This window comes from Aeromonas veronii, assembly GCA_041319085.1.
Taxonomy (GTDB): Bacteria; Pseudomonadota; Gammaproteobacteria; order Enterobacterales; family Aeromonadaceae; genus Aeromonas; species Aeromonas veronii_F.
The window spans coordinates 1,755,247-1,812,917 of sequence record CP101033.1; the positions used below are offsets into that span (position 1 = coordinate 1,755,247).

Below are 57,671 nucleotides of genomic sequence, written 5' to 3' on the forward strand. Positions count from 1 at the left end.
AGCCATGGTGAAGTAAATGGAAAACCGGCAGCCAAGGCTGCCGGTTTTGTGGGTAATGATGGGTAACGACGGTAAAAGTTACTGCAATACCACGTGCTGGAATCCTTGTACCAGGCTGATGACCGGCTGGGGATAGAGCCCCAGCAACACCACCAGCGCTGCAGAGAGCAGTACCACCACACCACCGGAGGAGAGCGCCCAGTCGGCGCTGGCATCCCGCTGCTGCATACCCGGTTCGCGCAGATAGAGGGTCACCATCACCTTGAGGTAGTAGTAGAGACCCAGTGCGCTGCCGAGCACGATGGCGCCGGAGAGCCACCAGAGCTGGGCCTCGACAGTGACGCCGATGAGGTAGAACTTGCCGATAAAGCCGAGGGTCATCGGGATGCCCGCGAGAGACAACATCATCACCGTCAGTACGGCAGTCAGATAGGGGCGCTTCCAGAACAGGCCGCGATAGCTGTGCAGGGAGTCTGCATCCTTGCCGCGATAGGGGCTCGACATCATGCTCACCACCCCAAAGGCACCCAGGCTGGTGAAGAGATACATCAGCAGGTAGACCCCGGCTGCTTCCACCGGCATCTGGCCGAATCGGCTCGCCACGATCACCGCCAGCAGGTAACCGAAGTGGGAGATGGAGGAGTAACCCAGCATCCGTTTGACGTTGGTCTGCACCAGCGCCAGCAGGTTGCCGACCAGGATGGAGATGACCGCCATGGCGGCCAGCAGCCAGTGGATCATGGGATCGCTCGCCGCCGGTACCGCCAGATAGAAGCGCAGCAGCACGGCAAAGACCGCCACCTTGCTCACGGTGGCGAGGAAGGTGGCGACCGGGGCCGGGGCTCCTTCGTAGACATCCGGGGTCCAGAGGTGGAAGGGGGCGAGCGACAATTTAAAGGCAAAGCCGACCAGCATTAGTCCCAAACCGCCCATCAGCAGCGGATGGTGAGCCGGGCTCTGGGCCAGGGTCTGCCCCAGGGCGGCAAAGCTCAGGCTGCCTGCCTGCGCATAGAGCAGCGCCATGCCAAACAGCAGGAAGGCGGTGGCGGCGGCAGAGAGCACCATGTATTTCACCGCTGCTTCCAGCGAGTGGCGCTCGCGGTAGGCGTAACCCACCAGACCAAACATCGGCAGGGTCAGCATCTCGATCCCGATAAAGAGAGAGGCGAGGTGACGGGAGCAGGCCAGCACCAGACCACCGGCAGTGGCGATCAGCAGCAGCAGGAAGAACTCCTCCCGGTTATCCGGATAGGCTTTCAGCCACGACTGGCCAAAGGTGCAGGTGGCCAGCGCGCCGATCAGTACCAGTCCCATATAGAAGACGGCGTAACTGTCGACTTGCAGCAGCGGGGTGACCCCCTGATCCCCCTGCGCCATCACGATGGGCAGCGAGAACAGCGCCAGGTTGAGGCCAACAATGGTCACGGTAAAGGCGGTGGTGACACAGCGGCGCCAGGCGATGGCCAGCATCAGGGCCGCCATGGCCCCGGTGGTCAACAGCAGGGGAAGCAGTGCCAGCAGTTGGGAAGCGGAGAAAGTCATTGCAGGGCTCCAGCAGTCGGCAGCAGATACCAGTGCAGCACGTTGATGAGGCTGCTGCTGGCGGTATCAATCACGGGTTGGGGATAGAGGCCAAGCAGAACCAGCAGGCCCGCGATCACCATCATCATGGTCAGCTCGCGGCGATCCAGCCCCTTGAGCACGCTCTCATCCTTGGCGGGGCCAAAGCAGGCGCGCTGCAACATGATGAGGGAGTAGACCGAGGCCAGCACCAGACCGAAGGTGGCGACTACCGTGATGACAGGGGCAACCTGGAAGCTGCCGATGAGGATCAGGAACTCGCCGACGAAGTTGCCGGTGCCCGGCATGCCGAGTGACGCCACCGAGAAGAACAGCATCACACCGGGCAGGTAGCGCAGACGACCCCACAGCCCGCCCATCAGGCGCAGGTCCCGGGTGTGCAGACGCTCGTAGAGCTGACCGCAGAGGATGAAGAGGCCGGCGGCGGAGAGGCCGTGGGCGATCATTTGCACCACGGCGCCCTGCAGCGCCAGCTCGCTGCCGGAGTAGATGGCGATCATCACAAAGCCCATGTGGGAGATGCTGGTGTAGGCCACCAGCCGCTTGATGTCGGTCTGAGCAAAGGCCACGATGGCGCCATAGACGATGCCGATGAGACCCAGCACCATGGCGTAGGGGGCAAACTCGGCGGACGCTTCGGGGAAGAGCGGCAGGGCGAAGCGCAGCAGACCGTAGGCGGCGGTTTTGAGCAAAATACCTGCCAAATCCACCGAGCCTGCGGTCGGCGCCTGACTGTGGGCATCCGGCAGCCAGCCGTGCAGCGGCACCAGCGGCATCTTGACCGCAAAGGCGATAAAGAAGCCCAGCATCAGCAGCCACTGAACGCCCTTGCTCATCGGGGTATTGAGCAGCTCCAGATAGTTGAAGGTGAAGACTCCGGTAGCATGCTGGTGGGTCAGTACCAGCCCGATGATGGCCACCAGCATGATAAGGCCACTCACCTGGGTGTAGATGAAGAACTTGGTTGCGGCGTTGATCCGTGATTTGCCGTCAGTGACCGAGTGGCCCCAGAGCGCAATCAGGAAGTACATGGGAACCAGCATCATCTCCCAGAAGAAGAAGAAGAGGAACAGGTCCAGCGCCATGAAGACACCGAGCACGCCGCCCAGGATCCAGAGCAGGTTGAGGTGGAAGAAGCCGATGCGTTGCACGATCTCTTTCCACGAACAGAGGATGGCCAGCACCCCGATAAAGCAGGTGAGGATCACCATCAAGAGCGACAGGCCATCCACCGCCAGATGCAAAGAGATGCCGAAGCGGGGGATCCACGGCAGGCGCCACTCGGCGGCCCAGGCGGAGGCAGCACCAGAGACGCCCGCGCTGTCGAGGCCCGTATTGTCGAGACCCATAGTGGCAAGCGAGAAATCACCACTTAGCCAGATGGCACAGGAGAGCAGCAGGCTGGCGCTCATGGAGAGCAGGGCAACCCAGCGGACAAACTGCCCGCCTAGACGCTCCATCTGCCAGCAGAGCAAGCCGCCGATAAAAGGAATTAGCAAGATCCAGAGTAAGGTCACGGTATCAGCTCTCGTTCAAGTTCATATGAGATTGCGCTCCCTGTTCCATCAGGGAGAACAAACAGCCTGGCTGTATGATTGTCCGGTTGTTCATCGCGTTACCCCAGCAGCAACAGCGCCAGCACCAGCACGGCGCCGATCCCCATGGAGGCGGCATACCAGCGCAACTTGCCGGTCACGGTCCAGGCCAGCAGCTGGTTGCCACGCAGGGCAAGCCAGGCGGGCAGGCCCATCATCCAGTCCAGCGGGTCGCGGGCCAGCAGCCGGGTGGCCAGCAGATAGGGTTTGACCCACAGCTGGTCATACAGCCAGTCAAAGCCCCAGGCGTTGAACCAGAGGGTGCTGAGCAGACGGCCCGGCGCGCTGTTGGCAATGGAGGTGGCCAGACGGCGCTCACCAAGGAACAGAAATGCGGCCAGCGCGATGCCAGCAATGGCGATGAGGCCGGAGGTGATTTCCAGCGCATGACGACCCTCTTCGACATGATCACCCGGGCCTGCGGGCAGTACCCCAGCCAGTGGCGGGGTGATCAGCGCGCCGATGCCGGTAGAAAGCACCAGCAGCACCAGCAGCGGCAGGTGGTGAGCCAGACCGTGGCCCGCATGGGCTTTGGTCTGCTCTTTGCCATGGAAGGCGATAAAGATCAGCCGGAAGGTATAGAGCGAGGTGAGGAATGCCCCTACCAGACCGGCCCACAGCAGGGCGCTTTGGCCCGAGGCTGCTACTTGCCACAGGATGGCGTCTTTACTGTAGAAACCGGCGGTCACCAGCGGCAGTGCGGCCAGGGCCGAGCCCCCCACCAGGAAGCAGGCATAGACCAGCGGCAGGCTCTTGCGCAGGCCCCCCATTTTGAAGATGTTCTGCTCGTGGTGGGTCGCGACGATAACGGCACCGGCGGAGAGGAACAGCAGCGCCTTGAAGAAGGCGTGGGTCATCAGGTGGAAGATGGCCCCTTCCCATGCGCCGACACCGAGAGCCAGGAACATGTAGCCAATCTGGCTCATGGTGGAGTAGGCGAGGATCCGCTTGATATCGGTCTGAACCAGCGCGGCAAAACCTGCCAGCACCAGGGTGATGGCGCCAACCAGCCCGACCAGATGGAGGATCTCTGGCGCGAGCAGGAACAGGCCGTGGGTACGGGCAATCAGGTAGACACCGGCGGTCACCATGGTGGCGGCGTGGATCAGCGCTGAGACCGGGGTCGGGCCTGCCATCGCATCCGCCAGCCAGGTTTGCAGCGGCAGCTGTGCCGATTTGCCGACCGCGCCGCCCAAGAGCATCAGGCAGGCCAGCGACAGGGCAGGGGAGCCCTCGGCAAACAGGGTCGGGGCACGCACCAGCAGCTCGTGAATATTGAGGGTGCCCAGTTCCCGATAGAGGATAAACAGGCCGATGGCGAGGAAGACATCACCCACCCGGGTCACGACAAATGCCTTGAGGGCCGCCGCTCCGTTGTTGCGATCCTTGTAGTAGAAGCCGATCAGCAGATAGCTGCACAGTCCTACCCCTTCCCAGCCGAGGTAGACAAACAGCAGGTCATCGGCCAGCACCAGAAACAGCATGCTGGCGATAAAGAGGTTGGTGTAGGTAAAGAAGCGGGAGTAGCCCTCTTCCCCACGCATATACCAGGAGGCGAACAGGTGGATAAAGAAACCCACCCCGGTCACCACCCCCAGCATGGTCAGCGACAGGCCATCCAGTGCCAGCGAGAAGCTCGGGGTAAAGTTGCCCACCGCGATCCATTGCCACAGGCGCTGGATATAGACGCCCCCCTCGGGCGGGTTGCCCAGAAAGTCGATGCCGACCCACAGGGTGGTGAGGGCCGACAGGCCAATGGAGCCTACCCCGATCAGCGCCGAGGTACGCTCGCCAAACCGGCCGAGGGAGAAGGCCAGCACCAGCCATCCCAGCAGCGGAAATAGAAAAGTCAGATATAAGAGGCTCATCCGCGCATCTCGCTCAAAGTGTCCACGTTCAGGGTGTGGTAACGACGATAGAGCAGCAGTAACAGGGCGAGGCCGATACTGGCCTCTGCTGCCGCCAGAGAAATCACCAGGATATACATGATCTGGCCATCGGCCTGGGCCCAGCGGCTACCCGCCACCACAAACGCCAATGCCGAGGCATTCATCATGATCTCGATACTCATCAGGATGTAGAGCAGGTTGCGGCGGATCAGCAGACCGCACAAGCCGATACAGAAGAGCACTGCGGCCAGCAGGAGGCCGTGCTCCATGGGGATTCCATTCATTGCTGACCTCCTTCTTGTGCAGAGTGGGATGCGGTGCGGGGTACCGAGAGCACTTCACCGCTCTTCTCTTCCCGACCCAGGTGATAGGCGGTCACCAGACCCGCCAGCAGCAGGATGGAGGCGAGCTCTACCGCCAGCACATAGGGGCCAAAGAGCTCGACACCCACCTGCTTGGCGGTCACCTCGGTCACTCCGATCAGGCCCCCGGTCACCCCGAGAATGCCGTGGGCCAAAAAGCCCAGCAGGATCAGCGAGAGCAGGGCAGGCCCCCCCCAGGTCATGGGGGTGAGCCACTTTTTCTCTTGCGCCTGGGCACTCCCCAGGTTCAGCATCATCACCACGAACACGAACAGCACCATGATGGCGCCGGCGTAGACGATCACCTGCAGGGCGCCCGCAAAGGCGGCACCCAGGCAGAAGAAGATCATGGCCACGGCGATGAGGGAGATGATGAGATTGAGCAGCGCATGCATGGGATTGCTGGTGCTGATCACCCGCAGCGTGCTGTAAATGGCCACCAGGGCCGAGGCATAAAATGCCAGTTCCATGATTGACTCCTCAGGGCAGCAGGCTCTTGACATCGATGGGTTTGGCTTCGTTTTCGGCGTCCCCTTTCGGCTTGCCGTCGATGGCCATCCCGCTCATGCGATAGAAGTTGTAGTCCGGGTATTTGCCGGGCCCGCTGATCAGCAGATCCTCCTTCTCGTACACCAGATCCTGGCGGCGATACTCACCCATCTCGAAATCCGGTGTCAGCTGGATGGCGGTAGTGGGGCAAGCCTCTTCACACAGGCCGCAGAAGATGCAGCGAGAGAAGTTGATGCGAAAGAACTCCGGATACCAGCGGCCATCTTCCCGCTCGGATTTTTGCAGCGAGATGCAGCCGACCGGGCAGGCGACCGCGCAGAGGTTGCAGGCCACGCAGCGCTCGTCCCCGTCGGGGTCGCGGGTCAGCACGATGCGACCGCGGTAGCGGGGGGCCGCGTAGACTGCCTGCTCCGGATAGTTGAGGGTTTCACGGGGCCGCCAGGCATGGGAGAAGACCATGGCCAGACTGCGTAACTGGGTGCCGACACCCTGAATGATGCTAACAATTTTCATATTGAGTGCCTCACTGCGTACTTATCAGTACAACTGCCGCGGTGACCAGCATATTGATCAGGGTCAGCGGCAAGCAGACTTTCCAGCCAAACGACATCACCTGGTCAAAGCGCGGGCGAGGCAGGGAGGCCCGCAGCAGGATGAAGAACACCATGAAACAGGCGGTCTTCAGGGCAAACCAGATGAAGGGGGGCAGCCAGGGGCCGTGCCAGCCACCGAAGAAGAGGGTCACGATGAGCGAGGAGATCAGCACGATGCCGATATATTCGCCCACGAAGAAGAGACCCCACTTCATCCCCGCATACTCGATGTGATAGCCGTCGGCGAGCTCCTGCTCGGCTTCTGGCTGATCGAACGGGTGACGGTGAGTGACGGCGACACCGGCAAACAGGAAGGTGACAAAGCCCAGGATCTGGGGCACCACGTTCCATAAATCTGCCTGTGCCTCGACGATATCCCGCAGGTTGAAGCTGCCGGTCTGGATGACGATGCCCATCAGCGACAAGCCCAGGAATACCTCGTAGGAGAGGGTCTGGGCCGAAGCGCGCAAGCTGCCGAGCAATGAGTATTTGTTGTTGCTCGACCAGCCGGCGAACAGCACCGCATAGACCGCCAGCCCCGCGATGGCCAGGATGTAGAGCAGCCCCACGTTGAGATCCGCCACGCCCCAGGTGGGGGTGATGGGCACCACCGCAAAGGCCAGAATAAAGGCGGTGAAGGCGATGATGGGGGCCAGGATAAAGATCCGGCGATCGGCGAACGGCGGGATCCAGTCCTCCTTGAAGAACATCTTGATCATGTCGGCGGCCAGCTGGAGCAGACCAAACGGCCCCACCCGGTTGGGGCCATAGCGATCCTGCCACAGGGCCAGCAGGCGGCGCTCGATGAAGCTCATGAAGGCACCAGCCCCCACGATCCCCACCAGCACGATCAGTGCCTTGCCCACCTCCAGCAACAGATCGATCAGCGACTCGCTCATGCGATCACCTCCTGCAGGTTAGTGATTGAGGCTTGTTGCAGCGCAGTCGGCAGGCCGTTCACCCCAAGGGGGAGCCCCACCAGACCGGCGCTCAGCTGTGCACTAAGACGCAGACGCAACTGCCAGTGGCTACCGCCCCAGGAGAAGGAGACCTGATTACCGGCATGCAGGGCCAGACGCTGCGCATCAAGGGGATTGAGCACCAGCTCGGGTTCGTTCATTCGGGCCTGAATGACCGGGCTACGAGCAGACAGCTCCTCGCCGCCAAACAGCTGGGCATAATTGACCACTTGCAGCGCATCCTCTGCCTTGAAGGGGGCGGGGATGGTGGCGAACCAGCCAAGGGTATCCTCTGCAACTTCCAGCAGACGGCGACCCGGCTCGCCTGCACGCAGATGACCACCGACTTCATCCTGGAACTTGTTCCAGGCGGAGGGAGAGTTCCAGCCCGGCGCCCAGGCGAACGGTACTTGCGGCATGTTCTGGCGGGCACCGGCATACCCTTCCATGGAGAAGTTGAAGGGGGAGTCGGGATCCTGCGCCACCCGTGGCTCGCTGACGTTCTGATCCGCCAGCATGGAGGTGCGGCCGCTGTAGCGGTGCGGCTCACGGGCCAGCCGCATGCCACGGATCCGCAAGCCTGCGTTGGGCGCTGCTTCCAGCATGGTGGCCAGCAGCGGCTGGCTGCTGGCGCAAGCGTGGCTGATCTGATCGAAGTTCTGCCAGCGCAGCGGCTTGCGTTCGAGCGCCCCTTGCAGCGCTGCCAGCCAGCGCCACCCTTCACGCACCTGAATATCGGCGTTGTAGAAGGCGGGCGCATAGACCTGGAAGAAGCGCTGGGCGCGCCCTTCCATGTTCACCAGCGTGCCATCGGCCTCGGCAAAACTGGCCGCTGGCAGCACCAAGTCAGCCCTGTTGGCGGTCGGGGTCGCCTGATGGTCGATGACCAGCAGGTGCTGCAGCCGTGCCAGCGCAGCATCCACCCGGTTGCGCGGCGCGCGGCGGTAGAGATCGTTCTCCAGGGTGACCAGCGCCAACCCCTCTTCGGCCTCGATACGCGCAAGGGCGGCTTCAAGCGGCTTGTCTGACAAGGTTTGAGCGCCCAGCATGGCCAGGCCGAGCGAGTTGGCCTCCTGGCCAACCAGCGCGATGCTGGCTTCCAGTCCTCGGCCTTTCAGGGCGCGGGCAATGTTGCTGGCCGCCTCAAGCAGCGCCACATCGCGGGCACTGGAGCCTGCAATGATGAGCGGCTTCTTGGCGTTGCCGAGCAGCTCGGCCCAGCGAGTCGCTTGTGCCTGCTGCTCGGGGCAGAGGTCGGTCACGGCTGGTGCACTCGGGTCGAGCAGGTTGGCGATGGCAAAGCCAATGCGCGCCTGATCGGCATAGGGGGCGTGCAGCTTGTCGGCCGCCACATCGTCCAGACGGGTGGTGTCGAGGCTGGTGATGAGCAGCGGGTAGCGCTCGTTCTGACCCAGAGTCTGAACGGCGGCGACTTGCCACAGATCCACCTTCATCTTGCGGGCCAGCTCGCGGGCCTTGCCCTTAACGGCTTGGCGCAGCGCCAACGCGATACGGGCTGCGCTCATGGTGACATCCTCGCCGAGCAGCAGAATGGCGTCGGCCTCCTCCATGTCCCGCAGGCTCGGGGTTGGCACGCCGCCCTGTTGCAGGATCTGCAGCATCTTCAGCTGACAGGCCCACTCGGCCTGCTCGACGCCTGCGTAGAAGTTGGCTTCACCCACCAGCTCGCGCAGGGCAAAGTTGCTCTCCAGCGAGGCGCGGGGCGATCCGATGCCGATGAGGTCGCTGGCGGTGCGCAGGGCATCGGCGGCTCGGTTGAGGGCGCCATCGACCGTGATGGTCAGCTGGTCGTTGCCATCTTTGAGCAGCGGTTGGCGCGGACGGTCGGCCAGATTGACGTAGCCATAGCCAAAGCGGCCACGGTCACAGAGGAAGTAGTGGTTGAGGCTGCCGTGGAAGCGGTTTTCGATGCGGCGCAGCTCGCCATAACGCTCGCCCGGACTGATGTTGCAGCCCACGGAGCATTGCTGGCAGATGCTGGGGGCAAACTGCATGTCCCACTTGCGGTTGTAACGTTCGGAGTGGGTCTTGTCGGTGAAGACGCCGGTGGGGCAGACCTCCACCAGGTTGCCGGAAAATTCACTCTCCAGGGTGCCATCCTCGACCCGCCCGAAATACACGTTGTCGTGGGCACCATAGACCCCGAGATCCTCGCCACCGGCATAATCCTTGTAGTAACGGACGCAGCGGTAGCAGGCGATGCAGCGGTTCATCTCGTGACTGATGAAGGGGCCCAGCTCCTGATTCTGGTGGGTGCGTTTGGTGAAACGGTAGCGACGGCTGTTGTGGCCGGTCATCACCGTCATGTCCTGCAGGTGGCAGGCGCCGCCCTCTTCGCACACCGGGCAGTCGTGGGGGTGGTTGGTCATCAGCCACTCCACCACGCTCTTGCGAAATTCTTTAGCCTCTTCATCCTCGATGGCGATGTAGCTGCCATCGGTGGCCGGGGTCATGCAGGACATGACCAGACGGCCGCGCTTGTCATCGGCATTCTGATACTGTTTGACCGCACACTGGCGGCAGGCGCCAACGCTACCCAGCGCCGGATGCCAGCAGAAATAGGGGACGTCCAGACCCAGCGACAGACAGGCTTGCAGCAGGTTATCTGCTCCGTCTACCTCGTACTCTTTGCCGTCTACATAAATGGTTGCCATACAACTTCCCTGAAACCTGTTTTGTGAAATCTGTGGTGTCGTTACCAGCGCTCGCCCAGCAGATTGGGCTGGATCCCTTTGACCGGCTTGCGGTTATCACCGCTGCCTTTGATCCCGGCCTCGAATTCGGAGCGGAAATATTTGATGGCGCTGGCCAGCGGCTCGACGGCGCCCGGTGCGTGGGCGCAGAAGGTCTTGCCCGGGCCAAGAAAACCGCAGAGTTGTTCCAGAGTCGCCAGATCGCCGGATTGCCCTTCGCCACGCTCCAGTGCCCGCAGCAGCTTGACGCTCCAGGGCAGGCCATCGCGACAGGGCGTGCACCAGCCACACGACTCGCGTGCGAAGAACTCCTCCATGTTGCGCAGCAGACTCACCATGCTGATGGAGTCATCCACCGCCATGGCGAGGCCGGTCCCCATCCGGGTGCCGACCTTGCCGATACCGGCGGTATACATCTGGGCATCGAGGTGCTCCGGCAGCAGGAAGCCGGTGCCTGCGCCGCCCGGTTGCCAGGCTTTCAGGCGATAGCCGCTCTTCATCCCACCAGCGTAGTTTTCAAACAGCTCGCGGGCGGTGATGCCAAACGGCAGCTCCCAGACGCCCGGGTTGTTCACCTTGCCGGAGAAGCCCATCAGCTTGGTGCCGTGATCTTCCGAGCCCGGCAGCGCCAGCCCGTGATACCAGGCGACCCCGTTGCCGATGATGGCGGGGACGTTGCAGAGGGTCTCGACGTTGTTGACGCAGGTGGGTTTGCCCCAGACGCCGGAGACGGCGGGGAAGGGGGGTTTGGCACGCGGGTTGGCGCGGCGCCCTTCCAGCGAGTTGATAAGGGCCGTCTCTTCGCCACAGATGTAGCGACCGGCGCCGGTGTGGACGAACAGCTCGAAGTCAAAGCCCGAGCCCAGAATGTTCTTGCCCAGTAGACCGGCGGCCTTGGCCTCTTCCACCGCCCGGCGCAGGTGGATGGCAGCATCCACATACTCGCCGCGCAGGAAGATGTAGCCGCGATAGGCCTTGAGCGCCCGGGCACTGATGATCATCCCCTCGATCAGCAGGTGGGGCAGTTGCTCCATCAGCAGGCGATCTTTCCAGGTGTTGGGCTCCATCTCGTCGGCGTTGCAGAGCAGGTAACGGATGTTCATGCTCTCGTCTTTGGGCATCAGCCCCCACTTCACGCCAGTGGGGAAGCCCGCGCCGCCGCGCCCCTTGAGACCGGCATCCTTGACGGTGCTGACAATCTCGTCCGGGCTCATCTGGCCGAGCGCCTTGCGGGCTGCTTCATAGCCCTGCTTGGCCTGATACTCCTCCAGCCACACCGGCTGGCCGTCATCACGCAGCCGCCAGGTGAGCGGGTGGGTCTCGGCCGTACGCGGGGTGCGATTGGCGGTGCCAAGAGAGGCGAGGATCTTGTTCTGCGGCAGGCTCATGGGTAAGCCTCCAGAGTTTTCAGCAAGGTCACCGGATCGAGGCCGCCATAGGTGTCGTCATCGATCATGATGGCAGGCCCCTTGTCGCAGTTGCCAAGGCAGCAGACCGGCAGCAGGGTGAAGCGGCCATCCGGGGTGGTTTGACCGGGGCCGAGGTTCATCACCTCCTTGAGACCGGCCATCAGATCTTCATGACCATTGATGTAGCAGACCATGCTGTCGCAGACGCGGATGATGTGGCGCCCGACCGGCTGGCGGAAGATCTGGCTATAGAAGGTGGCGACCCCCTCCACATCGCTGGCGGGAATGCCGAGCTCGGCCGCGATGGCGTGAATGGCGCCGTCGGGGACCCAGCCTCTGGCCTGCTGCACGATCTTGAGCGCTTCGATGCTGGCGGCGCGGGGATCTTCGTAGTGGTGTTTCTCGTGTTCGATGGCATCGCGTTCAGCCTGGCTCAGAGCGAAGTCGCCCTGTTTGCTGCTGCATGCCCCTTGCCCCTGTGGGGTCTGATTATTGTGACACTGACATTGCTGGCTCATGACTTGACCTTTGGTGGCTTGTCCTTTTACTGCTCGTCCGGTGATCCGAATTCCCGGCCATGGCCGGGAGGCGGGATCACTTAACGGTCCACATCCGACATAACGAAATCGATACTGCCCAGATAGACGATGAGATCCGACACCATGCTGCCCTTGATCACCGAGGGGATCTGCTGCAGGTGAGCAAAGCTCGGGGTGCGGATCCGGGTCCGGTAGCTCATGGTGGAGCCGTCACTGGTCAGGTAGTAACTGTTGATCCCCTTGGTCGCCTCAATCATCTGGAACGACTCGGCTGCGGGCATCACCGGGCCCCACGACACTTGCAGGAAGTGGTTGATCAGGGTCTCGATGTGCTGCAGGGTGCGCTCTTTGGGCGGCGGCGTGGTGAGGGGGTGATCCGCCTTGAACGGCCCCTCCGGCATGTTCTTCATGCACTGCTCGATGATCGACATGCTCTGGCGGATCTCCTCGATCCGCACGGTGGCTCTGTCGTAGGCATCGCCATTGCTGCCGACCGGCACCTCAAAGTCGAACTGGTCATAGCCGGAATAGGGGCGCCACTTGCGCACGTCGAAGTTGAGGCCGGTGGCGCGCAATCCGGCCCCCGTGGTACCCCAGGACAACGCCTGCTCGGTGGTGTAGGCAGAGACGCCTATGGTGCGACCGCGCAGTATGCTGTTGCGCATCGCCGCTTTTTCGTAATCCATCAGCCGTTTGGGCAGCCAGCTCAGCAGGTTGTCCTGCACCAGTCGTTGCCATCCCTTCGGCAAGTCGTGGGCGACACCGCCGATACGGAACCAGGCCGGGTGCATGCGGGCACCGGTGATCGCTTCGATGATGGTGTATATCTTCTGCCGGTCGGTGAAGGTGAAGAAGACCGGGGTCATGGCCCCCACGTCCTGGATATAGGTCCCGAGGAACAAGAGGTGGCTCTGGATGCGGAACAGCTCCGCCATCATCACCCGGATCATGTCGACCCGCTGCGGCACCTTGATGCCGGCCAGCTTCTCGACCGCCAGCACATAGGGGAGGTTGTTCATCACCCCGCCCAGATACTCGACCCGGTCGGTATAGGGGATGTAGCTGTGCCAGGACTGGCGCTCGCCCATCTTCTCGGCACCGCGATGGTGATAGCCGATGTCGGGCACGCAGTTGCGGATCTCCTCGCCATCGAGCTGCAACACCAAGCGGAAGGCGCCGTGGGCAGAGGGGTGGTTGGGGCCGAGGTTCAAGAACATGTAGTCCTCATTCTCGTTGCCGCGGGCCAGGCCCCACTCTTCCGGTTTGAACAGCAGGTTCTCCTGCTCCATGTCCTGTTTGGCGGCATCGAGCATGAAGGGATCGAATTCGGTGGCCCGCGCCGGGTAATCCTTGCGCAGCGGGTGACCCTGCCAACTCTTGGGCATCATGATGCGAGTCAGGTGAGGGTGGCCATCGAAGGTGATGCCCAGCAGATCCCACACTTCCCGCTCGTACCAGTTGGCATTGGGGAAGTGGTTGGTGATGGTGGGCAGATGCAGGTCACTCTCGGCCAGCGCCACTTTCAACATCACATCGGCGTTACGGTCGATGGAGATGAGGTGATAGAAGACGGTGAAATCGCTCTGGGGCAGACCGTCGCGATGGCTGCGCAGCCGCTCGTCGGTGGCGCTGAGATCAAACAGCATCACAAACGGGGAGGGCACCTTGCGCAAGAAGCCCATCACATCCTGCAGCAGTTCGCGGGGAAGCCAGACTACCGGCACGCCGGTGCGCGTGGTCTGCACGGTGAAGTGCTCGGCCCCGAAGTGAGAAAACAGTTCGCCAATGACTTTGGCATCCTTGTGGTCGCTGGGCTGCCACTGGGCCATGGCGTAATTGCTGGGAAAATCACGAGTCAGTTTCATGGTCAGATCTCATCCGGCGTGCGCAGGTTGGTCACATTGATCCGTTCGCCGCGCTTGCGCTCTTTTTCGGCCTGCATCTGGGGACGGTAGATCCCCTGATCGCCCACTACCCAGGAGAGGGGGCGGCGCTCTTTGCCGATGGAGTCCTGCAGCAGCATCAGGGCTTGCAAAAAGGCTTCGGGACGGGGCGGGCAACCCGGAATGTAGACGTCGACCGGCAGGAACTTGTCTACCCCCTGCACCACTGAATAGATGTCATACATGCCGCCGGAGTTGGCACAGGCCCCCATGGAGATCACCCACTTGGGTTCGAGCAGCTGTTCATACAGGCGCTGGATGACTGGCGCCATCTTGATGAAGGGGGTCCCTGCAATCACCATGAAGTCGGCCTGACGGGGCGAAGCGCGGATAACTTCGGCGCCGAAGCGGGCCACATCGTGGGGGGAGGTGAAGGCGGTACACATCTCCACGTAGCAGCAGGAGATGCCGAAGTTGTAAGGCCAGAGGGAGTTTTTGCGGCCCCAGTTGACTGTGTCTTGCAGCACCTCCTCGAGACGGCCCATCATGATGCCGCGCGTCGCTTCTTGCGCCAGTGGGTCATCGACGGTCTGGCGCTGCTCCTGGGGGTAGCGCTCAACGGGTGCATCCGGGTCAATCCGGGTCAGGGTGTACTTCATGGTGCAACCTCAAGGAAAGGGTCTGTGGTTCAATCACTGTTTTTGTTGTTCAGCTGCGGTTTGCGCGGTGACCAGTCCAGTGCGCCGATGCGCCAGAGGTAGATCAGGCCGATAAGCAGCAGTCCGATGAAAATGGTGGCTTCAATAAAGCCGACCCAGCCGCTCTCCCGCACGGAGACAGACCAGGCGAACAGGTAAAGGGCCTCGACGTCGAAGATGACGAAGAACATAGCGACCAGATAGAACTTGGCGGAAAAACGCAGGCGGGCACTGCCGACCGAGTCGACACCAGATTCAAATGGCTTGTTCTTGGTGCGGCCGTAGGCACGACCTCCCAACAGGGCGGCCAAACCTATCATCACCAGACAGATGGTGATGGCACCGATGACATAAATGGCAAAAGCCCAATGTTGAGCAGAAATATCAGCAAACATAGAGGTTTTTCCTAACCAAATTAATCAAGTGACTTAACAATAATGTTACGCATTATGACACTTTCGTACTGATTTACATGTCATTTTTACGGGTTAATTATTAATCGGTTAACTGGTAATTAAATTTTGTTAAGAAGCGCACTTTTTTGTTGGTTATGGCGGGCGGGAAAGAGTTGGAAAGTGCAGCAAGCTGCTTCGCGCCCTCACCTGAAAGGGGTAAATATCGCGTGTGAAGCCGGGTCTTGTCGGCATCGCGGACCGGGAGCCTGGGTGGGCGAAGAGTGTGATGGCGGGTGAGATAGGGGCTATGACAAGGGTGATAAAAAGAGAGGCTCGCAAGCCTCTCCTGTCGTGACGATCCGGTTATAGGAATGAGTGGTCAGGGTTTGAGCAGTTGCAGCGACTCTTCTGCTGCCTTGCCTTGAGAGAGGGTGATATCGACCCGGCGGTTCGCCTGGCGATGTTCAGCCGTGTCATTGGCAAAGCGGGGTTGGGTATCGGCAACCCCCTGAGCGATGACCCGTCTGGCATCCAGATGGGGGTTGGTCAGCATGGTCTGCACGATGGAAGAAGCCCGCAGTACAGAGAGCTCCCAGTTGTTGCGATAGAGCTCCACCGGCGCCTGGGAATCATCGGTATGGCCGGTGACCACCACCTGCCCCGGAATGTTGGCCAGAATGCCGGAAATCTTGTTGACCAGCGGGATGAACTGGGGTTGCAAGAATGCCGAGTCAGCGGGAAATAGCGCCTTCTCGCCGATGCGGATCACCAACTGACTGCCAAGCTGCTCGACCTCCAGATCCTTGGATTCGATCTGGGCCTTGAGCTGCTGTTCCAGTTGCTGCTTGGTCACCTGTACCCACTCCTGCTCCTTTGTCTTGTGGGGCCAGGATTCGGTGGCGCTCGGTTTTTCCGAGGCACCTATGGTCTCGTTGAAGGGGTCCGATGCCGCCAAGGGGGCATCTTTCTCCAGCACCGTCTCTTCTTTCGGGCTGCTCGGCGTAGTTTTCGATTCCGGTTCAAGAATCCCTGTGCCCCCCTGCATCAAGGGTGAGCCGGCAGGCGGGGAGATGAGGCCGATTTTACCCAGCGACTCGATAAAGCCCTGGATAAGCACCCGGGTTTCGGACTGCTTTGCCATGGCAAAGGAGTAGAGCACCACAAACAGGGCGAACAGCAGGGTCATGAAGTCGGCATAGGAGACTAGCCAGCGTTCGTGGTTCTCCGGTGCTTCAGCCTTTTTCTTTTTGGCCACCGTGACCTCCCAGATAAGGTTCGAGGGTAACTTGCAGGCGCGCCTGCGACTCACCATCCACGATGCAGAGAATGCCGGTCAGGGTCATCTCCTTGTAGTGGCGGATCTGGTGGGCAAACCCCTTGTAGCGGTTGCCGAACGGCAAGAAGATCAGGTTGGCGGCGGATACCCCGTAGATGGTGGCGATAAAGGCCACCGCGATGGCGCCACCCAGCTTGTCCGGGGCATCCAGCAGACCCATGGCGTGGATCAGGCCAAATACCGCGCCGACGATCCCCATGGTCGGGCAGTAGCCGCCCATGGCTTCATAGAATTTGACCGTCTGTTCGAGATCTTCCTGTTCAAATTCGATCTCATTCTCCAGCACCTCGTGGATTTTGGCCTTCTCGTAACCATCGACCATCATCTGCACCCCTTTCTTCAGGAAGGGATCCTTAATCTCCTCGATCATCCCTTCCAGCGCCAGCATACCGCTGCGGCGGGCGTTGCCTGCCAGGGTTTCCAGCAACTGGGCTTGTTCCAGCATGTCGAGTTTGAGGGGAGATAGCAGCCATTTGAAACGCTTCATGGTGCTGCCGACGACGGAGAAGGGGAACTGGGTCAGCGCAGCACCTATGGTGCCGCCGATCACGATGAGGAATGCGGGCAGATCGAGCAGTGCACTGGGGTGCCCCCCCTCGATCATGTTGCCGCCAAGGATGGCGATCAACGCCAGTAGCAAGCCAATTAAGCTCATTTTTTACACGTCCCTGCATGTTGTTAATGGCTAGTGTAACCATTTAAGTATCAGTTTTTCAAAATGATATCCAATCTATGAGCAATTAATGGGCGCTCTGTAACGGATGCAAGGGGAGGGGGATCCCCCTCATTGGATCACCCGGTAATCACCCTGTAGAGTGGTGGCTGGGAGGCATTTTGCAGGACTGCTCGTTCAGCGGATCAAGATATGTAGGGGGCGCGAGTGTGAGAACAGAAAGGAAAAAATCCCTGATGTTTCCAGCAGGTTTTTGCAAGGTGAGAGTGCCACAGAGGAGTGGCATCTTTTGGCTGCCATCTGGCGGATACAACGACCTGGATGAAATGAGATCTCATCCAAGTCAATCCGTGATCACACGATGGTTGCAACAGAGCGGGTTATTTCTTGCCGAAACCCGACTGCTTGAGGGTATAGCCGGCGCTGTTTTGCCAGGCATCCAGGCCGCTGCGGTTATTGCCTGCCACCAGACTGGCGGCCAGGCTCGGGCTGTTGAACAACTGATCGGCGGTAAAGACAAAGCCGCCCTGACTGCGGGCCACCAGGATCCCCTTGTTCAGTAACTCCAGACGTAATTCGATCACCGCTTCACGCAGGGAGGCGGCATCCTCACCATTGGCGGTGGAACCCGCCAGCACCATAAAGCCTGGATTTTGCCGCTTGCCCACCGGATAACCGTGAGCCTCAGCGCCCTTGCCGTTGAAGTGGTAGAGCTCGCGTTCTCCCGGCCGGTTGTCGGAAAGTGCCTTTTGCAGGGTCATCAGCTCGTTGTAGATCTCGATGGGGACAACGGCAGCCTGCTTGTTGCCCTTGTTATCGATGATAAAACTGACTTGCTTGTGTAACATCCTTGCTCATCCTGTGCCCCATAGAAGGCTCTATTCTAACCACCTCGGGCAACCATGATCCAGCAAGGATCCCCATCTCTTTTGCTGCATAGATCACTAACCGACGCAGTCGATACACGGCTGAAAGCCGCGAAGAGTGGGATGACGTGGTGGCTGCCGATATGGACAGCGGTAGCGCAGCGAGCCCTCAGTGAAATATGGGAGAGGTAGGCATGGCTGGGACCGCCATGCCTACCGCGACTTTATTATCTGCGTTGACGAGCATCGCAACAGGGTGTCAGGCGGCGCTGCGTTTGCCCGCTAGCAGCCAGTAACTCAGGGTAGAACCCACGCCGCAGCAGGCGATGGCGATGGCCATGGGCAGCGGCGATTGGGGCGGATTGAGGTTGACCAGAATGCCCACCACGGCGCCGATGCCAAAACGCAGGGTGCCCGCCAGTGCCGAGGCAGTGCCCGCAGATTGCGGGAAGTGGCCCATCAGACCGGTCATGGCGTTGGCGCCCACCAGACTGATATGGCCGATAAAGAGCACCACCGGAATGACGATGCCCCACAGGCCGCCAGTCTGGCTCCAGGCGTTGTAGATCAGCAGGGCGCCCGCACAGGGCAGCACCAGCAGGCCGTATTGCAGCATCCGCTCGGAGCCCACCCCTTTCACCAGTCGGCTATTGACGAAGGTGACCACCATCATCAGCAGGACATTGAGGCCAAACAGCCAGCCGTAGTGCTCGGTCGGTACCTTGAAGTACTCGATATAGACGTACGGGGAGCCACTTAAGAAGGCGAACATGCCAGAGCTGGAGAGGGCGCCGCACAGCACATAGCCCATGGCGCCGCGATGGGAGAGTACGCCCCAGTAGTTCTTGAGGATCTGGCCCAGATTGAGGGGTTGGCGGTGCTCGGGCTTCAGGGTCTCCTGAATTTTCCACTGCATCACCAGACAGACCAGCAAGCTGATCCCCACCAGCAGCCAGAAGATCACCCGCCAGCTGGCGTGGGCGCTGATATAGCCACCCACTACCGGCGCGACAAGAGGGGCGAGCGTCATCACCAGAATGACGAACGACATGGCGCGAGAAAACGCATCCTTTTCAAACAGGTCGCGCAGCAGCGCATTGACCACTACCGACCCCGCCGCGCCGCCTGCTGCTTGCAACATACGATAGGCCAGCAATTCGGGCAGGGAGTCTGCCATGGCGCAACCGACCGAGGCGATGGCAAACATGGTCAGCCCCGCCAGGATCACCGGCTTGCGGCCGTAGCTGTCGGCGAGCGGGCCATAGAACAGCTGGCCGATGGCAAAACCACCCAAAAAGGCGCTGATGGTGAGCTGGGCGCCGTCGATGCTGGTGGCCAGATCCCGGGCGATGGCCGGAATGGCGGGCAGATACATATCCACCGCCAGCGGGGTCAGGCCCGCCAGGGCACCGAGCAGGATAAAGAGAACACGGGGGAGAGCATGGTGGCCTGGGGGGCTGTGCTTGGGGCATAGGGTATCCGCTGGTAAACCTTGGCTGAAAAAGGGAGAAGGGCGAGTCTATCAGGTTTGCCCCCGCTCGGCATGACGTTCCTGCCCTCTCAAAAGGGGGAGGTGCCCGGCCGCTCAGGCACCTTGGGGATCACGCTTGCGCTCGTATTGGCGTACTGCACGGATCACGCCCCCCAGCCAGAGTAGCCAGGCCAGCAACGAGGCGGCATAACCGAGTCGCTCCGGCCAGCGGGCGGTGAGGGTAAAGGTGAGACTATGTTGTCCGGCGGGCACCCAGACCTGCACCAGCCCGTTGCGGGTGCTGCTGACGCTAAGGGGCAGATGCTGGTCGAGCCTTGCCTGCCAGCCCGGGTAGTCAAACTGGTGCAGGACCAGCTTGGCGGGCGCCGGGGTATCCAAGGTCAATTCGATATGGCGCGGCTGCCAGCGCAGGATCTGCCAGTCCACCCCCGGGTGGTCGCTGGTGATAGCGGGTTGAAACTCATCTTTCCAGGCCAGCAGGGTGGGGGCAAACATGCCGCGCGGCACCTGCTTTGGTCGGTATTCGCGGGCGCTGCGCTTGCTGTCAAACTCCCCATCAAGCTGACTCTTGACGGGGGCTTGGGTGAGTGGCGCCTCGCGTACATAGAGCCCCTGCGAGAGCAGGGTGACGGTAAGCAGCAGCCACCAGACCCACTGCCACGGGCGATAGGTGGGGGTACCCAGTGCCACCACGGCGACGGTAGCGATGACCAGCAGCAGATTGAGGCGCCAGGGAAATTGCACCAGTTGCAACGGGGTGAGCTGCCGCCACAGGGGCTCGCTTGGCGGCAGCATCATCAGAAAGCTCAGGGTGCCAATGGCACCCCAGATCAGCAGTTCGGGATGGTGTGGCTCGCGAGCGGCCGCCCAGCCCACCAGCAGCAGGGCCAGGGTGAGCAGAGTCAGCCAGGCGAGATGACCGCGAAAGCGCCAGTCATCCCGGCTCTGGGGCAAGCGGTCGAGAAAGTTGCGCTGAAACTCGAACATGCCGGTACGCATCTGCTCCATGGAGATCCCCCCCTGATCCAGCAGCGCGGGCAGCAGCAACAGGCTGGCCATCGCCAACCCCCAGAGCTGGCCCAGCAGGGTGCCGATGAGCGGGGAGGTGGTGACAGGGACACTGACAAGCGCTGTGCTCCCCTTGTAGCGCCAGATCAGCAGCAGGCTGCGCAGGGTGAGCAAGCCCAGAATGAGCAGGGTGCTTGGTAGATGGGAAAGCACCAGCATGGAGACGGCCAGTGCGAGCAGCAGTAGGGCAAAGGGGGCGCGGCGGCAGAGGCGATCCTGCGCCAGCAGTGCCAGCGGCGCCCAGACGAAGGCCCAGCTCTCTGCCAGGGCAAAACGGGCGTAGATATCGATAGCCAGATGATAGGGCAGCGCCATATAGAGCAGACTGGCCGCCAGCGCCCGTCCGTGGCCGGCAAAGGGGCGCAACCAGAGATAGGCAAACAGGCCGGAGAGCCAGAGTGCCACGCTGCTGCTCCATAGCAGCGGTGTCATCGCCTCGTGGGCCAGTGGGGTAGGGCCGGCGAACAGGGCGCTCACATAGTAGGGCAAGGGGGGATAGAAGAAAAAGACCGGGCTGCCGAAGGCGCCGTTCATCTCCATCAACCAGCGCGGATAGAGCTCACCTTGCCACAGTTGCACGGCAAAGAAGTGACCGGAGAGCAGGTGGTGAAACAGATCATGGCCCTGACTGCCGCCGCGCAGCCAGAATGGCAGCAACAGGAAGGCGCAGGCCCCGGTCAGCACCGACAAAACCCACAGCCACTCTCTGGTTACACGCATAAGGAGACTCATCTGTTATGGATGCGCAGTGAGTGTAATCGAGTTATTCCCTTACTTTGGCGTCCGCCGGATGAAATTTGTGCACTTTTTCTCCGGGCTGCCACGGGTGTTTTGAGCAGTCTGCCGTGAGGGGATGGCGAGCCAGAGTCCGGGCTCGGCGGCAAAGCGTGGGGCAAACCAGTGTTGGCGCACCGCAGTGGGCATTTCGTTCGCGGCGATGGGGCTGCGACTGAGACGGCAGGCTCCCTGAGAGAGCGCCAGCGCAGCATCCCCCTTGTACCAGCCATCGGTGACGGCCAAGGCCGTAGTCTCCCGCAGCAGCCGCACTCCCCACTGGGTCACCAGCGTCGGGCAAGTTTTTTCTGCCAGTTTTGCCGCCTGCACCATGGCGGGCGGACCGGGCAGGGTGAAGGTCGTGCCGAGCAGCAGCAATCCGGCCACCGCGACCGGCCACTCGCCACGGCGCGGCAGCCAGCCTGCCAGCAGCACGATACCGAGCAGGGTGACGGGGGCCAGATGGCGGGGATTGTCGGGATTCTGGCCAAACAGGGTCCAGAGCAGCAGGGCAAGCCAGTAGAGCGTCCAAAGCGGGGATAGGGCGGCAGGGTGGTCTTTTGACCGTTGCCAAAGTGGCAGCATCAGCAAGGCTCCGACAGCCAAGGGCCAAAGCGGAGTGAGCTGATCGTTGAAGGTGTTCGCCCAGCTGAGCAGTCGATCGCCGTGGGCCGCTGCGGTGTTGCCCCACAGGGTAAAGTGGCCGTCGGTAAAGCGCCGCCCCTCGCTGAAATAGGCCCAGCCATCGGCTTGCCAGACAAACAGCAGGCATGCTAGCCCCACCAGCACGATGGGGAGCACAAACCTGATGCGCGTTTCCTTCTGCGCCAGCCCGAGCCACAGGGGCAGCAGCGCCAGCACAAAATAGGAGGGGCGCAGCGCCAGCATAAGGCCCAGCAGCAGACCCGCCAGTGCAATTCTGCGCTGCTGCAAGGCCAGCAGCGTTCCGAGCCAGGCGGCGAGCGCCGGCCCATCCGAAAGGCCGGAGAGGGCGAGCGTTGGGGTGAGCGGCAGTGCCAATACCAGCAGCCAAACCGGCGCCAGCAGGCTTGGCCGTTGCCACAGTTTTACCGCCAGCAAGGCGGCGAGCGGCGCCAGCAAACTGCTGCCGAGCAGACTTGCCCACTGCACCGCGCGGGCCGGGTCGTCCACCAGCAGGTTGATCAGCCGCGCCAGCCAGATAAAGGCGGGATATCCCGGAAAGTGGGGGGAGAACTCCAGTACGCTAAAGCGCGTCACCCCGTGGGCGAAATTGAGGGCATCGTCGGAATCGAGCGCCACCGGGAAGGCCTGCAGCCAGCCAAGCCAGGCCAGTTGCAGCAGGGCAAGCAAGTAGGGTCGATTAGCGAAGCGTAATCGGCCGTGGTGAAGCCCCCCTTCTCCCCTTGCGGGAGAAGGGCCGGGGATGAGGGGGGCCATCGGCATCAATGAGAGGCCATCAAAGCGGCGCCAGTACGGCCATCAGCGTTTTTTCTGCATCGCTAAAGGCGGTGGCATCGGCGGGCTTGGCGCCCACCCCGAATACCCCCGGGTTGCCGATGGCATCCAGCACCTTGGCCAGCGCCTGTTCGGCCGCCTTGCGATCCCCTTCGCTGAGGGAGGGGAGGATCAAGTCGAGGAAGCGCTTGCTCTTGACCACCAGCACCTTGGCGGTCTGGTAGTCGCCAAGATTCTGGCTGGCCCCTTCGAGGCGGCGCTCTATCTCCGCCTTGTAGGCGCGGTTGAGCAGGGCTGCGGTGGCGGAGGCATCTTGGCCCTTGATGGCTGCAGCCAGCGGCCCTTGCAACTCCACCTTGTGGTGCTGTTCCAGATAGGTCAGCTCGTCGGCAATCTCGCTCAAGGTGGCGCTGGCATCCTTGCCGTCAGTGGCGGCGCCCAGCAGCGCTTCGCGGGCGTCGATCAGCGGCTCCTTGCCGGCGGCGGCGTAGGAGTAAGCCTGCGCCTGACCGCTCAGGGTCAGCAGCAGGGTGAGGGCGAGTAAACCCGGGCGGATGGTCATCCTGTTCTCCTTACTTATGCCAATGGCGCGGCACTCAGGCCACGCTCTGGGTTTCAATCACGGTATTTTCGTTGCGCTGGTTGAAGGTGTTGCGGCGTCTGTCTACCTGTTGGACACCGACAATGCTTCTCATGCCACACTCTGGGTTTCAATCACGGTATTTTCGTTGCGATGGTTAAAGATGGCATGACGTCTGTCCACCCCGTCGATCACCATGTCGGCAGCCATCATGCCCATCTCCATGGCAGTGTCGGTGAAGATATAGCGGAATGTCCCCTGACGGCCGGTCATGATGAGGTTGGTGATGGGCATCAGCGCCTTGATGGCGTCGTTGCGGCGGGTCTGATAGCCCAGATCCATCAGCGGATAGGCGTATTCGCTACGTGCTTCAAAAGTCTCATCGCCAAGTTTCTGGGTGTCGACGCCGAGGCTGGCGAGATCGGCGGTGACCCGGCCGCGCAGATCAGCGAGCGGTGCCTGCCAGGTAGCATCCCCCGGATTGCAGGGGATCTCCAGCATCACCGAGGTCTGACCCTGGGGCGCCATAAAGGGGCTGCGGCGGCGCGGCTCCTGCAGACGGGTCGCCAGAATATGGGGGTCGGAGAGGTACTGCCAGGTGTTGTCCGACAGGTTCTCTGTTTTAAGCGGCATATTGACGAAGCGAAGCGACCGGTAGTGGAGATCGCACGGCAAGCCAAGATGCTGGCAGGTGAGCGGCAGCGGCAGGGTGGAGATCACCTGATCAAAGCGTTCGCTCTGTTCAACGTCATCTTGTTTCCAATAAACCCGTTCGATGCGGCCATCGGCTTGCTCAAGGCAGGTGATGGTAGCGCCGGTTTTGAGTTCGACACCCTCGGCCACCAGCCGCTCCCCCAGGGTGGTGAAGATCTGGCCGAAGCCATATTTGGGGTAGCGGTATTTGCGGGCATAGGTGCGCACCGAAATGCTGCCGTTGCGTCTTGGCAGCAGGCGGCGCGCTACGTCTTTCAAATCGATCAGGCTGATGCGCTGGCCGGCCCAGTCGGCGGAGAGCTGGTCCGGGTTGATGCCCCACAGCTTGCCGGTGTAGCCCTCGAAAAACTGGCGATAGAGGGTGCGGCCGAAGTGGCTCTGGATCCACTCGGCAAAGCTCGCCTTGGCGAAATCATCCGGTTTCTTGCTAAATGGCAACAGCAGCAAGTCTTTTACCGCACCGGCCATCAGGGCCAGCGGCGCAGTCCTCAGCAGGTTGGGCAGGTTCAGGGGGTAGTCATAGGTGCGCCCGCCGAAACGGATGACGCTCTTGCGCTCGGCGTGGAGCAGGTCATCCCCCATCAGTTCGTCGATAAAGGCGAGCAGATCGGGGTTTTTGGTGATAAAGCGGTGGCCGCCGTAGTCGAAGCGATACTCCCCATCGCGCCCCTTGAAGGTCTGGGTAGCGCACATGCCGCCGACCACCGGCTCCTGCTCGAACAGGGTGACTGCAAAACCGGCGCGGCGCAGGCGCCAGGCGGCCATCAAACCGGCGGGGCCAGCACCCAGTACCGCAATACTTTTCTTGTTGTTATCGCTCATGACCTATTCCGAAACTGCTTGATAGATAAGGGAACCGCGCCAAGGCGCGGCCCCGAATAGTGTTGTTACCGCTTGGGGTGAGGACTCAGCCCTTGCTGGACTCGGCGCTTACCTGCGGGCGATAGCTGCGTTGCCAGAGGGTAACGAAGATCGCCAGATAAACGGCCCAGGTCAGCAGCTGCAAGCCAGCGGGTGAGGCATTGTAGCCAAACAGGGCGCGCAGGAAGGTACCAAATACCCCCTGATCGTCGAGAATGTGGCTGATGTCGAACACCGGCGTGGTCCAGAAGGTGATGATCTCTGCCGCTTGCAACATGTTGACGGCAGACGAGAGCAAGCCTGCGGCGATGATGATGATAAGCAGGCCGGTCCAGCGGAAGAAAGGCGCCAGCGCCACCTTGCGGGTTGAGCGCAGCAGCCCCCACACCAGCGCGATGGAGACCAGCAGCCCCGCCAGCGCGCCCATCAGGCCGGATTGCAGATCCACCCCTTGCCCCGAGTAGAGCAGGGCTGAGAAGAAGAGCACTGTTTCAAACCCTTCGCGCATCACAGCTAGGAAGGCGAGCAGCACCAGACCAAACAGGTTGCCGCCATCGATGGCGGCATCGATGCGCGCCGTCATGGCCCCTACTTGGGATTTGGCCTGCTTTTGCATCCAGATCGCCATATAGGTGAGCACCAGAGTGGCGAAGATCAGGATCCCCGCCATCAAGAGGTGGTTATAGCGCTCGCTCTCGAACTGGCTCACTACCACCTGGAACAGGAAGGCGACGACAAGGGAGGCGACAAGGCCAAGCCCCACCCCCAGATAGATGAACTTGTTGTAGCGGCTAGCCCCCAGCTTGGCGAGGTAGGAGAGGCAGATGCCGACCAGCAGGAAGGCTTCCAGCCCCTCGCGCAGGGTAATCAGAAAGCTTGCAAACATCAGGATTGAGGCTCCGTAGCGGGCGTGATGGGGAGAGGCTGCAAGGTAAGTTGCAGCCGGTTGAGTTGAAGACGAGCGAGCAGCACTATGGGTGGCTCCGGCAAGCTCGGCTCGGCGGCGCGCACCGCATCATTGACCCACTTGGGGTAGGTGCGGAAATTGAGTTTGATATCGGCCTTGAAGGGCCCTTGGGCATCTGCGGGTAGCGGCCAGGCTTCATCGCGCCAGCCATCGGCCGGAATGCGGGTATCTTCCAAGAGCTTGGCGTAACGCCAGAACTTGAGCCCCACCGGCTTGCCCTCGGCATCGCCGAATACTTTGCGAAACAGCCGCGCCTCTTCAGGGACTGCGCCATCCACCGGCTGGCCGCTGGCAAGCACAACCTTGCCGGTTGCATCTGTGACGGTCAGCTCCAGCCAGAGTTCACGGAAATCGGCGACCCCGGTGGGCAGGGCATGGCCTGCGCCGGTATTGGCGACCCGCACTACCAACTGCTGGCTATCGGCAGCCTGTTCGATACGGGCCGAGAGGGTAGCGCTGGAGCGCAGCAGCGCCAGACTCTCCTGTTCAAGGTCGGGATTGCGCAGCCCCACCAGCTGGTGTTGGGCGCCGGTGAAGTTGTGGCGATAGAGCCGCGCCTTCATGGTGCCGTTTTCGGTGGACTGGCCCGCCACCGGCGCGCCGCCATTGCCCGGCTCCGGGTTCATATGGCAGTCGATGCAGGTGCGCCGTTTGGCAGGATCCTCGGCCTTGGCGAAGCTGGATTTTTCCCACTCGTCCCAGGTGTTGACGATATTGGCGCCTGTGCCCGGGGCAAACTCGTTGTGGCACGATTTGCACAGGGCCGCATCGCGGTAGAAATCCTTCTGATAGGAGGCTTTGTGGGCCGCCGGACGGGCGTTGATCTGCCGCTCGGCCAGCCAGTGCTGGAGGCTGCCGCCCGGGGCATCCTCGAACACATAGCTCTCGCGGTCTTTCAAATTCACGGTAACGGCGCTGTTGCCGCCCGCATCTTCTACCTTGGTGATGCGATGGCAGAGCACGCAGCCGGTCCCTTCTTCCACCACTGGCTCGCCTTTCTGGTGTGCCGCGATCAGCGAGGCGCCACCCTGCTCGAACATATGGGAGCCCTTGGGCAGATCCAGCTGGCCTGTCATCACCTGCTGGGGCATATGGCAGCCCTGACACCACTGGCCAAACGCCTCCCCTTCGGTTTCGCGGGCCAGCGCCTGCACCACCTTGTAGTAGGGGTGGGAGTTGCCCATCAGCCGGTGGTTGCTCTCGCTCCAATCTTTGAACGCTTGGCTGTGGCAGTTCTGGCAGGAGGCAGAGTTGAGCCACTCTTTCGGGTGAGTGGTCGGCGCCTTGGCGGGCTGATTGTCAAGGTCAGGGCGCGGGGCATCGAGTCGCAGCCAGTTGGCGAGATAGGGGAGGTTGCCATCGGCGGTGACGAAGGCGTGTAACTCCTCCATCATCGCTTTCACTTCCGGTTGGGGCCTCGCGGGGTCAACTGCCTCGGCTCCATCGCGGGTGTCGTGGCCCATGCCGCCCTGGGTCTGCTGGGTCATGCGCAGGTATTCGCCGACAAAATCCCCCGCCACCATGTTGGTGAGGTTGGCGTGGCCGTTGATGGCGTTGTCGCCGCTCTTCTGGCGATGGGCTGCCATCAGATAGCGGTTGGTGAAGTTGAACCCATCCAGATGGCAGGAGTTGCAGCTCATCCAGTTGTCTCCCGCCATGGGGAAGCGTGAGTTTGCGCCGTTGTTGCCAAGCGTGTTACCAAGATGGAACAGCCGCTCGCCGCGCTGAAGCGGCTCGGGGCGCGGATCCGTCTCTACCAGCTTGGCGAAGTGGGGCACATCGACGGTGACTCGGGCAAACGGGCCGCTGCCGCCGCTATTGAGGCGGGTGAGATCCTGCCCCATGGCGTTGTGCACCAGAATATGGTCACCGTCGATCAGCAGATCCCGCGGATTCTGGCCCGGCAGGTGACGCAAGAGCTGGGTCGCCTTGGCACCCCCCTGAAACTTCTTGCGGCGGTGGCGGTTGTTGTTGGACTTGCCGCTGCGAGAGAGATCAAACACCAGCAGATCTTCCGAGCCCGCCAGGGTCAGATAGACCCGCTTGCCGTCGGCGGCAAAGCGCGCTGCGAACGGGTTGGAGACAATCTGGCTGCGGTTGCCGACGTTTGGCAGGTTGATCTGCAAAAAGAGCTGCTTTCTTTCATCAACCCGCTCTTTCTCCTCATCCAGAGCGATGATGGAGACCGCTGGAAAGACGGTGCTCTGAAACTGGAAGGGGTGGCTGAAACTCCACAGCACATGGGGCAGCCAGGCCTCGCTGCCATCGGGAGAGAGGGCGATGTCGTCGAGCAGGCGCGGCAAGCCCTGGGAGTCGCTCGGCGTGTCGCTGTGGGTCTCGGCCAGGGTGATGAGGCTGGGTTTGGGCAGGGTCGCGCCTTTGGCGCCCTTCTCAAGCTTGGCGAGATCATAGATGGCGAGCTGGCCTGTCATGGCGTGGGTGAGCAGCAGGCGATCGTTGTTGGTCAGGGCCAGCCCGCGCGGAGTCTCGGCGGTTTCTGCATCCAGCTGGAGGTTGCCGGCGGTGTCGTAGGCCTGCAGGCGAGCTGATTCGAACAGCGTGACCCAGAACCACTGCCGCTTGGCATCGAAGATGACCCCGTAGGGTCTATGGCCGGTGGGAATCGTCTTTTCCAGATCGAGATCATCATCCAGCAGCAACAGGCGATCACCGCTGTAGTCGGTGACCAGCAGGGTGCCGTCATCGGCGCGGGCCAGCTGGCGCAGATCGCCCCCCAGCTGCACCTCTTTTAGGCGCTTGCCGCTATCGCGCTCAAGCAGGGTGACGGAACCTGCGCTCAGGTTGGCGGTGACGAGGCGCGGGGCGCTTCCCTCCTCATAGGCAAGCATCCCGGCGCCCATCTGCTGGGCAAACGCGAAGGGGCTGGCCAGCAGCAGGACGAGGGCCAGCAGGGGTGACAAACATGCAGAGAACGATGACTTCAACATGGGATCAGGATCGCCATTTCAAGATGGTCCAGCGCCAGGCGTGGCGCAGTACCAAAGGAGTGAGCAGCAGTGCGCTCAGCAAGTGGGCCCAGCTGGCGAGGTTGCCCATGGCATCGCCCGGAGTGCCGTGCAGCACCAGCAGCAGGCCGCTGGCCAGACAGACCAGCAGCAGGGCTTCGATAATCCGCCCTGTGGTGCGCAAAAAGGGTTTGCTGCTGCGGTTCAACAAGCTGCGATGGGAGAGCCAGAAGGCGCCAAACAGCAGCGGGAACAGGGTGAGCGAGAGCATCACATGGAAAAACAGATTCCAGCGTGCCAGCGACCAGAGCGGGGTCAGCGGCTCCCACAGCAGCAGACCGGAGAAGAACATCAGATAGAGGGTGCCCTCGGCGGCCTGATGGTGGTAGGCCAGCCACTGCCAGAATTGTCGGGGTGAGAGAGAAAGGCTTGTCATAAAGGCTCCAGCACCCGGGCGGGGCAGCCCGGGGGGAGCAAGTTTATAACGCAGTAAGAGTAATGAAAAGTGTTATCAATTGTATTGCTGGTGAATCAAGGCTGAACAAGCACAGTGATCAAGCTCGACTATTTATGCTCTGCCTTCCGCTCGGTCACCGCATAGATGAGCGCGGCCAGCGAGAAGGCGAGAAACACCACCACGGACCACTTCATCTCCACTTCATTGGTGATGCCATCTTCGATCTGTTCGGGCTGTACGGAGCGAAAAAAAACGCTCAGTTCGCACTGAGTTGCTATCCGCGTTTTGCGGGCGCTGTGGGTAAGCCGATGGCGATGGGCGGCGGGCTCGGGTATAGTCCTGCGCCAATGCGTTATCCTGTTTTGCTGACCCGTCGTGGCCCTGGTGGTGGCGAGGGGCTGGCCCGTGTAAGGAGTGTTATGAAGTTCAGTCCCCTGCTCGATGAGATGATGAAAGCCCTGCAGGTATTGCCGGGGGTGGGGCCCAAGTCTGCCCAGCGGATGGCCTTTACCCTGCTCGAGCGTGAGCGCAGCGGCGGTTTGCGGTTGGCCCAGCTGCTCTCTCGCGCCCTGACCGAGATTGGCCACTGCAGCCACTGCCGCACCTTTACCGAGAACGATCGCTGCGATATCTGTGCCAATCCCAAGCGGGAAGAGAACGGTCTGCTCTGCGTGGTGGAGAGTCCGGCGGATGTGGCGGCCATCGAGCAGACCGGCCAGTTCTCCGGTCGCTACTTTGTGCTGATGGGCCATCTGTCGCCGCTGGATGGCATCGGCCCGGAGGAGCTGGGGCTCGATATTCTCGAGCGCCGGTTGAAGGATGAGCACATCAGCGAGCTGATCCTCGCCACCAATCCCACCATCGAAGGGGATGCCACCGCTTGGTATATCGCCGACATGGCCCGTCATGCCGGGGTGGAGGTGAGCCGCATCGCTCACGGGGTGCCGGTGGGGGGGGAGCTGGAGCTGGTGGATGGCACCACGCTCTCCCACTCCCTGATGGGGCGCCAACGCTTGAAATAGCAAGGCGAGCCTGCCTGCTACCCCGCATAAACAGGGGGCGAGCTGGGCAATAAATAGCCGCTTGAGCGGATTTAAAGGGGCGAGTGAGCAGGATTGCACACTCGCCCCTTGATATTTGATTGGCCGTCCCCATCTAGGTTGGGCATATGTTCAACCCGATGTTTCTGAGGATTGGTCCATGACCCAAAGTGTTCATGCCGAAACCCACGGCTTTCAGACTGAAGTCAAACAACTGCTGAGCCTGATGGCTCACAGCCTCTACTCCAACAAAGAAGTATTCCTGCGCGAGCTGATCTCCAACGCCTCCGATGCGGCGGACAAGCTGCGCTTCAAGGCGCTTTCCGATGCCTCTTTGTTCGAAAACGACGGCCAGTTGCGTGTGCGTCTGGTGGTGGACAAAGAGAAGCGTACCCTGACCATCTCCGATAACGGGATCGGTATGACCCGGGATCAGGTGATCGAGCACCTGGGTACCATCGCCAAGTCCGGCACCGCCGAATTTTTCAAGAACCTCTCCGGCGATCAGGGCCGCGACTCCCAGCTGATCGGTCAGTTCGGGGTCGGTTTCTACTCCGCCTTTATCGTTGCCGACAAGGTGACCGTGGTCTCCCGCGCTGCGGGTACCGAGCCGGGCCAAGGCGTGCAGTGGGAATCGGAAGGGGAAGGCTCCTTCACCGTCGCTGACGTGACCAAAGAAGGTCGCGGGACCGATGTGATCCTGCACCTGCGTGCCGAAGAAGAGGAGTTCCTCGACGACTGGCGTCTGCGCTCCGTGGTGAGCAAATATTCCGATCACATCAGCGTGCCGGTCGAGATGTTCAAAGAGGGCACCCCGGATCGCGAAGAAGACGGCGAAACCATCGTTGGCACGCCCGGTGAGTGGGAGCAGGTCAACCGTGCGACCGCACTGTGGACCCGCAACCCGAAAGATATCAAGGACGAAGAGTATCAGGAGTTCTACAAGCACGTCGCTCATGACTTTGAAGATCCGCTGCTCTGGGGTCACAACCGGGTGGAAGGGGCGCAGGAGTACACCAGCCTGCTCTACGTACCGGCCCGCGCACCGTTCGACCTCTACAACCGCGAGCAGAAGCACGGTCTGAAGCTCTACGTGCAGCGCGTCTTCATCATGGATGACGCAGAGCAGTTTATGCCGACCTACCTGCGCTTCGTCAAAGGGGTGCTGGACTCCAACGATCTGCCGCTCAACGTCAGCCGTGAAATTCTGCAAGACAACAAGGTGACAGCTTCCCTGCGCAAGGCTTGCTCCAAGCGCGTGCTGACCATGCTCTCCAAGCTGGCGAAAGACGATGCCGAGAAGTACGCCAAGTTCTGGAGTGAGTTCGGTAACGTGCTCAAAGAGGGCCCGGCCGAGGATTACTCCAACCGCGAAGAGATCGCCAAGCTGCTGCGCTTTGCCAGCACCGCTGGCGAGGGCGAAGCCCAGACCGTCTCTCTCGAGGATTATGTTGGCCGCATGAAGGAAGGCCAGCAGAAGATCTACTACATCACTGCTGACTCCTACGCTGCCGCCAAGAACAGCCCGCACCTCGAGATCTTCCGCAAGAAGGGTGTCGAAGTGCTGCTGATGTGGGAGCGCGTGGACGAGTGGCTGATGAGCCACTTGACCGAGTTCGACGGCAAGCAGTTGGTTTCCGTCACCCGTGGCGAGCTGGATCTTGGCGAGCTGGAAGACGATGCCTCCAAACAGGCGCAAGAAGAGGCCGAGAAGGCCAATGCTGGTCTGGTTGAGCGAGTGAAGCAGAGCCTCGGCGAGGCGGTAAAAGAGGTGCGCGTCACCCACCGTCTGACCGACTCCCCCTCCTGCATCGTCACCGATGCCCACGGCATGAGCACCCAGATGATCAAGCTGATGCGCGCCGCCGGCCAGCCGGTACCGGAGCAGAAGTACATTCTGGAGCTCAACCCCGACCACGCGCTGGTGAAGAAACTCGACACCATCGAAGATGAAGCGCTGTTCGGCGAGTGGGTCACTCTGCTGCACGAACAGGCCCAGTTGGCCGAACAGGGCGGGCTGAATGATCCGGCGAGCTTTGTCTCCCGCATCAACCGTCTGTTGCTGCAAGCCTAAGCGGCGACGCTGATAACAAAAAGCCCACTGCATGCGGTGGGCTTTTTTGATCCCGCCGCGTGAGAGCGGCGAGGAACCTCGGCAAGGGGGGCGGCCAACGCCCTCTATCTGCGGTATTCGTTGTTGTAGTTCTGGATGAGACGCCGGGTCACATCGTGTTGGGGATCGGCGAACACCTTGAGGGTCTTGCCGCGCTCCACCACCCGACCTTCATGCATCACCAGTACCTCGTCACTGATATGGCTGACGATACCCAGATCGTTGGCCACCAGCACATAGCTCAGTCCCATGGTCTCTTGCATCTCCAGCAGCAGGTTGATGATCTGGGAGCGCACCGAGATATCCAGGGTGGAGAGCGCCTCATCGGCCACCACGATCTTGGGGTTGAGGATCAGTGCCCGCGCCAGCGCTACCCGCTGTTGCTGACCGGAGGAGAGCATCTGCGGGTAGAACAGGGCATGATCCGGCAGCATTCCCACCATGCGCAGGGTCTGCACCACCTGCTCGTGGCGCTCCTCCTCGGTCATCTCGGTGTTGAGGCGCAGCGGGGTCTCCAGGATCTGGCCGACACGGATCTTGCGATTGAGCGAGGTGTTGGGATCCTGAAAGATCATCCGCAGCAATTTGCAGCGGGTCTGATAATCGCCGTGCACCATCAGCTGGCCGTCGATGGCGATGTCGCCGCTGGTAGGCTCGATCATCCCGGCCAGGATGCGGGCGAGGGTACTCTTGCCGGAGCCCGCTTCGCCGACAATGGCGAGGGTTTGACCCACGTCGAGATCGAACGAAAGGGGCTTGATCGCCTCCACCGCCTGACGACGGAACAGACCGGTGCGGTTTTGATAGGTCTTGCACAGGCCTCTGACCTGCAACAGGGATGGCTCGATCACAAGCGGGGCTCCTTCATGAGGGCATTAACGGTCATCATTTTTTCGGCACCTCCATGTTCAGCGGGAAGTGACAGCTGAACTGATGGCCCTTGAGCTTGTTCATCAGCGGGGTCTGCACGCACTGCTTCTGGGCGTAGGGACAGCGTGGCCCCAGACGGCAGCCGATGGGCAGGTGCTGCAGCGGCGGGATGACGCCGGGCAGGGTTTCAAGCCGCGACTTGTGGCGCACCAGCTTGTCAAAGTCAGGGATCGATTTGAGTAGCGCATCGGTATAGGGGTGGTGCGGCGTCTCGAGGATCTGCTCCCGGGTGCCCACTTCCACCATCTGGCCGCAATACATCACGTTGATGGTGTCGGTCAGGTTGGCGATAGCGGCGATGTCGTTACTGATGAGCAGGATGGTGGTGTTGCCCAGCTTGTTCATCTTGTCCAGCAGCCGCAGGATCTGGGAGTGGGTGGTGGACTCCATGGCGCTGGTGGGCTCATCGGCCACCAGCAGGCGCGGCTGGTTGGCAATGGCCATGGCGATCATCACCTTCTGGCACATGCCATCCGACAGCTCGTGGGGATAGGCGCGCATCACCTTGCGGTGATCCTTGACCCCGACCCGGTGCAGCAGGGCGATGGCTTTTTTCTTGCGCCACTGGAAGCGCTGCCAGAATTGCCCCTCGAACGAATCGGTCGGGATCGCCTCCTCCAGCTGGGTGCCGATCTCCTCGGAGGGGTCGAGACAGCTGATGGGGTCTTGGAAGATCATGGCGATCTCGCGGCCCATGATGCGACGGCGCTCCTTGGGGGCCATGGTCAGCAGATCCATGTCGTTGAAGCGCATCCGGTCGGCACGGACCGTCCAGTTGTCTTTCTCGATGCCGACGATCACCTTGGCCACCAGACTCTTACCTGAGCCGGATTCACCTACCAGACCGCGGATCTCCCCTTCGGTCAGGGTCAGGCTCACCTTGTCCACCGCCTTGACCTTGCCTTGCGGGGTGTCGATCTCGATGGTGAGATTGCGTATGTCGAGCAGCGGCATCAGTCATTCCCCTCTTTGAGTGCTTCACGAATGCCTTCTCCAACTAAATTGGTCACCAGCACGCTGAACAGAATGGCGATGCCGGGCAGGGTGACGGTCCAGGGGGCGAGATAGATAAGGTCGCTCGAATCGGCCAGCATGGTGCCCCACTCCGGTTGGGGGGACTGGGCGCCGAGGCCAAGAAAACCGACCGCCGAGATATCGAGAATGGCCGCCGACAAGGTGCGGGTGGTCTGGGCCACCAGGGTTTCGACGATGTTGGGCAAAATAGCCAGACGCATGATCCTGAAGGGGGGCGAACCATCGAGGCGGCTGGCAGTGATGTACTCCTTCTGCATCTCGGCATGAACTGCGTTGTAGGTGGCTCGGATAAAGGGCGGGATCAAGGCGAGCGTAATGGCAATCAGGGTATTGCCAAAACCCGGCCCCATGATGGCGACCATGATGATGGCCATCAGCAGGGAGGGGATGGAGAGCAGGGTATCGAGCAGGTGGTGCAGCACGCTCGACTTGATCCCCTTGCTCATGCCGCCAAGGATACCGATGGCGGAGCCCACCACCATGGCGATCACCACCACCACCAGCGCATAACCGAAGGTAAGCCGCGCCCCCACCACCAGCCGGGAGAGCATGTCGCGCCCCAGATCGTCGGTGCCGAGGAAGTAGTCAATGTTGCCGGTCGCCGCCCAGGAGGGGGCCAGCAGCAGCTTGTCGGCATGCTGTTCATCGATGCCGTAGGGGACGACCAGCGGCCCCACCAGGGTGATGAGCAGCAACAGCAAAAAGCACCAGAGCCCCGCCATCGCCAGCGGATTGCGGCTGTAGGAGGCCCACGTCTGCTCAAGGGGCGAGAGGATCTTGAGCTCGGGATAGATGTTCGATTTATCTTGCATAGGATACCTGGCTCCTGGTCACGCCATGAGCGCGTTCAATCTTGTTTGGCATACAACTCTTTGCGCCGTGCCGGATAGATAAGGGTGGTCAGCAACTCGGTGCTGACGCTGGTCAGGATCACGAAACTGGCCACCACCAGGGTCGCGCCGCGAATGGCGGCGTAATCCTGCAGGGCGATGCTGCTGATGAGCCAGCGGCCGATCCCGTGCCACTCGAACACCACCTCGGTGATCATGGCGGAGGTGAGCACGCTGCCCAGTTGCAGACCCAGCAGCGGCAGTACCGGCGGCAGAGCGTTCTTCAGGCCATGGCGCCAGACGATCTGCGCCTTGGAAAGTCCCCGGCTCGCCGCCGCCTTGATGTAGTTCTGCTTCATCACGTCGATGAGGGAGCTGCGCACATGGCGGATCACCTCGGTGGTGGGCACCACCGCCAGCACCAGTGACGGAAGGATCAGGTGGCGCAGGGCATCGTGCAGCGCCGCTTGCCGCCAGGGCTCGTTGCTGAGCAGCACATCGATCACCGCGATACCCGTGATGGGCGGCACGTCGTAGAGCAGGCTGATCTGACCCGATGCCGGCAACCAGCCAAGGTCCAGCGAAAAGAGCATCACCACCAGCAGCGCCAGCCAGAATACCGGCACCGCATAGCCGATAAGACCGGCGGTCATGATGGAGAGATCCAGTGTCTTGCCCTGTGACAGCGCCGCCAGGGTGCCGAGGGGAATGCCCACCAGCAGCGAGATGGCAAACGCCGCCAGACAGAGGATCAGCGTCGCCGGGAAATAGTGGCGGATCTCGTCCAGTACCGGCAGCCCGGAGACGCTGGAGAGCCCCAGATCGCCTGCGAAAATGCGGCGCAGGAAATCGGGATAGCCGCTCCAGAAGCTGATCTGATGGCCGCTCAGCCGATACTCCAGCAGATAGGCGACAAAGGTCAGCGCCAGCAGGGTGATGAGCAGCAGGTTGATGCGGCGCAAGGTGTATAAAAGCATGCTTACTCCCTGTGAGCCTGGTTGAAGGAGGTGCCGCCAAAGGGCATCAATGCCAGCCCCTCGATGTCACTGCGGCTGACCTGGGTACGCAAGGCGTGTGCCAGCGGGATCAGCGGCAGCTGTTCGTTGAGCAGCGTCTGGGCATAGTAGTAGTTGCGCAGCCGGAACGAGAGCTGGGGCGTGGTGACCGCATCATCCAGCAGCTGATCGAAGGCCGGGCTACACCAGCGGCTGTAGTTGTTGCCCCGCTCCACTGCTGCGCAGCTCAGCAGCTGGCGGAAGAAGTTGTCCGGGTCGGCGTTGTCGGCAATCCAGCCGGAGAGCAGGCTGTCGTACTGCCCCTTGGTGAGGCGACCTTCGATCACCGGCCACTCCCGTTGCACGATCTTGAGCTTGATCCCGACCTTGGCCAGATCACTGCGGATCAGCTGGGCGGTCTTGACCGCATCCGGGTTGTAGGGGCGGGCGTCCGGTTGTACCAGCACCTGCATCTCGAATCCTTTTTCCAGTCCCGCCTCCTTGAGCAGCTGGCGCGCCCGTTTCAGGTCGGGTTTGCGCTCGGGCAGGCTGGGGTTGTACCCCCAAGAGAGGGGGGGCAGCAAGCTGTTGGCGGGCAGACCGGTATCGAAATAGACCGCCTGCAACAGGTTGTCGATATTGATGGCGCTGGCAATGGCCTGACGCACTTTGACGTTGTTGAACGGTGGCTTGCGGGTATTGAGGGCCAAAAAGGCGACGTTCATCCCCGACTGGACCGAGAGGCTCAGCGCCGGATTTTGCTTGATCACCGAGAGCTGGCTGGCGGAAGGGGTGCTCATCACGTCGCACTCGCCGGTCAGCAGCTTGGCCAGCCGCTTGGACGATTTGGGGGTGATGTCGTAGACCAGCTGTTCAATCTTGGCATCGCCGCCCCAGTAGCCGCGGTGGCGCAGATAGCGGATGAACTCGTTGTGGCGATACTCCTTGAAGCTGAACGGGCCGGTGCCGATGGGACGGCTATCCAGCAGGGCCGGCGTGCCCGCCTGCAACATCTGTTCGGCGTATTCGGCGGAGAGGATCACCGCATAGTCGCTGGCCAGGGTGGCGAGGAAGGAGGCGTTCGGTTGGTTCAGCTCGAACACCACCGTCTGCGGCCCCTTCTTGCTCACCTGCTTGATCAGCAGGTCTTGCCCCAGGCTGTAGAAGTAGGGGTAATCGCCGCCGGAGACATTGTGATAGGGGTGCTGCTCGTCCAGCTGGCGGGCATAGGTGAAGACCACGTCATCGGCATTGAAGGTGCGGGTGGGCTTGAACCAGGGGGTATGGTGAAACGTTACCCCCTTGCGCAGGGTCAGGGTATAGGTGAGGCCATCTTCGCTGATCTGCCAGTGGGTGGCGAGCGACGGCTCCAGCGCCAGGGTGTTGGGGTTCACCTCCAGCAGGCGGTCGTAGAGCGGACGGGCACTGGCATCCAGCGTCACCCCTGAGTTGGAAACATGGGGATTGAAGGAGAGGGGGGAGCCCTCAGCACAATAGATGAGTCCGGTTTTGGAGGCCTCGGGTTGCTTCTGACAGCCGGTGACCAGCACCAGCAGACCCAGCAGCAAGGGTGTGAGCATTCTCATTGTTGAACCATGTTCTTATAGGGTGTTTGTACGCACGTTTTGATACAAATGTGCCAGCGCGAAGGCTGGTGTGTTGCTGACGTCGGCATCAACCGCTCTCCTTTACTCTTGTTCTGCATCGTTATCGCCATCTTGCAGCTGATATTTGCGTAGCATGCCTCGGAACTGGTGATAGCTTAAGGCCAGCAGTTGAGCGGCTTTGCGCTGATTATACTGGGATTGCAGCATCGCCTGCTTGAGTAAATTAATCTCGTATTCCGCCACCGCCTGCTTGAGATCGAGCGGCAGGATGAGGGGGGATGCAGATTGTACCTCGCCTCGGGCCTCTTGCGCAGGTTGCGTGACCTGTGGTCGCCAGGGGGAATCAAACGGGTTGAGCACCAGGGTCGAGAGCGGCAGTTGGGGATTGCCCTGACGATAGATGCTGCGCTCTACCACGTTCTTCAGCTCCCGCACGTTGCCCGGCCAGTGGTAATCCAGCAGCAGCTGGGTTGCCTTGCGCGAGAAACCGGCAAACAGCGGATAACCCAGCTCCCGGGTCATGCTGTGGGCGAAGTGCTCCGCCAGCATCAGGATATCTTCCCGCCGCTCCCGCAAGGGGGGGAGGGTGATCACATCAAACGCGAGCCGGTCGAGCAGATCGTGGCGAAACTGCCCCTTGTCGGCTAGTGCCGGTAGATCTTCGTTGGTGGCGCAGACCAGCCGCACATCCACCTTGAGGGGCTTGGCCCCGCCCACCCGCTCGAACTCGCCATACTCGATGACCCGCAGCAACTTCTCCTGCACCCGGGCGCTGGTGGTGGCCAGCTCGTCAAGGAACAAGGTGCCGCCATCGGCCCGCTCGAAGCGGCCTTGGTGGCGCTTGGCCGCGCCGGTAAACGATCCCGCTTCGTGACCGAAAAGCTCGGTCTCCAGCAGGCTCTCGCTCAGGGTGGCGCAGTTGATGGTGACAAAGCTTTGATCCCAGCGCGCCGAGAGATAATGTAGGCGGTGGGCGATCAGCTCCTTGCCCGTCCCCCGCTCACCGATGATCAGCACGGGTTTGCGCAGCGGGGCGAGCCGTGAGGCCTGCTCAATGATCTCGAGAAATGCGTTGGATTCCCCCAGCAGGCTTTCCGTGGCCGTGGTCATAGTGATCCCTGTCAGTTGTAAAAGCTGGTCAATCTTACCAAATGTTGGTGATTTTAATCATCACTTGCGCGAGGCATCTTGTAATTCGGCCATTCCGCCCCATATAAATCAACAAGTTAAATTTTGTTCCAGATTGGCACACAAGTTGCCATTGTCAATGGAGAAACAACGCCATGCCAATAACAGGAGTGCAATCATGAGTATTTTTTCCCGTCTGGCCGACATCATCAATTCCAACCTGACGGCCCTGCTCGACAAGGCAGAAGATCCCCAGAAGATGGTGCGCCTGATCATCCAGGAGATGGAAGACGAGCTGGTCAAGGAGCGCTCCAATCTGGCCCGCTTCCTCGCCAGCCAGAAAGAGATTGGCCGTCAGGTGGCCCGTCATCAGGAGCGGGTCGATGAGTGGCAAGGCAAGGCCGAGCTGGCCCTGACCAAGGGGCGTGAAGATCTGGCCCGCGCTGCCCTGATCGAGAAGAAGAAGCAGACCGAGTTGTCAGAGACCCTCTACCGCGAGCAGCAGGCGGTCGACAGCGGCATCGAGAAGCTGGGTGAAGAGATCCGCCAGCTCGAAGCCAAGCTGGAAGATGCCCGCGCCCGTCAAAAGGCGATGGCCATTCGCACCGAAGCGGCCAGCAGCCGTCTCAACGTGCAGAGCCAGGTAGCCCGTGGCGAGAGCCAGGCGGTGGTGAGCAAGTTCGAGCGCATCGAGCGCCGCATCGATGAAATGGAAGCGCGCGCCGATCTGGGTCAGTCTGACAAGGCGCTGGCGCAGCAGTTTGCCGAGCTGGAAGTAGACGATCAGATAAGCCGCGAGCTGGAAGCGATGCGCCAGAAGCTGGGCCAGGGCGACAGCAAAAGCGAAGGCAAACAGGGAGAGTAACAGATGGAAGATCTGCTGGGCGTATTGATGGTTCCCATGGTGGTCTTCATGGTGGTGGTGGCTCCCATTTGGCTGGTGCTGCACTATCGTGCCAAGGGGCGCATCGGCGCCGGTCTTGCCGATAGCGAGCGGGAACAGCTGCAAGGGCTACTCGGTCGTGCCGAGAAGATGCAGGAGCGAGTAGGGGCGCTGGAGTCGATTCTGGATGCGGAAGTACCCGGTTGGAGGAACAAGGTATGAGCAACGTCAGTCGTGAAGGTCGTAACCTCTATCGCGATCCCCAGCGCGGCAAGATAGCCGGGATCTGTGCCGGTTTGGCAGAGTACTTCGGGGTGGAGACCTGGATCGTGCGGCTGCTGGCCATCAGTGGTCTCATCTTCGCCGGTTTCATCACCTTCACCGCCTATATCGCCGCCTGGTTCTTGCTCGATAAAAAGCCGGTCACCCTCTATTCACAAGAGGATGCCGACTTTGCCGAGGTGCGGATGAAGGCACGCAGCTGGCAGGCAGGTGTCACCCCTCATCAGGCGCTGGGCCGTATCGCGCAGGAACTTGACGCGCTGGAGCCCAGAGTTCAGCGCATCGAGAAGCTGGTGACCTCCAGGGAGTTCACCCTGCAGCGGGAATTTCGCAAGCTGTAGTTCCTGCCGAAGCACTCAATGTCGATGGTGGAACCTTTTGTGATGCGCCACCATCGACACCAACTATCCAGATGTGGATAACCGGTCGACCTCTCGCACGGCCGATCACGCCAGATGCAACTACCAAGGGAGAACGGGTCAAGCCTTGATACTCAATAAACTGGAACAGAAGTTGACTCGCCTGCAACACAAGGCGAACGACGTGGTGAACCGGGTGCGGGATCGCCATATCCGGCTGGCGGTGACCGGCCTCTCTCGCAGCGGCAAAACCGCCTTTATCACCGCGCTGGTCAACCAGCTGGAACATGCGGCCATCGACGGCCGTTTGCCGTTGTGGGATGCCCTGCGTCAGGGGCGCATCCTCGGTGCCCGCCGGGTGCCGCAGCTCAATGCCCACATTCCCACCTTTGCCTACGAGCGTGGCCTCGACTCTCTGTTTGGCGATCCACCGGCCTGGCCCGAGCCCACCCGCGGCGTGGCCGAGGTGCGTCTCGAAATTCGCTATCGCACCCGTCACCCCCTGCGCAAGCATCTGGGGGAGATCTCCACCCTCTACGTGGATCTGGTGGACTATCCCGGGGAGTGGCTGCTCGACTTGCCGCTCCTTGAGATGAGCTACGAGCAGTGGAGTGAACAGGTGCGCGAGCAACTGCGTCGCCCCGAGTTGCAAGCACTCGCCGCCAGCTGGCTGACACCCGGGTGGCAGGCCGATCAGCGCTTCGAAGAACGGCCGGTGGCTGAACTTGCCGAGCGCTACACCACCTATCTGCACGCCTGCAAACAAGAGCTGGGATTGCACCTGATCCAGCCCGGCCGCTTCGTCTTGCCGGGAGAGTATGCCGGTGCCCCCATGCTGCAATTTGTCCCCTGGGTGTGGGAGATGCCCGCCTGTGAGCCTGCCGATGGTACCCTCTACGCCACCCTCAGGCAGCGCTTCGAGCAGTACAAGCAGCATCTGGTGCAGGGCTTTTATGAGCAACACTTTGCCGGCTTTGATCGCCAGATCGTGCTGGTGGACTGCCTTCAGCCTCTCAACGCCGGGGCGGCCAGCTTTGGCGACATGCAGCAGGCCATCGCCCGCATCATGGAGAGCTTTGCCTACGGCAAGAGCAACTGGTGGCGGCGGCTCTTCTCGCCCCGTATCGACAAGTTGCTGTTTGTGGCGAGCAAGGCTGATCACGTCACCCCCGAACAGCATGGGCCCATGGTCTCACTGCTTCAGCATCTGGTGCGCAGCGGCCGTGGTCAGGCCCGTTTTGAGGGGATCACCACCGAGTGTCTGGCGCTCGCCGCCATCAAGGCGACTGAGGTGGGCAAGGGGGTGGCCAATGGCCGCGAGTTCCCCGCCATCCGTGGTACCAGCCTGAGCGGTGAATCGCTGCTGCTGTTCCCGGGGGAGGTGCCGCCCCATATTCCGCCTGCGCAGTGGTGGAACAGTCAGGGCTTTGATTTTCAGGCGTTTCGCCCCATGCCCATGAGCGCCCATCAGGCGTTGCCCCATATCCGGCTCGATGCGGCGCTGGAGTTTCTGCTCGGGGATCACCTCGAATAACGGTGTGCGGCCTTGGCTCCTGAGCCGAAGGCCGCACACAGGAAACTGTTTTCAGGAGAACAAGGCGATGAACGATCAGATAAAAGAGCGGCCGCCGCTGCAGGGCAAGGTTCTGCTGGAGCCGACCTTGACGGTGGCCAGTGACGAACGCCCGCCTGCGCCGGCCCAGCGGCTGGAGGAGGCGAGTTTCGAGCGCCTCGACGAGCTGGACGAGTTCACCGAGGTGGAGAGTGCCCTCGTCATCAAACCGCGCCGCCGCCATCGGCTGCTGGCTTGGGGGCTGGGGGCAGTCGGTCTGCTCTCGTTGGGCCAATATGGCGCCTTCCTTTACGAGCAATTTCTCACCACCCCGCTCTGGGGCAGCGCCTGGCTGGCGGCCTCGGCGCTGGTGGCGGCGGGGACTGCCAGCGTGGTGGGGCGCGAGTGGCTGCGGCTGCGCACCCTCAAGCGGCGTCAGGATGTGCGCTCGCGGGCCGAGGATCTGCTGGCCCATCAGGGAGTCGGCCAAGGGCAGGCCTTTTGCGAAGGGTTGGCAGCCAAAAGTGGCGACAAGGGGCGCGAGGGGTATCAAACCTGGCTGGCCCAGCTCGACGAGAGCCACAGCGATCGGGAGGTGCTGACCCTCTACAGTCAGCTGGTACTCGGCGAGCGCGACAAGCTGGCGCAGGCGCGGGTGGCCAAATGGTCGGGGGAGGCCGCGGTGCTGGTGGCCCTGAGCCCGCTCGCCACTGTCGACATGATGCTGATGTTGTGGCGCAACCTGCGGATGATCGAGGATATCGCCGATGTCTACGCCATCGAGCTCGGCTACTGGAGCCGCATTAGTCTCATCCGTCAGGTGTTTCGCAACATGCTCTACGCCGGCGCCACCGAGCTGGTGACCGAGGTGGGGATGGATCTGCTGGGTGCCGAGTTTGCCGCCAAGCTCTCTGCCCGCGCCGCACAGGGGGTGGGAGCCGGGCTGCTCACCGCTCGCCTTGGCCTGCGCACCATAGAGGCGTGCCGCCCGCTGCCCTGGTGTGCGGACGAAAAGCCGAAACTCGGCGAGCTGCGCAAGCGGCTGATCGGCCAGCTGGCGGGGTATCTCAACAAATCCTGAGCGCCACTGGCGACACCTTGCTGCGATGACCCATGCCCCTGTCGTGTTTGCCAAGCCGCAGGGGCATGGTTTTAATTGGCAGATCATTGACTTGGCATATAAAGCGTCCTTTGGCCAGGCGCCCGTTTACGGTTAAGCTGGCAGTCAATCGTATCAATCACACCAATCGTACTAATCGGCAAGGATGCCCGATGAACTTTACCTTCCGCCAGATCCGTTATTTTGTCGCTGTGGCCGACAGCTTTTCAGTGAGTCGCGCCGCCGCCGAGCTGCATATCTCCCAGTCGGCGGTCACCAGCGCCATTCGCGAGCTGGAGACCGAGCTGGGCGCCCCGCTGTTTGAGCGCAATCCGCGCGGCGTCACCCTCACCACTCAGGGGCACCAGTTTTTGCTCCACGCCCGGCGCATTCTCGGCGCCATGACCGAGGCGAGCCACTCCCTCAAAGCGGTGGCCCAGCAGGATCAGGGGCGGCTCACCATCGGTGTGACCACATTGGTGGCGGGTTACTACCTCTCAGAGGCGCTTGGCCGCTTTCGCCGCGCCTTTCCGGCGGTACAGATCGAGGTGAAGGAGGATGAACAGCCCTTCCTTGAGCACCAGATAGTCAACGGCGAGGTGGATGTGGGGATCCTGATGACCAACCGCACCATCCGGCAAGAGGCATTTGATACCGAGTTGCTGACCCGCTCGCCGCTGCGGCTCTGGCTGGCCGCCAACCACCCGCTCTGCGCCGAGTCGACCCTCTCCCTGACGGCGCTGGGGGAGGAGCCGATGATCTCGCTGACCGCCGATCAGCTCGATCAGATCATCGGTGGCGGCCTGCGCCGCTACGGCATCGCGCCGCGCATCGTGTTGCGTACCGCCTCGGTGGAAGCAGTGCGCAGCCTGGTCGCCAGCCAGCTCGGGGTTGCTCTGTTGCCCGATTTTGCCTATCGCCCCTGGTCGCTGGAGCAGGAGCGGGTCGAGGCGCGCACCATCAAGGAGCCCATTCCCGCCATCGATATCGGGCTGGTGTGGCGCCGTGGTTCACGGCTGGATTGGACGGCGCGGGAATTTATCGATATCGCGCGGGATCAGAGTCGGTTGCGGACCCGTCAGACGCTCCCTCGTTAGCCATCTCTTGCGGGGTTGCCACTAGAATTAAGATTCATCTGCACTCGATATCGATTTAGCTGATACCTAAGCCACCAAAAATTGAAATATTCATCGTATTGCCACTCCCCTAAGCTCATTGCTGGTTAACAGGATGTTAACGCCCTTGGCGGCGTTCCCTCACCTGATGCAAGTCAACACAATGCAAGGAGTGCATGATGAAATTGACCCCTCTGATGCTGGCTCTTGTCCCGGCGCTGCTGGCAGGCCAGACCCAGGCTGCCCCGACCGAGCTCGGCAAGGGTGAAGGCCAGCTCAATATCGTGGCCTGGGCTGGCTACGTCGAACGTGGCGAGACCGACAAGAACTACGACTGGGTGACCGGCTTCGAGAAAGAGACCGGCTGCAAGGTGAGCGTCAAGACGGCGGCCACCTCGGACGAGATGGTGGCGCTGATGAACGAGGGGGGCTTCGATCTGGTAACCGCCTCCGGCGATGCCAGTCTGCGTCTGATTGCCGGTGGCAAGGTGCAGGCGCTCAATCTGGCGCTCATTCCTAGTTACAGCAAGATTGATCCCCGGCTGCAAAATGCTCCCTGGCACACGGTGGACGGCAAACACTACGGCGTGCCCTACCAGTGGGGCGGCAATATCCTGATGTACAACACCAAGGTGTTCCCCAAGGCGCCGGACTCCTGGAACGTGGTGTTCGAGGAGCAGACCCTGGCGGATGGCAAGTCCAACAAGGGGCGGGTACAGGCCTTTGACGGCCCGATCCATATTGCAGACGCGGCTCTCTATCTGATGACCCATCAGCCCGCCCTTGGTATCAAGGATCCTTACGAGCTGAACGAGGATCAGTACAAGGCCTCCCTCGATCTGCTGCGCAAGCAGCGCCAGCTGGTGGGACGCTACTGGCATGATGCCTTCGTTCAAATCGATGACTTCAAGAATGAAGGGGTGGTAGCCTCCGGCTCCTGGCCGTTCCAGGCCAATACCCTGATTGCCGACAAGCAGCCCATCGCCACCACTGTGCCCAAGGAGGGCGTCACCGGTTGGGCCGATACCAGCATGGTGCATAGCGATGCCAAGAACCTCACCTGTGCTTACAAGTGGCTGGAGCACTCCCTGAACAACAAGTTGCAGGGGGATCTCGCCGCCTGGTTTGGCTCGGTGCCTGTGGTGCCTGCCGCCTGTGAGGGCAATGCCCTGCTGGGCCCGACCGGGTGCAAAACTAACGGTATCGACAACTTCGATCGGGTTCGCTTCTGGCGCACTCCGGTCTCCCAGTGCAAGAGCCAGGGAACCTGTGTGCCCTATTACCGCTGGGTCTCCGACTATATCGCCATTCTGGGCGGCCGCTAAGGCTACGAAGACCACATCTGGCGGGCCGGACAGGAGTCCGGCCCATCCCAGTACAGACAAGGACGCCCCATGAACGCCGTACAATTTGACCGGGTCAGCCGCCACTATGGCGAGGTGAAGGCGGTCGATGACATCTCTTTCCAGATCCCCTCCGGGGAGTTCTTTACCCTGCTGGGGCCGAGCGGTTCCGGCAAGACCACTTGCCTGCGGATGATCGCGGGCTTCGAGTATCCGAGCGAAGGCGAGATCCGCCTGTTTGGCGAACCCTGCTCCACCGTGCCGCCCTATGATCGCAACCTCAACACCGTGTTTCAGGACTATGCCCTGTTTCCCAACATGGATGTGCGCGACAACATCGGCTATGGCCTGATGCTCAAGGGCGTCGCCAAGGCACAGCGTTACCGCAAGGTGGACGAGATGCTGGAGCTGGTGCGACTGCCCGGGGTCGGCAAGCGCCGCCCAAGCCAGCTCTCCGGTGGTCAGCGCCAGCGCATCGCCATCGCCCGGGCCCTCATCAACCAGCCGCGCATCCTGCTGCTGGATGAGCCGCTGGGGGCCCTCGATCTCAAGTTGCGCGAGCAGATGCAGCTTGAGCTCAAGGCGCTGCAACGTCAGCTGGGCATCACCTTTATCTTCGTTACTCACGATCAGCAGGAGGCGCTCTCCATGAGCGACCGGATCTGCATCTTCAGTCAGGGCAAGATCGAGCAGATCGCCGCCCCCGATACCATCTACGATGCCCCGGCGACGCCGTTTGTGGCCCGCTTCGTCGGCACTGTCAATCTGTTCGAAGGGGATCAGGCAAGACGGCTGTGCGGCGACGGCAGCCAGATGATGGTGCGCCCGGAGCGGATCCGGCTCAGTGAGGCGGGAACCCCGGGCTGGTCGGGGGAGATCCGCGAGGTGGAGTATCTGGGTCCCTTTGTCCGTTATCGGGTTGATCTCGGGGAGCAGCTCGAGATCATCGTCAACCACCCCAATGAGGGTCAGGCCCGCCTGAGCCGTGGTACCCAGGTCAGCCTCAGCTGGCCGGAGCAGGCGATACATCGTTTGGCCGCCGCCCATCATGGGGCGCAGCCATGAGTGCCCCTCACAGTGCGAGTCTTGCCATGAACCATCAGCCCGAACCTGCCCGTTTCAGGCCGCTGCGGCGCCTCTCGACCCTGCTCTATGGCCGACCCGGCCTGTTGCTGGCGATCCTGTTGGGGCCGCCGCTGCTGTGGCTCGGCATCATCTATGTCGGCTCCTTGCTGATGCTGCTCTCCAACTCCCTGTTCGGGCTGGACGAGTTCAGCGGTCAGGTGCGCCACGAGCTGGGGCTACAAAATTTCGTTGCCCTGCTGCGGCCGGAGAATCTGGATGTGATCGGCCGCACCGTCGGCATGTCGCTGCTGGTGACCCTGGCCTGCGCCCTGCTCGGTTTTCCCGTTGCCTACTACATGGCGCGCTACACCAGTGGCAAGACCCGGGCGCTGTTCTATGTGGGGATCATGCTGCCGCTCTGGTCCAGCTATCTGGTGCGGGTCTATGCCTGGAAGCTGATTTTGGCCAAGGAGGGGGTGGTGAGCTGGCTGGCCGACAGCATGGGGCTGGAGTGGCTGCTCGATGCCATCCTCTCGCTGCCGGTCATCGGTGGCCCGTCGCTCTCCTTCTCGCGGCTCGGCACCTTTATCGTGTTCGTCTATGTCTGGCTGCCCTTCATGATCCTGCCCATTCAGGCGGCGGTGGAGCGTATTCCGCGCTCCTTGCTGGAGGCGAGCAGCGATCTGGGGGCGACCCCCGCCCAGACCTTTCGCAACCTGATCCTGCCGCTGGCGTTGCCCGGTGTGGTGGCGGGATCCATTTTCACCTTCTCGCTGACCCTAGGTGATTACATCATCCCCGGCATCATCGGCAACTCGACCATGTATATCGGTCAGGTGGTCTACATGCAGCAGGGAACGGCGGGCAATCTGCCCTTCGCCGCCGCCTTCTCGCTGGTGCCGATCCTTATCATCGCCATCTATCTGGCGATTGCGAAACGGTTAGGAGCCTTTGATGCGCTTTGATGCCCATATTGCACTCATCCATATGTCTCCTCGGGTGCCCTGCCTGATCATGGCTATCCCCTCGACGACCGTCAAAGGGCAGGGGGCTTTTGATGCGCTTTGACCCTATCGCTTTGAACCGGCAGCAAGGAGGTCGTCATGTCAGCTAGCTCAGTGATCAGTCAGGGAGAGCGCCCTTCGGGCCTGCTCAAGTACGCCGCCATCGGCGGACTCTTGTTCCTGCACTTTCCCATTCTGTTTATCTTCCTCTACGCCTTCACCAGCGAGAGCAAGAGTTACCAGTTTCCGCCCCCCGGACTCACCCTCAAGTGGTTCGAGGTGACCCTCAATCGCCCCGATGTGTGGCGTGCCATCCAGTTGTCGCTGGAGGTAGCGGGGCTGGCGACGCTGGCGGCCATGATCCTCGGCACCTTGGCGGCAGGGGCCATTGCCCGCAGCCGTTTCTTCGGTCAGGAGGTGGTGTCGCTCTTGTTGGTGCTGCCCATCGCGCTGCCCGGTATCGTCACCGGTATCGCGCTGCGCTCGGCCTACGGCTTGATGGAGATCCCGTTCAGCTTCTGGACCATCGTTATCGGCCACGCCACCTTCTGTGTGGTGGTGGTCTACAACAATGCGCTGGCCCGTTTTCGCCGCACCAACCAGAGCCTCATCGAGGCGTCGATGGATCTCGGTGCCGATGGCTTCCAGACCCTGCGCTACGTGATCCTGCCCAATCTGGCCACGGCGCTGCTGGCGGGGGGCATGCTGGCCTTTGCCCTGAGTTTTGACGAAGTGATCGTCACCACCTTCACGGCGGGCCAGCAGACCACGCTGCCCATCTGGATGTATCAGGAGCTGATCCGTCCCCGAGACAGGCCGGTCACCAACGTGGTGGCCCTCATCATAGTGGCCTTCACCACTATCCCCATTTTGCTTGCCTACTACCTTACTCGCGACACCCACGATGTCGCTGGCAGTGGCAAATGATGACTCAACGCGTGCGCAAGGATGCAACCATGAAACTCTCTACCCAACTCTTGATTGATGGCCAGTTTGTGACCGGTGAGGGGCAGGCCGAACCCATTCTCAACCCGGCCAACGGCGAGCAGATCGCCGCTGTGCCCGAAGCCTCGTTCGAACAGGTGAACCGTGCGGTGAACGGTGCCCAGCGCGCCTTCGCCCAGTGGAGCCGCACCACCCCGGCCCAGCGCAGCAATCTACTGTTGCGTCTGGCGGATCTCATCGAGCGCCACGCCGAGGAGTTTGCGGCGCTCGAATCCCTCAACTGCGGCAAACCCTATCTGGCGGTACTCAACGACGAGTTGCCCGCAGTGGTGGACTGCTTCCGCTTCTTTGCCGGGGCAGCCCGCTGCCTGCAAGGGCCGCTGGCGGGGGAGTACATCGAGGGGCATACCAGCATGATCCGCCGCGATCCCATCGGGGTAGTGGGCAGCATCGCCCCCTGGAACTACCCGCTGATGATGGCGGCCTGGAAGATAGCGCCGGTGCTGGCGGCGGGCAATACGGTGGTGCTCAAACCCTCCGAACAGACTCCGCTCACCGCTTTGCGTCTTGCCGAACTGGCCAGCGAGATCTTCCCGCGCGGCGTCATCAACGTCATCTGCGGGCGAGGCGAGAGTGTGGGGGCGCCGCTGGTGGAGCACCCGTTGGTGCGGATGGTGTCGCTCACCGGCGATATCGCCACCGGCCAGAAGATCCTGCAGAGCGCCGCCCGTACCATGAAGCGCACCCACCTTGAGCTGGGGGGCAAGGCGCCGGTGATCATCTTCGACGATGCGGATCTGGAGGCAGTGGTGGCGGGCATTCGTACCTTCGGTTTTTACAACGCCGGCCAGGATTGCACCGCCGCCTGCCGTATCTATGCCCAGGGCAAGATCTACGACAAGTTCGTCGCCGCCATGACCGATGCGGTGGCCTCCATCAAGGTGGGCAGCCAGTACGAGGAGGGGGTCGAGATGGGGCCGCTTATCTCGGACAGACAGCGCAACCGGGTCGCCAGCTTTGTCGAGCGGGCCCAGAGCAGCGGTCATGTGGAGGTGACTGCGGGGGGCAAGATCCGCCCCGGCAACGGCTTCTTCTTCGAGCCGACCCTGATTGTCGGAGCCCGTCAGGAGGATGAGATCGTGCGGCGCGAGGTGTTCGGTCCCGTGGTGTCGGTGACCCGTTTCAGCGACGCCGAGCAGGTGGTGCAGTGGGCCAATGACTCGGACTATGGTCTTGCCTCGTCGGTCTGGACCAAGGATTTGAGCCTCGCCAGCAAGGTGGCCAGCCACCTGCAATATGGCTGCACCTGGATCAACACCCACTTCATGCTCACCTCCGAGATGCCCCACGGTGGCATGAAGATGTCGGGTTACGGCAAGGATCTCTCCCTCTATGCGTTGGAGGATTACACGGTGCCGCGCCATATCATGGTCAAGCTGTAGTGGGGATTGGTTAGCGGGTTGTCACAATTTATTTACAACTGTTTCAGGCAGCCGACTCATGGGTCGGCTGCTTTTTTTGTTGCCATTTCGTTACAGTGAAGCCGTGATGAAACAGCAATGCGCCTGATGTGGCGCCAGAGGATGGAACCGCTATGGCAACCTTCTACACCGCCCACCAGCCGGATGCTGACGGGGTGATCCACTACAGCAACGAAGAGCACGGCACCTGGCAGATCCTGATCGAACGCCAGTTCGCCGCTCTCGATGGCAAGGGGTGTGACGAGTATCTGGCCGGTCTCGACAGGCTGGCGCTGCCCCGTGATCGCGTCCCCCAGCTGGCCGAGATCAACGCTGTCTTGCAGCCTGCGACCGGCTGGTCGGTGGCGGCAGTACCTGCACTTATCTCGTTCGATCGCTTCTTCGCCCTGCTGGCCAACCGCCAGTTTCCGGTAGCGACCTTTATCCGGCGCCGGGAGGAACTCGACTACCTGCAAGAGCCCGATATCTTTCACGAGATCTTCGGCCACTGCGCCATGCTGACCAATCCGGCCTTTGCTCACTTTACCCACCTCTACGGCCAGTTGGGGCAGCAGGCGAGCAAGGAGCAGCGGGTCTTTCTGGCGCGGCTCTACTGGTTCACCGTGGAGTTTGGTCTGTTGGCGACGCCGGACGGGCTGCGTATCTACGGCGGCGGCATTCTCTCCTCTATCGGCGAGACCGCCTATGCCCTCTGTGGCAAGCCGCTGTTGCAACCTTTCGATCTGTTGACCGTGCTGCGCACCCCGTATCGCATCGACATCATGCAGCCCACCTATTTTGTGCTGCCGAGTCTCGATCATCTCTACCAGCTGACCGGGGAGGAGATCATGGCTGCTCTGGCCGAGGCCAGTCGTCTTGGCCTCTATCCGCCGCGCTTTGAGGTCGCCGCCGGCAAGCAGGCGAGCTGACCAAAAGCAAACAACCCTATTTCATTTTCATTAATTTTTCATTAATTCAAGCAGGAGTCACCCATGTCCGAACTGGCCAGCCAGCAGTGTGAAGCGTGCCGCGCCGATGCCCCCAAGGTAAGCGATGAGGAGCTGCGCGAGCTGATGCAGCTTATTCCCGACTGGCAGCCGCTGGTGGAGGAGGGGGCGCTGCAACTGCGGCGGGAATTTACGTTTCGCAATTTCAAGGAGGCGCTGGCCTTTACCAACCGCCTGGGAGAGCTGGCGGAAGCGGAGTTCCATCATCCCGCCATCCTGACCGAGTGGGGTAAGGTAACTGTCAGCTGGTGGACCCACAAGATCGGCGGATTACACCGCAACGACTTCATTATGGCGGCGCGCACCGATCAGTTGCTCCGGTAATCGCACCCCACACCAGCGTCATCGGTTGACCCGGGCCTGCCTGCGAAAGCGGGGCGGGCCCGCATTTTTATGGGCTGGCGCTCGCACTGGGGGGATCGAGACTGTATTATCCGCTCATTCATAGAGTTAGCTAGGAAGTGTGTCCCGAATGCGTCTTGAAGTCAGCTGTGAAGACCGCCTGGGCCTGACCCGGGAACTGCTCGACCGCCTGGTGGAGCACAATATCGATCTGCGCGGCATCGAAATCGATACCTCAGGCATCATCTATCTCAACTTTCCCGAGCTGGAGTTCAGTGATTTTCAGCATTTGATGCCGGAGATCCGCCGCATTCCCGGCGTCTACGACGTCAAGACCATCCCCTACATGCCTTCCGAGCGGGAGCATCACGAGATCGAGGCGCTGCTCAAGGCGCTGCCGGATCTGGTTTTCTCTCTCGACAGCAAGGGCAAGGTGACCCAGGCCAACCAGTCGGCCCTCACCACACTCGGCTTGCCGGTGGAGGAGGTGCGCGGCGTGGCGCTCGGTTCGCTGGTCAAGGGCTTCTCCTTCACTCGCTGGCTGGAGGCGAGCGAGATCAAGCCGCAGACCTGCAAGCTCAGTTTCAATGGCGAAGAGTATCTCGCTGACCTGATGCCGCTGTTCGTGGCGGAAGCCCGTGGCAAGCAGGCGCTGGCCGGGGCCGTGGTGGTGCTCAAATCTGCCCGTCGGGTCGGCCTGCACTTCAGCGCGCTTCATGCGGTGGAAGTGGGGGGCTTCGAGCATCTGCAGGCCGAGAGTCCCAAGATGAAAGAGGTGCTGTCGCAAGCGCGTAAACTGGCGATGCAGGACGCGCCGCTGCTGATCGTCGGTGAGACCGGTACCGGCAAGGAGCTGCTGGCCCGCGCCTGTCACGGTGCCAGCCTGCGCTCCAGCCACCCCTTTATGGCCCTCAACTGCGCTGCCATGCCAGATAACGTGGCCGAGAGCGAGCTGTTTGGTTATGCCCCCGGCGCCTTTGGCAACAACACCGAGGGCAAGCGCGGCGTGCTGGAGCTGGCGAGCGGCGGCACCCTGATGCTGGACGAGATTGGCGACATGTCTCCCCATCTGCAGACCAAGTTTTTGCGGGTGTTGCAGGATGGGGTGTTCCGCCGGGTCGGTGACGAGCAGGAGGTGAAGGTCAACGTGCGTTTCATCTGCACCACCCAGAAGCAGTTGCTGGATCTGGTGCACGAAGGAACCTTCCGCGAGGATCTCTACTACCGCCTCAACGTGCTCAGTCTGGCGCTGCCCCCCCTGCGCGAGCGCAAAGCGGACATCATGGTGCTGGCCCAGCAGTTTGTCTCTCGCTTTGCCAGCGAGTTGCAGCGACCCCGTCCGCGCTTTACCCGCAACATGGCCGACTACCTGACCGCCTACCGCTGGCCGGGCAACGTGCGTCAGCTGCGCAACTGTCTCTACCGCGCCATGACCCTGCTGGAAGGGGATGAACTGGGGCCCGAGCAGATCGACCTGCCGGTGGCGGCCGATACCGCGCCGCTGATCGACGAGTGGTTCGAAGGGGATCTGGACGATGCGGTGAAGCGCTTTGAAAGCCAACTGCTGGCCCGGCTCTATCCCACCTTCCCGTCGACGCGCCAGCTGGCTAAACGGTTGGGGGTGTCGCACACCGCCATCGCCAACAAGCTGCGGGAATACGGCATCAGCAAGAAGTGAGCGCCGCCTTGATGCCTGCCACCACAGAGTCTGTGACCAGACGGGCGCTCAGTTTTCTTTACCTGGCGCCTGGCCATGAGAGAGGTGGCGCGTTGTCAGCGCCGCATCAACCAGCTTACTATCCGCGTTCATGTTTTCGAACCGCAGTCCCACTGCTGCGGTGTTGTCAAGGTGGCCAATTCCGCTTCATGCTATTACTCGTTTCCCCCCGTTTCACTGCTCGTCTGGCGCTCTTGTTGTTAGTGTTTGGCCTGCCGTTGCCCCGCGCGCTGGCAGAAACGGCCGTGGAGAGCCGGGCGATGGCCGTCAGGGAGCTGGTGCTCGATATCATGAGCTACACCCGCTGGCCCACCGAGCCTAGGGTGCTGCGTATGTGCGTGGCGGCACCGACCGAATATGCCGGCGCTCTCTTTACCATCGATCGTCAGGCCAATGGCCGCACCGTTCAGGTTAATCGTTACGAGGCGAGTGACCCGGCTATCAGCGATCACTGCGATGTACTCTATCTGGGCGTACTCGACGAGCCGACCCGGATTGCGCTGTTTGCCCGCCTGCAGGGCCACCCGGTGCTCAGCATCAGCGAATACAACCACGACTGCTCCACCAGCTCGGTGTTCTGTCTGCAGACCTCACCGCAGAGCGTGCGGGTGCGTTTTAACGTGAACCTCGATGCCTTGGCCCTGAGCGGCGTGCGGGTGCATCCCGCCGTGCTCAAGCTGGCCCATGCCGATAAGGGGACGCCATGAGACGACAGGTGAGTGCGGCTGCCCGCCGTCTGACCCTGCGTCAGAGTCTGGGGCGAACCCATCTGGTGGCCGCCATCACAGCCGTCAGCGTGGCGGGACTCTTTTTTACCCTGGTTGCCCTGCTGGTGGTGCGTTTTTACGCTGACCACAATCTGGAGCTGGTGGCACGCGCCATCAGCTACAGCGCCGAGGCGGCGGTGGTGTTCCACGATGAGGAGGCGGCGAACGAGGCGCTCGGCGGAATTGTCGCCCATGAAGAGGTGGCCGAAGCCAGAATCGTGCTGACCAATGGAGAGTCACTCGCCAACTGGGTGCACCCCAGAAGCAACCCGCTGGTGACGCTGGAGGACTATCTGGCCCAACTGCTGATGCCGGGGCCCCTCAAGCTCCCCATGCTGCGGGGGGGCGAGCAGATCGCCACCATTGTGCTGCGTGGCCACGGCGAATACCTGTTGCTGTTTTTGCTCTCGGCGCTGCTGGTGATGGTGGTCTGTCTGGTAGTGAGTGCCCTGGTGGCACTCTATGTGGCTGATCGGATGCAGGTCTCCATTACGTCGCCGCTGCGCAAGTTGGCACTGGTCGCCCATTCGGTACGCTGTCAACGTACCCTGGGGATGCGGGCGCCCCCGGCCGATATCCTCGAACTCAACGAGCTGGGAGATGACTTCAACTCGCTGCTGGATGAGCTACAGGCCTGGCAGGCCCAGCAGGCCCGCGAAAATGCCAGCCTGCTCCATCAGGCGACCCACGATGCCCTCACCGGGCTGCCCAATCGCGCCCTGTTTGAAGCACGGCTCGCGCAGGCCATCTCCCTCGGCGGGCAAGAGGGGTTTGCGCTGCTTTATCTCGACTGCGATCGTTTCAAACAGATTAATGACACCCTGGGGCACAACGCCGGTGACGATGTGCTGATCGCGCTCTCAAGACGGATGCAACATCAACTGCGCCCGGACGATCTGGTTTTTCGCCTCGGTGGTGACGAGTTTGCGGTACTGGTTGGCCAGCTCCAGCGGCAGCATGAGGTGGAAGAGGTGATTGGCCGCATCCAGCAGGCGATGAGTGAACCGGTGGCGCTGCGTGATGGTCATCAGCTGGTGGCCGGGGTGAGTATCGGCTTTGCTGTCTATCAGGCTGGCATGAGTGCCAGCGTGCTGTGTGCTAAGGCCGATGCAGCCATGTATCTGGCGAAACGGGCGCGCCGCAGTGGACAGCAAACCATCGCATAACTGGCAAGAATAACAACATATACCAGGAGTAAACCATGAAGATCGCCCACCTGTTGAACGTGACCCTGCTGGGGTTGATGTTATCGCTGCTGGCTGGTTGCCAGAGCGCGCCCAAGGGATTGACCCCGGAGCAGATCGCCATGCTCAAGGAGCAGGGCTTTTATCTGACCGATGAGGGGTGGACGCTGGATTTGGCCAACCGGGTGCTGTTTGCTAACAATGTGGGGGCGCTCAATCCCCAGACTCGCCAATCCGTTGAAAAGCTGGGCAAGACTCTGCTGGGCGTAGGGCTGGACAAGGCGCGGGTGGATGGTCACTCCGACAATACCGGCGAGAGTAGCTACAACCAGCAGCTCTCCCTGACGCGGGCCCGGTCGGTGGCCGATGTGCTGGTCTCGGTCGGTATGAAGCCAGCCAATCTGGAGATCCATGGCCGTGGCGAGACCATGCCGCTGGCGGATAACAAGACCAGAGAGGGTCGGGCCGCCAACCGCCGGGTCGCCATCGTCATCAGCGCTCAATAACCCGTCTCATCGTTTCGTCATCCATAGAAAGAGCGCCATCAGGCGCTCTTTTTGCTCACGACAGCTGGGGTCGCGGGGCATGTGGTGCAGGATTACTGTGCGCTATTCTGCCCGTTATTGTCGTGATGGCTGCGCAGGCGGATGTTGATCATCTCCACCGTTAGCGAGAAGGCCATGGCGAAGTAGATGTAACCCTTCGGAATGTGCAGATCCATCCCCTCGGCCATCAGGGCAAAACCCACCAGCGTGAGGAAGGAGAGGGCCAGCATCTTGATGGTGGGGTGGGCATCGACGAAATCACCGATGGATTTGGCGGCGAACATCATGATGAAGACGGCGATCATGATGGCCAGCACCATCACCGGCACGTGATCGGCCATGCCGACCGCGGTGATCACCGAGTCGAGGCTGAACACGATGTCCAGAATGGCGATCTGGATCAGGGTGCTGATAAAGCCAGAGGCCGCTTTGCTGACGCTCTCCGGCTCGGCCGCGCCTTCCAGGGTGACGTGGATCTCGTGGGCACTCTTGCCGATCAGGAACAGGCCCCCCAGCAGCAGGATCAGGTCGCGGCCGGAGATGGCTTCACCCAGCACGGTGAAGAGCGGATCGGTGAGGCGCATCACCCAGGCCAGCGAGAGCAGCAGCAGGATCCGGGTCCCCATGGCGAGCCCCAGACCCAGAATGCGCGCTTTCTGACGCTGCGCCTCCGGCAGGCGACCGACCAGGATAGAGATAAAGATGATGTTGTCGATACCCAGCACGATCTCGAGCAGGGTAAGGGTGGCGAGGGCGACCCAGGCAGAGGGATCAAGGACCCATTCCAGCATGATTGAACCTTTGTTGAAAATTGGTTTAAAAATTGAAGCAGCGCATTCTAGCAGGGGCGCTACTGCTTGTCCCAGAGGGGGGAAAAGATAAAAATGGTGGCCATCGCAAGGGAGGCAGGCATGTTTCGATTAGGGTTCATCATCAATCCGGTCGCCGGGATTGGCGGCGCTGTGGGGCTCAAGGGCAGTGACGGTGTGGTGGCCGAGGCGCTGGCCCGTGGTGCTGAGCCCAAGGCGCAGGAGCGAGCGCGGCAAGCCTTGTTGCCACTGTGCGAGTTGACGGCACCGTTCGAGCTGCTGACGGTGGCGGGAGAGATGGGGGAGACGGTGGCCCGATCTCTGGGACTGCCCTGTCGCGTTATCTATCAACCGGCCGGGGAGAGTACCTCGGCCGATGATACCCGCCACGCCGCCGAGCTGATGCGCGAAGCCGGGGTTGATCTGCTGCTGTTTGCCGGTGGCGATGGCACGGCGCGCGATATCTGTGCCGCGGTGGGGGAGTCCTGCCATGTGCTCGGCATTCCGGCGGGGTGCAAGATCCACTCCGGCGTCTACGGAGTGACCCCCGCCGCCAGCGGGCGGGTGGTGGCGCGGATGATCGCCGGTGAACTGCTCAGCCTGATCGACGCAGAAGTACGCGACATCGACGAGGAGGCGTTCCGGGCGGGCAAGGTGCGGGCCCGCCACTACGGCCAGTTGAAGGTGCCCGGCGATCTGCGTTATGTGCAGGCGGTCAAACAGGGGGGCAAGGAGTCCGAAGAGTTGGTGCTGGCCGATCTCGCCGCCGATGTGGTGGAGCAGATGGAGCCAGATACTCTCTATCTGATGGGCTCCGGCAGCACAGTGGCGGCCTGCATGGCAGAGCTGGGTCTGGAAAATACCTTGCTCGGTGTGGATCTGGTGGAAAATGGCCGACTTATCGGGCAGGATCTCAGCGCCGCCGAGATCCTGACCCGGATCCGCGGCCGTCGCTGCCGACTGATCATGACCCTGATAGGCGGACAGGGACATCTGTTCGGGCGCGGAAATCAGCAATTGAGTCCCGAGGTAATTCGGAGTGTCGGGCTGGAGCATATCCAGGTGCTGGCAACCAAAGCCAAGCTGGCCGCGCTCGCGGGCAGGCCGCTTTTGGTGGACACCGATGATCCGCAATTAAACCGGGCGTTGCGTGGTTATCTGCGAATAACCACGGGATACAAGGATCAGGTCATCTAC

At 61.5% G+C, this 57,671-nt stretch carries 51 protein-coding genes (1 of these 51 running past the window's edge); 20 read left to right on the forward strand and 31 right to left on the reverse strand.

What is annotated here, in order from left to right; translation table 11 throughout:
* Window positions 1-78 precede the first annotated feature (78 nt).
* The 24 genes from nuoN to NMD14_08570 form a co-directional block, all read right to left on the reverse strand.
* Complete coding sequence (gene nuoN, locus NMD14_08455) at window positions 79-1,542, reverse strand: NADH-quinone oxidoreductase subunit NuoN (GenBank protein ID XEI34396.1); 1,464 nt, start codon at window positions 1,540-1,542, stop codon at window positions 79-81.
* Window positions 1,539-3,098: an NADH-quinone oxidoreductase subunit M gene (gene nuoM / locus NMD14_08460; protein ID XEI34397.1), complete on the reverse strand. Its 1,560-nt coding sequence runs from the start codon at window positions 3,096-3,098 to the stop codon at window positions 1,539-1,541. The genes nuoN and nuoM overlap by 4 nt, the downstream gene beginning before the upstream one ends.
* A 98-nt stretch (window positions 3,099-3,196) precedes the next feature.
* Window positions 3,197-5,044, reverse strand: coding sequence for an NADH-quinone oxidoreductase subunit L (nuoL, locus tag NMD14_08465; GenBank protein ID XEI34398.1), 1,848 nt, complete (start codon window positions 5,042-5,044; stop codon window positions 3,197-3,199).
* Entirely contained in the window at window positions 5,041-5,349 is a 309-nt protein-coding gene (gene nuoK / locus NMD14_08470) for an NADH-quinone oxidoreductase subunit NuoK (GenBank protein ID XEI34399.1), read from the reverse strand. Before nuoK ends, nuoL begins: the two co-directional genes overlap by 4 nt.
* Window positions 5,346-5,897, reverse strand: a complete 552-nt coding sequence (gene nuoJ, locus NMD14_08475) for an NADH-quinone oxidoreductase subunit J (GenBank protein XEI34400.1) — start codon at window positions 5,895-5,897, stop codon at window positions 5,346-5,348. Before nuoJ ends, nuoK begins: the two co-directional genes overlap by 4 nt.
* 10 nt (window positions 5,898-5,907) lie before the next feature.
* Window positions 5,908-6,450 carry an NADH-quinone oxidoreductase subunit NuoI gene (gene nuoI, locus NMD14_08480; GenBank protein ID XEI34401.1) on the reverse strand — a complete coding sequence of 181 codons (543 nt, stop codon included), beginning with the start codon at window positions 6,448-6,450 and terminating at the stop codon, window positions 5,908-5,910.
* Window positions 6,451-6,460: 10 nt separating this feature from the next.
* Window positions 6,461-7,429 carry an NADH-quinone oxidoreductase subunit NuoH gene (gene nuoH / locus NMD14_08485; protein ID XEI34402.1) on the reverse strand — a complete coding sequence of 323 codons (969 nt, stop codon included), beginning with the start codon at window positions 7,427-7,429 and terminating at the stop codon, window positions 6,461-6,463.
* A complete protein-coding gene (nuoG, locus tag NMD14_08490) occupies window positions 7,426-10,164 on the reverse strand; it encodes an NADH-quinone oxidoreductase subunit NuoG (GenBank protein ID XEI34403.1) in 2,739 nt (912 codons plus the stop codon). The genes nuoH and nuoG overlap by 4 nt, the downstream gene beginning before the upstream one ends.
* A 41-nt stretch (window positions 10,165-10,205) precedes the next feature.
* Window positions 10,206-11,591: an NADH-quinone oxidoreductase subunit NuoF gene (gene nuoF / locus NMD14_08495; GenBank protein ID XEI34404.1), complete on the reverse strand. Its 1,386-nt coding sequence runs from the start codon at window positions 11,589-11,591 to the stop codon at window positions 10,206-10,208.
* Window positions 11,588-12,130, reverse strand: a complete 543-nt coding sequence (nuoE, locus tag NMD14_08500; protein XEI34405.1) for an NADH-quinone oxidoreductase subunit NuoE — start codon at window positions 12,128-12,130, stop codon at window positions 11,588-11,590. Before nuoE ends, nuoF begins: the two co-directional genes overlap by 4 nt.
* Window positions 12,131-12,210: 80 nt before the next feature.
* The gene (gene nuoC, locus NMD14_08505) at window positions 12,211-14,016 is read right to left on the reverse strand and encodes an NADH-quinone oxidoreductase subunit C/D (protein ID XEI34406.1); all 1,806 of its coding nucleotides are present in this window, start codon (window positions 14,014-14,016) and stop codon (window positions 12,211-12,213) included.
* Window positions 14,017-14,018: 2 nt separating this feature from the next.
* On the reverse strand, window positions 14,019-14,693 hold the full coding sequence (locus NMD14_08510) for an NADH-quinone oxidoreductase subunit B (GenBank protein ID XEI34407.1): 675 nt from the start codon (window positions 14,691-14,693) through the stop codon (window positions 14,019-14,021).
* Window positions 14,694-14,722: 29 nt separating this feature from the next.
* Window positions 14,723-15,127 (reverse strand): NADH-quinone oxidoreductase subunit A, encoded by a 405-nt coding sequence (locus NMD14_08515; protein XEI34408.1) that lies wholly within the window; start codon window positions 15,125-15,127, stop codon window positions 14,723-14,725.
* Between the two features lie 379 nt (window positions 15,128-15,506).
* Window positions 15,507-16,382, reverse strand: coding sequence for a flagellar motor protein MotB (locus NMD14_08520; protein ID XEI34409.1), 876 nt, complete (start codon window positions 16,380-16,382; stop codon window positions 15,507-15,509).
* The gene (locus NMD14_08525) at window positions 16,360-17,118 is read right to left on the reverse strand and encodes a flagellar motor protein (protein ID XEI34410.1); all 759 of its coding nucleotides are present in this window, start codon (window positions 17,116-17,118) and stop codon (window positions 16,360-16,362) included. The genes NMD14_08520 and NMD14_08525 overlap by 23 nt, the downstream gene beginning before the upstream one ends.
* A 398-nt stretch (window positions 17,119-17,516) precedes the next feature.
* Window positions 17,517-17,984, reverse strand: a complete 468-nt coding sequence (locus NMD14_08530; GenBank protein ID XEI34411.1) for a DUF4357 domain-containing protein — start codon at window positions 17,982-17,984, stop codon at window positions 17,517-17,519.
* Window positions 17,985-18,261: 277 nt separating this feature from the next.
* Window positions 18,262-19,422: a Bcr/CflA family multidrug efflux MFS transporter gene (locus NMD14_08535; protein ID XEI34734.1), complete on the reverse strand. Its 1,161-nt coding sequence runs from the start codon at window positions 19,420-19,422 to the stop codon at window positions 18,262-18,264.
* Between the two features lie 165 nt (window positions 19,423-19,587).
* Entirely contained in the window at window positions 19,588-21,282 is a 1,695-nt protein-coding gene (locus NMD14_08540; protein ID XEI34412.1) for a hypothetical protein, read from the reverse strand.
* 51 nt (window positions 21,283-21,333) lie between these two features.
* Window positions 21,334-22,668 (reverse strand): hypothetical protein, encoded by a 1,335-nt coding sequence (locus NMD14_08545; GenBank protein ID XEI34413.1) that lies wholly within the window; start codon window positions 22,666-22,668, stop codon window positions 21,334-21,336.
* 106 nt (window positions 22,669-22,774) lie between these two features.
* Window positions 22,775-23,335, reverse strand: a complete 561-nt coding sequence (locus NMD14_08550) for a hypothetical protein (protein ID XEI34414.1) — start codon at window positions 23,333-23,335, stop codon at window positions 22,775-22,777.
* Window positions 23,336-23,464: 129 nt separating this feature from the next.
* Window positions 23,465-24,889 (reverse strand): FAD-dependent oxidoreductase, encoded by a 1,425-nt coding sequence (locus NMD14_08555; protein XEI34415.1) that lies wholly within the window; start codon window positions 24,887-24,889, stop codon window positions 23,465-23,467.
* Window positions 24,890-24,974: 85 nt separating this feature from the next.
* Window positions 24,975-25,814 (reverse strand): FTR1 family protein, encoded by an 840-nt coding sequence (locus tag NMD14_08560; protein XEI34416.1) that lies wholly within the window; start codon window positions 25,812-25,814, stop codon window positions 24,975-24,977.
* Entirely contained in the window at window positions 25,814-28,843 is a 3,030-nt protein-coding gene (locus NMD14_08565) for a hypothetical protein (protein XEI34417.1), read from the reverse strand. Before NMD14_08565 ends, NMD14_08560 begins: the two co-directional genes overlap by 1 nt.
* 4 nt (window positions 28,844-28,847) lie before the next feature.
* Window positions 28,848-29,297: a hypothetical protein gene (locus tag NMD14_08570; GenBank protein XEI34418.1), complete on the reverse strand. Its 450-nt coding sequence runs from the start codon at window positions 29,295-29,297 to the stop codon at window positions 28,848-28,850.
* Between the two features lie 440 nt (window positions 29,298-29,737).
* Between NMD14_08570 and recR the strand changes: the two genes are divergently transcribed.
* Window positions 29,738-30,340, forward strand: a complete 603-nt coding sequence (gene recR / locus NMD14_08575) for a recombination mediator RecR (protein XEI34419.1) — start codon at window positions 29,738-29,740, stop codon at window positions 30,338-30,340.
* Between the two features lie 178 nt (window positions 30,341-30,518).
* Window positions 30,519-32,432: a molecular chaperone HtpG gene (gene htpG, locus NMD14_08580; GenBank protein ID XEI34420.1), complete on the forward strand. Its 1,914-nt coding sequence runs from the start codon at window positions 30,519-30,521 to the stop codon at window positions 32,430-32,432.
* A 104-nt stretch (window positions 32,433-32,536) separates the two neighbouring features.
* Here htpG and NMD14_08585 read toward each other — a convergent pair whose 3' ends face one another.
* The 6 genes from NMD14_08585 to pspF form a co-directional block, all read right to left on the reverse strand.
* The gene (locus tag NMD14_08585) at window positions 32,537-33,322 is read right to left on the reverse strand and encodes an ATP-binding cassette domain-containing protein (protein XEI34421.1); all 786 of its coding nucleotides are present in this window, start codon (window positions 33,320-33,322) and stop codon (window positions 32,537-32,539) included.
* 34 nt (window positions 33,323-33,356) lie between these two features.
* The gene (locus NMD14_08590; protein ID XEI34422.1) at window positions 33,357-34,355 is read right to left on the reverse strand and encodes an ATP-binding cassette domain-containing protein; all 999 of its coding nucleotides are present in this window, start codon (window positions 34,353-34,355) and stop codon (window positions 33,357-33,359) included.
* A complete protein-coding gene (locus NMD14_08595) occupies window positions 34,355-35,248 on the reverse strand; it encodes an ABC transporter permease subunit (protein XEI34423.1) in 894 nt (297 codons plus the stop codon). The genes NMD14_08590 and NMD14_08595 overlap by 1 nt, the downstream gene beginning before the upstream one ends.
* A gap of 35 nt (window positions 35,249-35,283) precedes the next feature.
* Window positions 35,284-36,243 (reverse strand): ABC transporter permease subunit, encoded by a 960-nt coding sequence (locus NMD14_08600; protein ID XEI34424.1) that lies wholly within the window; start codon window positions 36,241-36,243, stop codon window positions 35,284-35,286.
* A gap of 2 nt (window positions 36,244-36,245) precedes the next feature.
* Window positions 36,246-37,841, reverse strand: coding sequence for a peptide ABC transporter substrate-binding protein SapA (gene sapA, locus NMD14_08605; protein XEI34735.1), 1,596 nt, complete (start codon window positions 37,839-37,841; stop codon window positions 36,246-36,248).
* A gap of 108 nt (window positions 37,842-37,949) precedes the next feature.
* The gene (pspF, locus tag NMD14_08610; GenBank protein XEI34425.1) at window positions 37,950-38,978 is read right to left on the reverse strand and encodes a phage shock protein operon transcriptional activator; all 1,029 of its coding nucleotides are present in this window, start codon (window positions 38,976-38,978) and stop codon (window positions 37,950-37,952) included.
* 196 nt (window positions 38,979-39,174) lie between these two features.
* Between pspF and pspA the strand changes: the two genes are divergently transcribed.
* The 17 genes from pspA to NMD14_08695 all read left to right on the forward strand — a co-directional run bounded on the left by pspA (window position 39,175) and on the right by NMD14_08695 (window position 55,626).
* Window positions 39,175-39,861, forward strand: coding sequence for a phage shock protein PspA (gene pspA / locus NMD14_08615; protein XEI34426.1), 687 nt, complete (start codon window positions 39,175-39,177; stop codon window positions 39,859-39,861).
* Between the two features lie 3 nt (window positions 39,862-39,864).
* Window positions 39,865-40,101, forward strand: coding sequence for an envelope stress response membrane protein PspB (gene pspB / locus NMD14_08620; protein XEI34427.1), 237 nt, complete (start codon window positions 39,865-39,867; stop codon window positions 40,099-40,101).
* Complete coding sequence (pspC, locus tag NMD14_08625; protein ID XEI34428.1) at window positions 40,098-40,502, forward strand: envelope stress response membrane protein PspC; 405 nt, start codon at window positions 40,098-40,100, stop codon at window positions 40,500-40,502. The genes pspB and pspC overlap by 4 nt, the downstream gene beginning before the upstream one ends.
* A gap of 145 nt (window positions 40,503-40,647) precedes the next feature.
* Window positions 40,648-42,054 carry a YcjX family protein gene (locus NMD14_08630; GenBank protein XEI34429.1) on the forward strand — a complete coding sequence of 469 codons (1,407 nt, stop codon included), beginning with the start codon at window positions 40,648-40,650 and terminating at the stop codon, window positions 42,052-42,054.
* Window positions 42,055-42,121: 67 nt separating this feature from the next.
* The gene (locus NMD14_08635) at window positions 42,122-43,153 is read left to right on the forward strand and encodes a YcjF family protein (protein ID XEI34430.1); all 1,032 of its coding nucleotides are present in this window, start codon (window positions 42,122-42,124) and stop codon (window positions 43,151-43,153) included.
* Window positions 43,154-43,344: 191 nt separating this feature from the next.
* Window positions 43,345-44,268 carry a LysR family transcriptional regulator gene (locus NMD14_08640; protein XEI34431.1) on the forward strand — a complete coding sequence of 308 codons (924 nt, stop codon included), beginning with the start codon at window positions 43,345-43,347 and terminating at the stop codon, window positions 44,266-44,268.
* Window positions 44,269-44,465: 197 nt separating this feature from the next.
* Entirely contained in the window at window positions 44,466-45,611 is a 1,146-nt protein-coding gene (locus tag NMD14_08645) for an ABC transporter substrate-binding protein (GenBank protein XEI34432.1), read from the forward strand.
* Between the two features lie 69 nt (window positions 45,612-45,680).
* On the forward strand, window positions 45,681-46,694 hold the full coding sequence (locus tag NMD14_08650; protein ID XEI34433.1) for an ABC transporter ATP-binding protein: 1,014 nt from the start codon (window positions 45,681-45,683) through the stop codon (window positions 46,692-46,694).
* The gene (locus tag NMD14_08655) at window positions 46,691-47,659 is read left to right on the forward strand and encodes an ABC transporter permease (GenBank protein ID XEI34434.1); all 969 of its coding nucleotides are present in this window, start codon (window positions 46,691-46,693) and stop codon (window positions 47,657-47,659) included. The genes NMD14_08650 and NMD14_08655 overlap by 4 nt, the downstream gene beginning before the upstream one ends.
* A gap of 138 nt (window positions 47,660-47,797) precedes the next feature.
* The gene (locus NMD14_08660; GenBank protein ID XEI34435.1) at window positions 47,798-48,625 is read left to right on the forward strand and encodes an ABC transporter permease; all 828 of its coding nucleotides are present in this window, start codon (window positions 47,798-47,800) and stop codon (window positions 48,623-48,625) included.
* Between the two features lie 29 nt (window positions 48,626-48,654).
* Window positions 48,655-50,085: a gamma-aminobutyraldehyde dehydrogenase gene (locus NMD14_08665; GenBank protein ID XEI34436.1), complete on the forward strand. Its 1,431-nt coding sequence runs from the start codon at window positions 48,655-48,657 to the stop codon at window positions 50,083-50,085.
* Between the two features lie 152 nt (window positions 50,086-50,237).
* Window positions 50,238-51,032 (forward strand): phenylalanine 4-monooxygenase, encoded by a 795-nt coding sequence (gene phhA / locus NMD14_08670; GenBank protein XEI34437.1) that lies wholly within the window; start codon window positions 50,238-50,240, stop codon window positions 51,030-51,032.
* A 63-nt stretch (window positions 51,033-51,095) separates the two neighbouring features.
* Window positions 51,096-51,434: a 4a-hydroxytetrahydrobiopterin dehydratase gene (locus NMD14_08675; GenBank protein ID XEI34438.1), complete on the forward strand. Its 339-nt coding sequence runs from the start codon at window positions 51,096-51,098 to the stop codon at window positions 51,432-51,434.
* A gap of 148 nt (window positions 51,435-51,582) precedes the next feature.
* Window positions 51,583-53,130, forward strand: a complete 1,548-nt coding sequence (tyrR, locus tag NMD14_08680) for a transcriptional regulator TyrR (GenBank protein XEI34439.1) — start codon at window positions 51,583-51,585, stop codon at window positions 53,128-53,130.
* A 188-nt stretch (window positions 53,131-53,318) separates the two neighbouring features.
* Window positions 53,319-53,876, forward strand: a complete 558-nt coding sequence (locus NMD14_08685) for a YfiR family protein (GenBank protein ID XEI34440.1) — start codon at window positions 53,319-53,321, stop codon at window positions 53,874-53,876.
* Window positions 53,873-55,102, forward strand: coding sequence for a diguanylate cyclase (locus NMD14_08690; protein XEI34441.1), 1,230 nt, complete (start codon window positions 53,873-53,875; stop codon window positions 55,100-55,102). The genes NMD14_08685 and NMD14_08690 overlap by 4 nt, the downstream gene beginning before the upstream one ends.
* Window positions 55,103-55,137: 35 nt before the next feature.
* Window positions 55,138-55,626, forward strand: a complete 489-nt coding sequence (locus tag NMD14_08695; GenBank protein XEI34442.1) for an OmpA family protein — start codon at window positions 55,138-55,140, stop codon at window positions 55,624-55,626.
* 92 nt (window positions 55,627-55,718) lie between these two features.
* On the opposite strand, the gene NMD14_08700 is transcribed toward NMD14_08695, so the two are convergent.
* Window positions 55,719-56,456, reverse strand: coding sequence for a TerC family protein (locus tag NMD14_08700; protein ID XEI34443.1), 738 nt, complete (start codon window positions 56,454-56,456; stop codon window positions 55,719-55,721).
* Window positions 56,457-56,576: 120 nt separating this feature from the next.
* Here NMD14_08700 and NMD14_08705 point away from each other — a divergent pair, with 120 nt between their 5' ends.
* A protein-coding gene (locus NMD14_08705; protein XEI34444.1) for an ATP-NAD kinase family protein crosses the window boundary here: on the forward strand, window positions 56,577-57,671 show its 5' portion. The gene runs 21 nt beyond the window's last position; 1,095 of the gene's 1,116 nt are visible here — the first part of the coding sequence; it begins with the start codon at window positions 56,577-56,579; its stop codon lies beyond the right edge, outside the window.

Bases quoted from the DNA above. Each gene is read 5' to 3' on its own strand.
- nuoN (XEI34396.1), bottom strand. From the start codon at position 1,542: ATGACTTTCTCCGCTTCCCAACTGCTGGCACTGCTTCCCCTGCTGTTG.
- nuoL (XEI34398.1), bottom strand. From the start codon at position 5,044: ATGAGCCTCTTATATCTGACTTTTCTATTTCCGCTGCTGGGATGGCTG.
- nuoK (XEI34399.1), bottom strand. From the start codon at position 5,349: ATGAATGGAATCCCCATGGAGCACGGCCTCCTGCTGGCCGCAGTGCTC.
- nuoJ (XEI34400.1), bottom strand. From the start codon at position 5,897: ATGGAACTGGCATTTTATGCCTCGGCCCTGGTGGCCATTTACAGCACG.
- nuoI (XEI34401.1), bottom strand. From the start codon at position 6,450: ATGAAAATTGTTAGCATCATTCAGGGTGTCGGCACCCAGTTACGCAGT.
- nuoH (XEI34402.1), bottom strand. From the start codon at position 7,429: ATGAGCGAGTCGCTGATCGATCTGTTGCTGGAGGTGGGCAAGGCACTG.
- nuoG (XEI34403.1), bottom strand. From the start codon at position 10,164: ATGGCAACCATTTATGTAGACGGCAAAGAGTACGAGGTAGACGGAGCA.
- nuoF (XEI34404.1), bottom strand. From the start codon at position 11,591: ATGAGCCTGCCGCAGAACAAGATCCTCGCCTCTCTTGGCACCGCCAAT.
- nuoE (XEI34405.1), bottom strand. From the start codon at position 12,130: ATGAGCCAGCAATGTCAGTGTCACAATAATCAGACCCCACAGGGGCAA.
- nuoC (XEI34406.1), bottom strand. From the start codon at position 14,016: ATGAAACTGACTCGTGATTTTCCCAGCAATTACGCCATGGCCCAGTGG.
- NMD14_08510 (XEI34407.1), bottom strand. From the start codon at position 14,693: ATGAAGTACACCCTGACCCGGATTGACCCGGATGCACCCGTTGAGCGC.
- NMD14_08515 (XEI34408.1), bottom strand. From the start codon at position 15,127: ATGTTTGCTGATATTTCTGCTCAACATTGGGCTTTTGCCATTTATGTC.
- NMD14_08525 (XEI34410.1), bottom strand. From the start codon at position 17,118: ATGAGCTTAATTGGCTTGCTACTGGCGTTGATCGCCATCCTTGGCGGC.
- NMD14_08530 (XEI34411.1), bottom strand. From the start codon at position 17,984: ATGTTACACAAGCAAGTCAGTTTTATCATCGATAACAAGGGCAACAAG.
- NMD14_08540 (XEI34412.1), bottom strand. From the start codon at position 21,282: ATGCGTGTAACCAGAGAGTGGCTGTGGGTTTTGTCGGTGCTGACCGGG.
- NMD14_08550 (XEI34414.1), bottom strand. From the start codon at position 23,335: ATGACCATCCGCCCGGGTTTACTCGCCCTCACCCTGCTGCTGACCCTG.
- NMD14_08555 (XEI34415.1), bottom strand. From the start codon at position 24,889: ATGAGCGATAACAACAAGAAAAGTATTGCGGTACTGGGTGCTGGCCCC.
- NMD14_08560 (XEI34416.1), bottom strand. From the start codon at position 25,814: ATGTTTGCAAGCTTTCTGATTACCCTGCGCGAGGGGCTGGAAGCCTTC.
- NMD14_08565 (XEI34417.1), bottom strand. From the start codon at position 28,843: ATGTTGAAGTCATCGTTCTCTGCATGTTTGTCACCCCTGCTGGCCCTC.
- NMD14_08570 (XEI34418.1), bottom strand. From the start codon at position 29,297: ATGACAAGCCTTTCTCTCTCACCCCGACAATTCTGGCAGTGGCTGGCC.
- recR (XEI34419.1), top strand. From the start codon at position 29,738: ATGAAGTTCAGTCCCCTGCTCGATGAGATGATGAAAGCCCTGCAGGTA.
- htpG (XEI34420.1), top strand. From the start codon at position 30,519: ATGACCCAAAGTGTTCATGCCGAAACCCACGGCTTTCAGACTGAAGTC.
- NMD14_08590 (XEI34422.1), bottom strand. From the start codon at position 34,355: ATGCCGCTGCTCGACATACGCAATCTCACCATCGAGATCGACACCCCG.
- NMD14_08595 (XEI34423.1), bottom strand. From the start codon at position 35,248: ATGCAAGATAAATCGAACATCTATCCCGAGCTCAAGATCCTCTCGCCC.
- NMD14_08600 (XEI34424.1), bottom strand. From the start codon at position 36,243: ATGCTTTTATACACCTTGCGCCGCATCAACCTGCTGCTCATCACCCTG.
- sapA (XEI34735.1), bottom strand. From the start codon at position 37,841: ATGCTCACACCCTTGCTGCTGGGTCTGCTGGTGCTGGTCACCGGCTGT.
- pspF (XEI34425.1), bottom strand. From the start codon at position 38,978: ATGACCACGGCCACGGAAAGCCTGCTGGGGGAATCCAACGCATTTCTC.
- pspA (XEI34426.1), top strand. From the start codon at position 39,175: ATGAGTATTTTTTCCCGTCTGGCCGACATCATCAATTCCAACCTGACG.
- pspB (XEI34427.1), top strand. From the start codon at position 39,865: ATGGAAGATCTGCTGGGCGTATTGATGGTTCCCATGGTGGTCTTCATG.
- pspC (XEI34428.1), top strand. From the start codon at position 40,098: ATGAGCAACGTCAGTCGTGAAGGTCGTAACCTCTATCGCGATCCCCAG.
- NMD14_08635 (XEI34430.1), top strand. From the start codon at position 42,122: ATGAACGATCAGATAAAAGAGCGGCCGCCGCTGCAGGGCAAGGTTCTG.
- NMD14_08640 (XEI34431.1), top strand. From the start codon at position 43,345: ATGAACTTTACCTTCCGCCAGATCCGTTATTTTGTCGCTGTGGCCGAC.
- NMD14_08645 (XEI34432.1), top strand. From the start codon at position 44,466: ATGAAATTGACCCCTCTGATGCTGGCTCTTGTCCCGGCGCTGCTGGCA.
- NMD14_08650 (XEI34433.1), top strand. From the start codon at position 45,681: ATGAACGCCGTACAATTTGACCGGGTCAGCCGCCACTATGGCGAGGTG.
- NMD14_08655 (XEI34434.1), top strand. From the start codon at position 46,691: ATGAGTGCCCCTCACAGTGCGAGTCTTGCCATGAACCATCAGCCCGAA.
- NMD14_08660 (XEI34435.1), top strand. From the start codon at position 47,798: ATGTCAGCTAGCTCAGTGATCAGTCAGGGAGAGCGCCCTTCGGGCCTG.
- NMD14_08665 (XEI34436.1), top strand. From the start codon at position 48,655: ATGAAACTCTCTACCCAACTCTTGATTGATGGCCAGTTTGTGACCGGT.
- phhA (XEI34437.1), top strand. From the start codon at position 50,238: ATGGCAACCTTCTACACCGCCCACCAGCCGGATGCTGACGGGGTGATC.
- NMD14_08675 (XEI34438.1), top strand. From the start codon at position 51,096: ATGTCCGAACTGGCCAGCCAGCAGTGTGAAGCGTGCCGCGCCGATGCC.
- tyrR (XEI34439.1), top strand. From the start codon at position 51,583: ATGCGTCTTGAAGTCAGCTGTGAAGACCGCCTGGGCCTGACCCGGGAA.
- NMD14_08685 (XEI34440.1), top strand. From the start codon at position 53,319: ATGCTATTACTCGTTTCCCCCCGTTTCACTGCTCGTCTGGCGCTCTTG.
- NMD14_08690 (XEI34441.1), top strand. From the start codon at position 53,873: ATGAGACGACAGGTGAGTGCGGCTGCCCGCCGTCTGACCCTGCGTCAG.
- NMD14_08695 (XEI34442.1), top strand. From the start codon at position 55,138: ATGAAGATCGCCCACCTGTTGAACGTGACCCTGCTGGGGTTGATGTTA.
- NMD14_08700 (XEI34443.1), bottom strand. From the start codon at position 56,456: ATGCTGGAATGGGTCCTTGATCCCTCTGCCTGGGTCGCCCTCGCCACC.